Raw genomic sequence first — 57671 nt, forward strand, 5'->3', positions numbered from 1 at the left:
GCGGTGCTGAGCAGTTGTTTCTGGTTCAGTTGCAGGGTGATGGATTCGTTGAGCAGCGCGCTCAGTTCCCGGCTCAGGCGCTCCAGCAAGTCGCTGCGGGTGATTGCCAGTTCCAGCAGGGTGCGGCGCAATTGCGGGGTGATGTCGTCCGGTGGCTGGTTGGCCAGCAGGTTATCCACATACGCGCTGGGGGAGCTGATCAGCTCGCGCTGCTGGTTGACCTCGAACTGGTACAGGCGAATGTTGGCGATGTCGTCGGCCAGGTCACGGTCGACGGTCAGGCGTGGCAGGGCCTGTTTCTGTTTGTAGAGGATCTTGGACAGCAACAGGCTGCCCTTGAGCACGTTGATCTGTTCGTCCAGCGCCGAATCGCTTTGGGTGACGGTGTCCAGTTGCTGCTTGGTCTGCAGGTTTTTCTGGGTCAGGTCGTTGAGGCGGTCGGTGCTCTTGAGCAGGTAGTCGGAGAGCTTCAGGTTGGCCGCGCTTTCCGTGGCCAGCAGGCTGCTGCCGCCGGCCTTCTGCGCTTCGATGGACTGCTGGGTCACCGTCTGCTGGGACTGGGCCAGGCGTTTCTGGTTGATCAGGGTTTGCAGGTCCTGGATTTCTTGCTCCAGGCGCGCGGTTTTTTCCTGGATCAGGTCGTGCTGGCTGTTGCCCAGGTCCTGCAGCTGGCTGTTGCCGGCCAGCTCCTGACGGCGCAGGGGAATCAGTGCGTTGAGGGCGGCGAGTTCGGCGTTGAGCTGGTTGCGCTGGTCGCTGCTGAGGGCTTTGCCGTTGTCTTTGCCCGCTTTGAGAGTCGCATTGATTTGCTGGATACGCGTCTGGCTGCTGCTGATTTCGGTCTGCGCGCGCTCGGGCCGGGTTTGGGCGGCGATGGTCAGGCTGTTGGCGTCGGCCAGCTCTTTTTGCAAGTCACCCTGCTGGGTGGTGCGCTGGACCAACAACTGTTCAAGCTGCGGCACGGGCAGGCTGGCGTAGCGTTGGGCCACCGGGATGACTTTGGTGGCCTTGAGCCGAGTCAGCTCGCGCTGGTTGTCCGTGGTTTGGCGCGGGGCATCTTCCAGCTGACGCTTCAGATCTGCCAGGCGCTGCTCGTAGTCCTGCTTGTTGGCCAGGTAGGTCAGGGTCTGTTGCAGGATGCCCTGCAACGCTTTCATGTCGGCGTCGGGCAGCTTGCGATCGGGCAGTTTGTCCAGGGTTTGCTGGACAGCGTCGGCGCTGGGCGGGTCGGCCGCGTGAACGGTGCCGACACAAAGGGTCAGGCCCAGCAGGGCAGTGGCGAGAAAAGTGCGCAGGGTTGGCATAGAGACCGGTTGAGCTGGATGAAGAATCGGGGCGTTATCGCCCCGCAGTTTAGAGGAAGAGTCCGGGGCCCGGGCGACTTCCTTCGGGGAATCTGACGCCGACTTTGCCAATCTTGTTCCCGTCCATGACCGCGACGGTCCAGATGGTGTTGTTCCACTCCACCTGGTCGCCCACCACCGGCGCGCCGCCGACTTTCTGGGTGATGAAGCGGCTGAGCGGCATGTCCGGGTCGATACCCTCGAGCTTGAGCCCGTACAAGGCCGAAACCGCGCCCAGCTGGGCGTCGCCTTCGAGTACGAAATCGCCGAAGAAGCGCAGGTCGAGGCCGCGCTGCGGTGCCTGGCTGAACAGTTTGCCGAGCGCCGGCAGGTTGTGTTCATGGCCGATGACGCAGAGCAGATCGTCGACTTCCAGCACTGTACTACCCGACGGATGGAGCAGTTGCTGGCCACGGAACAGCGCCGCGATCCGCGTGCCTTCCGGCATTTTCAATTCGCGCAGGGCGGCGCCGATGCACCATTTCTCCGCGCCCAGACGATAGACGAACAGCTCCCACTCGCTGGTGACGTGCACTTCCAGGGCGGCGCGGGAAATTGGCGCCGGGTCCGGCGGTACCGTGACTTTGAGCAACTTGGCCACCCACGGCAGGCTGGTGCCCTGCACCAGCAGCGAGACCAGCACGATAAAGAACGCCAGGTTGAAGTACAGCTGGGCATGGGGCAGGCCGGCCATCAGCGGGAACACCGCGAGGATGATCGGCACCGCGCCGCGCAGGCCGACCCAGGCGATAAAGGTTTTTTCGCGGCCGTGGAACGCTTTAAAGGGCAGCAGGCCAATCATCACCGACAGCGGCCGCGCAAACAGGATCATCCACAGCGCCAGGCCCAATGCCGGCAGGGCAATAGGCAGCAAATCATGGGGCGTGACCAACAGGCCCAGCACCAGGAACATGCCGATCTGCGCCAGCCAGGCCATGCCGTCGAGCATATGCAGGATGCCATGGCGGCTGCGCACCGGCCGGTTGCCGATCACCAGCCCGCACAGATACACGGCGAGAAAGCCGCTGCCGTGCAAGGCGTTGGTCAGCGCGAACACGAACAGGCCGCCGGCGATCACCAGGATCGGGTACAAGCCGTTGGCCAGGTTGATGCGGTTGACCATTTGCAGCATCAACCAGCCGCCGCCCAAGCCCACCAGGCCGCCGATGCCGAATTCGCGGATCAGGTGGGTCAGCAGGCTCCAGTGCAGGCCGGTCTGACCGCTGGCGAGCATGTCGATCAAGGTCACGGTGAGGAACACCGCCATCGGGTCGTTGCTGCCCGATTCGATTTCCAGGCTGGCGCTGACCCGTTCGTTCAGGCCCTTGCCGCCCAGCAGCGAGAACACCGCCGCGGCGTCCGTGGAGCCGACGATGGCGCCGATCAGCAAGCCCTGGACGATGTTGAGGTCAAACAGCCAGGCCGCGGCCATGCCGGTGAGGCCGGTGGTAATCAACACCCCCACCGTGGCCAGGGACAAGGCCGGCCAGAGTGCCACGCGAAAACTCGCCACTCGCGTGCGCAAACCGCCGTCGAGCAGGATCACCGCCAGTGCCAGGTTGCCCACCAGATAGGCGGTCGGGTAGTTATCGAAGATGATGCCGCCGCCATCGACGCCGGCGATCATGCCCACGGCCAGGATGATCACCAGGATCGGAATGCCCAGTCGCGAGGAAAGAGAACTCACCAGAATGCTCGCACTCACCAGCAACGCGCCGATCAAGAACAGGCTGTTGATGGTCGTCGCATTCAAAGGCAGTACTCCAGAGCAGGATAAGCAGGGCGCAAACTGACCATGCAGTCTGCGTGCCAGCGATTCTAACCTGTTGAATTGCTGCCCTGTCAAAAAGCTTTTTCTGATGTGCGCAGAACAAATGTGGGAGGGGGCTTGCCAGTCAGTTAAGCGAACGATGTTCATTGTAGGAGCGAGCTTGCTCGCGAAAAGCGCCCAGGCAGCGCGTTCATTCTGAATAAACGCGGGGGGCCTGAGTTCTTCGCGAGCAAGCTCGCTCCTACAAAAAAAGCCTGACTGGCATTAGGGCAAGCTCCCTCCCATATTTTTTAGAGCCGGAAGCGGCCCACCATTCCGTTGAGGTCCACCGCCAGGCGCGACAGCTCGCTGCTCGCCGCGCTGGTCTGGCTGGCGCCTGTGGCCGATTGCACCGACAGATCACGGATATTCACCAGGTTACGGTCCACTTCACGCGCCACCTGCGCCTGTTCTTCCGCCGCGCTGGCGATCACCAGGTTGCGCTCGTTGATCTCGATGATCGCCGTATTGATGGTGTCCAGCGACATCCCTGCGCCCTTGGCGATGTTCAACGTCGATTCGGCGCGCTCGGTGCTGTTGCGCATCGAATCCACCGCATGCTCGGTGCCGGCCTGGATGCTGCCGATCATGCGCTCGATCTCGCTGGTGGATTGCTGGGTGCGATGGGCCAACGCCCGCACTTCGTCGGCCACCACCGCAAAGCCACGTCCGGCCTCACCGGCCCGCGCCGCTTCGATGGCCGCGTTAAGGGCCAGCAGGTTGGTCTGGTCGGCCAGGCCTCGGATCACGTCCAGCACTTTGCCGATATCGCGCGATTCATTGGCCAACTCACCAATCAGGGTGGCTGTGGCTTGCACGTCGCCGCTCATGCGCTCGATGGCGCTGACGGTTTCCTGCACCAGGTCACGGCCGTCACCGGCGGAGGTGGTGGCGTTGCGCGAAGCTTCGGAGGTGCTCACGGCATTGCGTGCGACTTCCTCGACCGCGCTGGTCATCTCGTTGACGGCGGTGGCGGCTTGTTCGATTTCGTTGTTCTGCTGGGTCAGGCCGCGGGCGCTTTCGTCGGTCACGGCGTTGAGCTCTTCGGCGGCCGATGCCAGTTGCGTGGCGGAGCCGGCGATGCGCTGCAGGGTATCGCGCAGTTTGTCCTGCATCTTGGCCATGGCGGCGAGCAGGCGGCCGGCTTCGTCGTTGCCGTCAACCTTGATTGGGCGGGTGAGGTTACCTTCGGCCACCTCTTCGGCGGCTTCCAGCGCCTGGGAAATCGGCCCGGTGATGCTGCGGGTCAGCAGCCAGGCGAACAGCAGGGTCAGCGCGGTAGCAATCACCAGCAGGCCCACGACCATGTTAAAGGCCAGGTTGTACTGGTCTTTGGCCTGTTGGTTGGTGGCCAGGGCCATGGTGTTGTTGATTTCCAGTAGGCGGTTGAGCACCGCATTGACCTGCTCGGAGTTGTTCAACAGCTCGGTGTTGAGCAGGCCGCGTAACTCGTCGACCTGATTGGCCCGTGACAGGCTCTTCATGCGCTCTTCGATCTGGTGGTATTGAGCCAGCAGCTGCACGTATTCATTGTAGGCCGCGCGTTCTTCGCTGCTCTCGATCAGCTTCTCGTAGATGCCTTGAGCAGTACGGATCTGCTGGTTGCGCACGTCGAACGCTTCGAGGGTTTTTTGCTGTACCTCTGGCTCGCGGTTGGTCAGCAGGCGGTAGGACAGCACGCGCAGGCGCAAGGTGAGTTGGGTAAATTCGTCGAGGGCGCGGATGCTGGGCACGCTGGACAAGGTGATGTCTTCGGTGGCGCCGCGGATCTTGCTCATCTGGTTCAGGGCGAACACGCCGAGAAACAACATCAAGGCGCCGATAAACGCGAAGCCGAGGAAGGCCCTCGGTGCGATATTCATATTACGAAGAGACATGCTGGAATCCTGGGAGAAGCGCGATCCGTGCGGCCATGAGACGGGGTGTGCATCGCGTATCGGCCCTGCGACTAAAGTCTTAAGGGTGCGCGCGCTTTTGTCGCACCTGACCAGGGGTTGCACGGATTCAGGAACCAGATCGGGTAATTGCAGTCACTAAGGCTCGAAAGTGCGGCCCGGCCCATAAGAATCGGGCTGCGCGCCGGGGGATAACCCTGGCATCCGAGGTGAATTTTCTTTATCGTCACCGCCCTTTTAAAAGCCAGAGAAATCAAAATGTTAGAAGCATCCCTCAGCCAACTGGAACAACTGGTCAGCGACCTGGTACAACACAATCAAGACCTGCTGGGCAGCAACGAATCCCTCAAGGCGCAACTGGCCCAGGCCAAGGACGAAAACGACAGCCTGCAACTGAACCTGATGGAACAGGAAGAAAAGCATGGCGCCACCGCTGCGCGCATTCAGGCACTGGTTGAGCGTGTGAGCGCAGGCCCTGTCAGCGCATGAGTGAAGGGATAAAGGTCGTTTCGATTCTCGGAGAGGATTACTCGATCAAGGCGCCGGCCGGGGAAGACCAGACCCTGATGCACGCCGTGACCATGCTCAAGGCCTCCCTGGCGACTACCAAGAAAAAGTACCCGACCCTCATCGGTGACAAACTATTGGTATTGGCCGCGCTGAACCTGTGCGCCGAGCAGATCGAAATGCAGCAGGCCCACCAACAGGAACTCGACCGTTACCAAGAGCAAGTCAGCGCCACGGTCGAGGTGATTTCCAAGGCGATCCAGCCTTAGAACCACGCCTCCTGCATCCCCAGGCACGTATCGTCGCGTGCCTCCAGAATCGCCAGTTCATGATGGCAGCTTGGTACTTCCCAGGTCAGGAAGTACCGGGCGGCCTGGAGCTTGCCTTTATAGAAGGCCACGTCGGCCGCATTGCCCTGGGCCAGCCCTTCTTCGGCGCGAATCGCCTGTTCCAGCCAACGCCAGCCAATCACCGTATGCCCGAACACTTTCAGGTACAGCGCCGAGTTCGCCAGGCTGCTGTTGACTTTGCCCTGGGCAAGATCGCCCAGCAGGCCGAGGGTGACGCCTTGCAGGCGATCAACCAATTGCTCCAGCGGTTGCCTTAATGCAGTGAGCGAGGGGTAGTGCTGGGCTCGAGCGCCTGTCTCTGCGATCAGTCGAATCAACTGCTTGAGCCCGGCACCGCCGTTCTGCGCCAGCTTGCGCCCAAGCAGATCCAGGGACTGGATGCCATGGGTGCCTTCGTGGATCGGATTCAGGCGGTTATCGCGGTAATACTGCTCCACCGGGTACTCGCGGGTATAGCCATGCCCGCCGAGAATCTGGATCGCCAGTTCGTTGGCCTTGAGGCAGAACTCCGACGGCCAGGATTTGACGATAGGGGTGAGCAGGTCCAGCAATTCATGGGCCTGTTTGCGTTCGGTTTCGCTGGGCAATGTGGTGGTGTCGTCGAACAGGCGCGCAGCGTACAGGCCAAGGTCGAAGGCGCCTTCCACGTAGGCTTTTTGCGTGAGCAACATGCGCTTGATGTCGGCGTGCTGAATGATCGACACCGGCGCGGTGCTCGGATCCTTGCTGTCCGGCAGGCGGCCTTGTGGACGTTCGCGGGCGTACTCCAGCGAATAGAGGTAACCCGCGTAGCCAAGCATCACCGCGCCCATGCCGACGCCAATCCGGGCTTCGTTCATCATCTGGAACATGCAGCTCAGGCCTTGGTGCGGTTTGCCCACCAGATAGCCGACACAGTGGCTGTTATCGCCAAAGTTGAGCGCTGTGGAGGTCGTGCCGCGCCAGCCCATCTTGTGAAACAGCCCGGCCAGCAGCACGTCGTTGCGCTCACCCAGGCTGCCGTCATCGTTGACCAGGAATTTGGGCACGATAAACAGCGAAATGCCCTTCACCCCGGCCGGCGCATCGGGCAGCTTGGCCAGCACCATGTGCACGATGTTCTCTGACAACGGGTGGTCGCCGCCGGAGATGAAGATCTTGTTGCCCTTCAGGCGATAGGTGCCGTCAGCCGCAGGCTCGGCCCGGGTACGAATATCCGACAGGGACGAGCCGGCGTGGGGCTCGGTCAAGGCCATGGTGCCGAAGAAGCGGCCTTCGATCATCGGTTGCAGGAAGCGTTGCTTCTGCTCTTCGGTGCCGAAGCTTTCAATCAGGTTGGCGGCGCCCATGGTCAGAAACGGATAGGACGTCGACGCGGCGTTGGCCGCCTGGAAATGCGCGAAGCACGCCTGGGACAGCAGGGTCGGCAGTTGCATGCCTCCCGCTTCAAAACTGCGGGCGGCGTTGAGAAAGCCGGCTTCAAGGAAGGCGTCCACGGCCGGTTTGACTTCCGGAATCAGGATCGCTCGGCCGTCTTCATAACGCGGTTCGTTTTCATCGTTCTTGCGGTTGTGGGGCGCGAAGTATTTTTCCGCGATGCTGCGCGCTGTACCGATGGCGGCATCGAAGGTCTCGCGGTTGTGCTCGGCAAACCGCTCGCGCTGGGTCAGGCCCTCGGCATCGAGGACTTCGTACAGCTCGAAAGCCAGATTGCGGGAACTGAGCAGCGTCTCGGACATGGCGGCTTACCTTTGAAGGAATTGGCCTGAGTCTAAGTGCGCGAATGGAGGGTGGATAGCAAGATTGATCTGGGTGATGGAGGGCCAGAACACAAGAAGGGGAAATTGAAATGCGATCAAATGTGGGAGGGGGCTTGCTCCCGATAGCAGTGTGTCAGTCAAAGATAAGTTGACTGGCCCACCGCTATCGGGGGCAAGCCCCCTCCCACATGGTTGAACTGCGTTTGTTAGCCGATGGTCATCAGGCTCGCATTACCGCCGGCCGCAGCGGTGTTGACGCTCAACGCACGCTCGATCACCAACCGTTCCAAGGCAATGGATGTCTCACCCTGGGACAAACCATGCACCCCAACAATCGCACCGCCGCGCTGCGCCACTTGCTTGCACACCGCGCGCAGTTGGTCGGAGTCGCCGTGGTGCAAGACCGCGTCGAACACCACCTCGTCCTTGGTCCAGTCGGCCACACGCTTGATCTTCGCCTGAATATCCTTCGGCAGGCGTGGGAACAAGGCCTTGGTCAGCTCGGTTTCCGGCCATACCGCTGAACCGCCTACTGCCAATACCGCGGCCAGTTGGGTCAGCAGGTCACCTTCGACTTCCGCCAGGCACAGTACGTGTTCACGCGGCAGGATCGCGTAGCTGTTGCGCTCGCCGGTCGGGCCGGCCAGTTGGCGGGTGATACCGCTTTGCGACTGTGCGGCGAATTGCGTGCACAGGGCGCTCAGTTCGCTGAACTTTTGGCTGTCGGCCCAGGTTTTCAGGGCGGTCAGCGGTTGGCTCATGGCGTCGCGCAGGCGCAGGTCCGGTGCCGTCAATGCGTCGCCACGTACGAAGGATTGCTCGATCGCATCGGTAGGACGAGTCGACAACAGGCGGTACAGGTACAGCGGGCCACCGGCTTTCGGGCCAGTACCCGACAGGCCTTCGCCGCCGAACGGCTGCACGCCGACCACGGCACCCACGATGTTACGGTTGACGTAGACGTTACCGGCATTGACGTTGTCGATCACCTTGGCGATGGTCTCGTCGATGCGGGTGTGCACGCCCAATGTCAGGCCGTAGCCGGACGCATTGATCTGGCCGATGAGCTGGTCGATCTCTTTGCGCTTGTAACGCACCACGTGCAGCACCGGACCGAAGATTTCGCGTTGCAGCTCGTCGAAGCTTTCCAGCTCGATCAGGGTAGGCATCACGAAGGTGCCACGCTTGATCTCTTCGCCGTCGGCAATCGCCACTTGGTAAACGTTGCGGCCTTTGTCGCGCATGGCCTGGATGTGTTTCTCGATGCCCGCCTTGGCTTCGGCGTCGATCACCGGGCCGATGTCCACCGACAGGCGCTCCGGGTTGCCCAGGCGGCATTCCGCCATGGCGCCCTTGAGCATTTCGATCACGCGGTCTGCCGAATCTTCCTGTAGGCACAGTACGCGCAGGGCCGAGCAGCGCTGGCCGGCGCTGTCGAAGGCCGACGACACCACGTCGATGACCACTTGTTCGGTGAGCGCCGAGGAATCCACGATCATCGCGTTCTGGCCGCCGGTTTCGGCGATCAGCGGAATCGGACGGCCCTGGGCATCCAGGCGGCCGGCGACATTGCGTTGCAGCAAACGGGCAACCTCGGTAGAGCCGGTGAACATCACGCCTTTGACGCGCTCATCACCGACCAGGCGGGCCCCGACGCTTTCGCCCTGGCCCGGCAGCAATTGCAGCACGCCTTGTGGGATACCGGCTTCGAGCAGGATGCGTACCGCCTGGGCGGCGACCAGCGGGGTTTGTTCGGCAGGCTTGGCCAGTACCGGGTTACCGGCGGCCAGTGCCGCAGCAACCTGGCCGCTGAAGATCGCCAGCGGGAAGTTCCATGGGCTGATGCACACCACCGGGCCCAATGGGCGGTGGGCGTCGTTGGTGAAGTCGTTGCGCGCCTGCACCGCGTAGTAGCGCAGGAAATCCACGGCTTCGCGTACTTCAGCGATGGCGTTGGCGAAGGTCTTGCCGGCTTCACGGGCCAGCAGGCCCATCAGTGGCTGGATTTCACCTTCCATCAGGTCAGCGGCGCGTTCCAGGATCGCGGCGCGTTCTGCAGGTGGGGTGGCCTGCCAGATCGGGCCGGCGCTGATGGCGCACTGGATGGCATTGTCGACGTCTTCGACGGTGGCTTCCTGAACGTGACCGACCACATCGCGCAGGTCGGACGGGTTCAGCACCGCGGCAGCCGGTTGTTCGCTGGAGGCGCAACCGAGCATCGGCGCGGCTTTCCAGTTGTTGTGCGCGGTGGCAAGCAGGGCGCAGGACAACGACGCCAGGCGATGCTCGTTGGCCAGGTCGATACCGGCCGAGTTGGCGCGGTCGCTGCCATACACGTCACGCGGCAGCGGGATACGCGGGTGCGGCAGGCCGAAGCCGCCTTCCACCGTGGCCATCTGCTCGATGCTCGCCACCGGATCGGCCACCAGCTCCTGAATCGAGATGGATTGGTCGGCAATGCGGTTGACGAACGAGGTGTTCGCACCGTTTTCCAACAGGCGACGCACCAGGTACGCCAGCAGGGTTTCGTGCGTGCCGACCGGTGCGTACACGCGGCACGGGCGGTTCAACTTGCCTTCGGAAACCTTGCCCACCACTTGTTCGTACAGCGGTTCACCCATGCCGTGCAGGCATTGGAACTCGTACTGGCCAGGGTAATAGTTCTGACCGGCGATGTGATAAATGGCCGACAGCGTATGGGCGTTGTGCGTGGCGAACTGCGGATAGATGACTTCCGGTACCGACAACAGTTTGCGTGCGCAGGCGATGTAGGAAACGTCGGTGTACACCTTGCGGGTGTACACCGGGTAGCCTTCCAGGCCTTCGACTTGGGCGCGCTTGATTTCGCTGTCCCAGTACGCGCCTTTTACCAGGCGGATCATCAGGCGGTGGCGGCTGCGGCGTGCCAGGTCGATCACGTAGTCGATCACATAAGGGCAACGCTTCTGGTAGGCCTGGATCACGAAACCGATACCGTTCCAGCCGGTCAGTTGCGGCTCGAAGCACAGGCGCTCGAGCAGGTCCAGGGACAATTCGAGGCGGTCGGCTTCTTCGGCGTCGATGTTCAGGCCGATGTCGTATTGCTTGGCCAGCAGGGTCAGCGACAACAGGCGCGGGTACAGCTCGTCCATCACACGCTCGTACTGGGCGCGGCTGTAGCGCGGGTGCAGGGCGGAAAGCTTGATGGAAATGCCTGGGCCTTCATAGATACCACGGCCGTGGGAGGCTTTGCCGATGGAGTGAATGGCTTGTTCGTACGAGGCCAGGTACTTCTGGGCATCGTGTTCGGTCAGTGCGGCTTCGCCGAGCATGTCGTAGGAATAGCGGAAACCCTTGGCTTCGAACTTGCTCGCGTTGGCCAGCGCTTCGGCAATGGTTTCGCCGGTGACGAACTGCTCGCCCATCAGGCGCATGGCCATGTCGACGCCCTTGCGGATCATCGGCTCGCCGCTTTTGCCGATGATGCGGCTCAGGGACGAGGTCAAACCTGCTTCGTTATGGGTGGCAACCAGTTTGCCGGTCAGCAGCAGGCCCCAAGTGGCCGCGTTGACGAACAGCGACGGGCTGTTGCCCAGGTGCGGCTGCCAGTTACCGGTGCTGATCTTGTCGCGAATCAGCGCGTCGCGGGTGCCTTTGTCCGGGATGCGCAGCAGCGCTTCGGCCAGGCACATCAGCGCTACGCCTTCCTGGGACGACAGGGAAAATTCCTGCAGCAGGCCCTGAACGATGCCGGCACGGCCGCCGGCGCTCTTCTGGTTGCGCAGTTTTTCGGCAATCGTGGCGGCCAGCTTGTTGGTGGCTTCGGCCATGGCCGCCGGCAGGCGAGCCTGCTCGATCAACATCGGCACCACTTCCGGCTCAGGGCGACGGTAAGCGGCGGTGATCGCGGCGCGCAGTACCGATTGCGGCAGGATGCTCTCGGCGAACTCTAGGAAGCACTGATGAGCGTGGTCATTTTGGACTTCGCCCGCATCATCGGCGTCTTTGCTGCCCGAACCATTGAGCTCGGAAAGGGTTGCACCACCCTCGAGTTTCTCCAGGTAATTGAAAATTGCCTGTTTGATCAGCCAGTGCGGCGTGCGATCAATGGAGGACGCGGCGGCCTTCAGACGCTCGCGGGTTGGGTCGTCGAGTTTGACCCCAAGGGTGGTCGTAGCCATTTTCTTATCCTCATGGGTGCCACTACCGAGTGGCATCTGCTGGCGGCAAGATTAGCTTTGCCCATGAAGAGGTGCAACCGGGTGCAACCCTTTTGTTCAGGAAATTTTCGACGGTTGATCGGAAAAAAACCGGCCTTGCCTGGAATCGGCTTCACGCTGGTGCATTTACTTCTGAGATGGCCTGCTCTTGCTCCGAAAAGGAGCAAAAACTCGGCGTTTTTGTTGAAAATCACGTGGGTGCAACTTATTCGCAAGAAACTGGTTGCACCTTATTTGCTTTGTTGAATAGCATTCGCGCATCAAGGTGCAACCACCCTCACGGGTGCGTTCATCGGCTGGCGGCTTTCCTGGGGAAACGCTAGTCATAAATGCGCGGCACGCCGCCTCGTTTATCCGGTATCAACGGGTAGCGGGGTGACAGACCGTCGCCACATAAAAACAAAGCCAGGGCGTCACTCCTATGAGCGTTAGCAATCCTACCCTGATCACGTTCGTGATCTACATCGCAGCAATGGTGCTGATCGGCCTGATGGCTTATCGCTCCACCAACAATCTTTCCGATTACATCCTGGGCGGTCGCAGCCTCGGTAGCGTGGTGACGGCTTTGTCCGCCGGTGCTTCCGATATGAGCGGCTGGTTGCTGATGGGCCTGCCGGGCGCCATCTACATGTCTGGCTTGTCGGAAAGCTGGATTGCCATCGGCCTGATCGTCGGTGCCTACCTCAATTGGCTGTTCGTGGCCGGCCGCCTGCGCGTGCAGACCGAACACAACGGCGACGCCCTGACCCTGCCGGATTACTTCTCCAGCCGCTTCGAAGATAAAAGCGGCCTGCTGCGGATCATTTCTGCGGTGGTGATCCTGGTGTTCTTCACCATTTACTGCGCCTCCGGCATCGTGGCGGGTGCCCGCCTGTTCGAAAGCACCTTCGGCATGTCCTACGAGACCGCGCTGTGGGCCGGTGCCGCAGCGACTATTGCCTACACCTTTATCGGCGGTTTCCTGGCGGTCAGCTGGACCGACACCGTACAAGCCACGCTGATGATCTTCGCGTTGATCCTGACGCCGATCATCGTATTGCTGGCCACCGGTGGCGTTGACACCACCTTCCTGGCCATCGAAGCCAAGGATCCGACCAGCTTCGACATGCTGAAAAACACCACCTTTATCGGCGTTATCTCGCTGATGGGCTGGGGCCTGGGTTACTTCGGCCAGCCGCACATCCTCGCGCGCTTCATGGCAGCGGATTCGGTGAAATCGATTGCCAAGGCGCGTCGCATCTCCATGACCTGGATGATCCTGTGCCTGGGCGGCACCGTGGCAGTGGGCTTCTTCGGCATCGCTTACTTCTCGGCACACCCGGAAGTGGCAGGCCCAGTGACTGAAAACCCTGAGCGTGTGTTTATCGAACTGGCCAAGATCCTGTTCAACCCATGGGTTGCCGGCGTATTGCTGTCGGCCATTCTGGCGGCCGTCATGAGCACCCTGAGCTGCCAATTGCTGGTGTGCTCCAGCGCCCTGACCGAAGACTTCTACAAGGCTTTCCTGCGCAAGGGCGCCTCCCAGCTTGAGCTGGTGTGGGTCGGTCGCCTGATGGTGCTGCTGGTGGCGTTGATCGCCATCGCCATGGCCGCCAACCCGGAAAACCGCGTACTGGGCCTGGTCAGCTACGCCTGGGCCGGTTTCGGTGCCGCTTTCGGTCCGGTGGTGCTGATTTCGGTGATCTGGAAAAACATGACCCGCAACGGCGCACTGGCCGGCATCCTGGTTGGCGCGATCACTGTGATCGTGTGGAAACACTTCGAGTTGCTGGGCCTGTACGAAATCATCCCAGGCTTCATCTTCGCCAGCCTGGCGATCTACTTCGTCAGCAAGATGGGCGCGCCGACGGCTGGTATGGTCGAGCGCTTTGATGCGGCGGAAAAAGACTACAACCTCAATAAGTAACAGCGCTGGGCGTTGATCGCCCGGTACATGAAAAGAAGGCCCACGTCCTAAGGATGCTGGGCCTTTTTTTATGGAGAGGATCAGCCCCCTGGAGTTCTGAGGATTTCGGCACTGCCGACGTAGGACCTTACTGATTTGCCGGCGCAGCGCTCGAATCGGCAAACGGCTGATGCAGAATCGCTCGTCCACCCTTCGCAGAGAAACACCGGATGTTCGCTCCTGCCAATGAAAGTGCCTTTAACCTGACCCTGGATGGGGAACCTTGTGATCTGAAGGTTCAAGGGTTCATGGGCGATGAATTTATCAGTCTGCCCTTTCGCTTTGACCTTGAGTTGGTCAGCGAGCAGCCCGATCTGGACCTGGACAGCCTACTGCACCGTCAGGCGTTCTTGGGGTTCGATACTCAGGGCCACGGTATTCATGGCCGGGTGTACCGGGTCGCGCAAGGCGATTCGGGTAAGCGGCTGACCCGTTACCAGATCACCCTTGTGCCCCAATTGGCCTATCTGGAGCACAGCACGCACCAACGGATCTTCCAGAACAAGACGGTGCCGCAGATCATTGCACGAGTGTTGGAGGCTCAGGATATTCAGGGTGATACCTTCGTGTTTCGCCTCAGCAGCGACTATCCCGAGCGCGAGTACTGTGTTCAGTTCGACGAAACCGATCTGCAGTTCATCCAGCGCTTGTGCGTTGAATCGGGCATCCACTATCACTTTCAGCACAGTCCCGAGCGTCACCTGTTGGTGTTTGGCGATGACCAGAGTGTGTTTGGCCAACCGGACCAGGTCACACCCTACCTGGCCGGCTCCGGCATGGTGGCTGAAGCGCCTGCGATCAAGCGCTTTATCCTGCGGCTGGAAACCCGTACCGCCGGTGTCAACCTGCGGGCCTACGACTTCAAAAAGCCCAGCCTGGTATTGGAAAGCACAGCTTCCAGCGGGCAACGCCTGCCCTTGGACGAGCAGCGCTATCCTGGAAACTTTACCGATCGCGCACACGGCAAGTACCTGGCGCAGCGCGTGTTGGAGCGCCATCGCAGCGATTTTCGCCAGGCCAGCGGTATCAGCGATCAGCCGGCACTGGTCACCGGGCAATTTCTGAAGATGGCTGGCCACCCGCGTCAGGATTGGAATGACCTGTGGCTGGTGACCCAGTTGCACCATACGGGGCGGCAGCCGCAAGTGCTGGAGGAGTCTGCGCCTGACGTTTATGGGGATGATTTGCCGGCGGGCTATAGCAACGATTTTGTGGTGACGCCTTGGGATGTGCCGTTTCGAACGCCTCTGGTCATGCCCCGGCCGCACCTCGCCGGCTACCAGAACGCGGTGGTCACCGGGCCTGTGGACAGTGAAATCCATTGCGACGAATACGGCCGTGTCAAAGTGCAGATGGCCTGGGATCGCGACGGTGAGCACAACGATCATTCCAGCTGTTGGTTGCGCGTGGCGAGCGGCTGGGCCCATGACCGTTATGGGGCGGTACTGATCCCGCGGGTCGGCATGGAAGTGCTGGTGGGCTTCGTCGATGGCGACATGGACATGCCGCTGGTCATGGGTTGCCTGCCCAACGCGGCAAATCGTTCGCCTCTCGACCTGCCGGCGGACAAGACCCTCAGTATTTTTCGCAGCCAGAGCAGCCCCGGTGGCGGGGGCCACAACGAACTGCGCATCGAGGACCGCAAGGGCGCCGAGGAAATCTACCTGCGTGCCCAGCGCGACTGGACCCAGCACGTGTTGCATGACCAGCATGTGCAGGTCGATCACCAGCGCCGGGTAAAGGTGGGCGGCGAGTCGCACCATGAGTTGCTGGGCGAAGAGCAGCGCATCACCCATGGCAACCGCATGACTGAACTCAAGCAGGATGACCACCTGGTGGTCGGCGGTTCGCAGCATCTGCGTGCTGGTCGTACCCTTCAACTGGCGGCCGGGCAAAGCATCGTCATCGACGCGGGAGCCAGCGTTACGATTCAGGCGGGAGGGCAGTCGATCACGCTCTCGGCGGGCGGCATTTTCAGCAGCGTGCCGATCCAGCTTGGCGGGGCGCCAGCCGTTGCGACGGCGCCATTGAAGCCGGGTTTGAAGGAGGCGGCACTGGCGGCCGTCCCGCTTCCTCTGAGCGCTGTGCAGATAGCGAGCCTGAAACGCAGCGCGCCTTTTTGTGAAGAGTGCGAACGCTGCCGAAATGGGCAGTGCGATATTGCCGAGCATGCAGGGAGTGTTAACTGATGCAGACGTCCATGGACCCCGGCACCTGGCTGGCGCAGTTTCCGCTGCTTGCCGGTGAACGGCTCTTTGCTGTGCTGGGCACTGCCAGCGACGCCAAGCCACTCGCCGCCTGGCAAACCATGACGGCGGGGCCGGCGCCGCGGGCGATTTGGGCCGGTACGGCCTACGCGGCTTGGGCTGAGGTGATGCCTTACGTGGGCGTCGTCGAGCCGGGCAGCGCCTTTCTCGATTGGGTCGCCACTGTGCACGCCGAGGATTGGGGTTGGCTGGCAGTATCCTCCAGCCCTTTGGAAACGGTGATTGCCCACCTGCAAAGCCTGACCCAGGTTTTCATGCCCAATGACCAGGCGGTGTTTTTACGCTTCTGGGATGGCGCTCAGTTTCAGCCGATGTGGCAGCACTTGGGCGATGAGGCAGGGGCGGTGTTGCCGGTGTTTGGGCGTTATTTGATCAATGGCCGGCCGCTGACAGTGACGACTGCCCCGGTGACACCCGCGAAAGCCTGGCCCTGGTGGCGAGTGCCTGAACCGTTGCTCAGGCACCTGGCTGAGCAGTCGCCGCAGGTACTGGTCGACAACCTGCTGCAATGGCTGCAAGAGCAGCGCCCGGACCTGTATGCCGCCTTCACACCGGCCACCTTGCGGCACAAACTCACCTGGCTCGCGCGCAGGCCGGGGATCAGCCATGCGGCGCTGGTCGATTACCTCGCCGCGCAGTTGAGCTGAACACCATCACCACCCGCCATGCGGCCCTGCACCTTTGCGCCGGTAGAAGGTAAACTTCGCCCCCTGCGCAGGAGCAACCATGAATTATCGTCACGCCTTTCACGCCGGCAACCACGCCGATGTCTTCAAACACCTGACCTTGACCCGCCTCATCGCCCTGATGTCGCGCAAGGAGCAGCCGTTCGCCTACCTCGACACCCACGCCGGCATCGGCCTGTACGACCTGCAGGGCGACCAGGCCAATCGCACCGGTGAATACCTGGAAGGCATCGCCCGCCTATGGGGCGCAAACGACCTGCCGCCGCTCACTGCCGATTACATGCGCGTGCTGCACGAGATGAATCCGGATGGCCAGTTACGCTACTACCCAGGCTCGCCGGAACTGGCGCGGCGCCTCACGCGTCCCCAGGACCGTGTATTGCTCAACGAAAAGCACCCGGAAGACGGCGTGTTGCTCAAGGACAACATGAAGGGTGATCGCCGGGTCAAGGTGCACCTTGGCGAAGGCTGGCATGTACCACGCGCCCTGTTGCCGGTGCCGGAAAAACGCGCGCTGATGCTGATCGATCCGCCGTTTGAAAAACTCGACGAAATGCAGCGTTGCGCGGCGTCCCTCAAGGAGGCCGTCAGCCGCATGCGCCAGACGGTCGCGGCGATCTGGTATCCGGTGAAAGACCAGCGCATGTTGCGCCGCTTCTACCAGGACCTGGCCGGCACCGGTGCGCCGAAACTGTTGCGCGTGGAATTGCTGGTGCACCCATTGGATACGCCCAACACCCTGACCGGTTCGGGCCTGGCGATTGCCAACCCGCCGTGGGGCCTGGAAGAAGAGTTGCGTGAATTGCTGCCGTGGTTGTCCAAGCAGCTTGGCCAGACCCAGGGTGGGTGGCAGATGGATTGGCTGATCGCGGAGTAACTCATCTCAAGCCAAACACAGGACCCAATGTGGGAGGGGGCTTGCCCCCGATAGCGGAGTGTCAGTCAGTACATCTGTCACTGATACACCGCCATCGGGAGCAAGCCCCCTCCCACATTTTTGAGCGGTGTCGCCCGTCAGATCGGGCAGGTCACGCCAGTGCCGCCGATGCCGCAGTAACCCTGCGGGTTTTTTGCCAGGTATTGTTGGTGATACGCCTCGGCGAAGTACACCGTTGGCGCCTCTTCGATTTCGGTGGTGATCTCACCCAGGCCGGCCTTCGTCAGCTCTTGCTGATACGCCTGGGCACTGGTTTTGGCCGCCGCCAGTTGCTCCGGCGTAGTGGTGTAGATGACCGAGCGGTATTGGCTACCGATATCGTTACCCTGGCGCATACCCTGGGTCGGGTTGTGCAGTTCCCAGAACATTTTCAACAGGTCTTCGTATTTCACTTTGGCCTGGTCATACACCACCAGCACCACTTCGCTGTGGCCGGTCAGGCCTGAGCAGACTTCTTCGTAGGTCGGGTTCGGCGTGAAGCCGCCGGCGTAGCCCACCACGGTGCTGACCACCCCGTCGCGCTGCCAGAACTTGCGTTCCGCACCCCAGAAGCAGCCGAGACCGAAGATCGCGAAGCCGACGTCGTCGGTGAACGGGCCCAGCAGCGGGTTGCCGTTGACGAAGTGCGTTTCCGGCAGGGCCATTGGGGTTTCACGGCCAGGCAGAGCTTGTTCTTGAGTAGGCAGCACGTTTTTGTTCACCAGAATTTCCGAGCGCAAGACCATGATCAGTCCTCTCGTCAGGTTTGAGTAGCAGTAAATTGTCAGACAGCCAGTGTGCCCGAGTGTTACAGCGCTGTCAGGCGATTGGCCCGCGTGGGTAGCGTTTAAGCTTCTCCAGCAGCTCTGCGCCAGGGATTGGCCGGTCGAACAGGTAGCCCTGGCCCACGTCGCAACGATGCCGGCGCAGGAACGCCAATTGCTCGGCGGTCTCGATGCCCTCGGCCACCACCTTGAGCTTGAGGTTGTGCGCCATGGCAATAACCGCCGAGGTGATTTCCATGTCGTCCTGGTTGTCCGGGATTTCGTGGATAAAGCTGCGATCAATCTTAATGATGTCGATGGGGAATTTTTTCAAGTAGCTCAGCGACGAATAACCGGTGCCGAAGTCGTCCATGGCCAGGGTCAGGCCAAAACTTTTCAATTGGTCCAGCTGCAGGCGCGTGTCTTCGGTGGCCTCCAGCAGCAGGCCTTCGGTCAGCTCCAGCTCCAGCAGATTGGCCGGCAGTTGTTCTTCCTTGAGGATGGTGGCAATCGAGGCCACCAGGTCCGGGTCGGAAAACTGCTTGGGCGAGAGGTTGATCGCCACCTGCAGATTGCCCAGGCCCGCCGCCGTCAACTGCCGGCTCATGCGGCAGGCCTGGCGTGCGATCCATTTGCCGATGGGGATGATCAAGCCGGTTTCTTCGGCCACGCTGATGAACTGATCGGGGCGGATCATGCCCTTTTCCGGGTGGTTCCAGCGCAGCAGCGCTTCCATGCCCAGCAGACGGCCACTGCGCAGGCACAGCTTGGGCTGGTAGAACACGTCCAGCTCGTTCTGGGTGAGGGCGCGGCGCAGGTTGTTTTCCACAAACAGCTTATAGCTCGCCTCGGCATTCAGGGCTTCGGTAAACACCTGCACCTGGTGTTTGCCGTTGGCCTTGGCCTTGTGCAAGGCCAGCCCGGCGTTGCGCATCAGGGTTTGCGGGTCGCGCCCGTGCAGCGGCGCGCAGGCCAGGCCCACGGAGCCGGTCACGCTGATCAATTGGTTGTCGACGAACATCGGCTTGTCGAGGGTGGCAAGCAACTGGCTGGCCACCTGCTGGCCGGTCTCCAGGTCGGTATCGTCCAGCAGCACCGCAAACTCGTTACTGGCAAAGCGCGCCAGGCTGCCGCCGCTGCTCAAACTGTTGCGCAGACGACGGGCCAGGCTGATCAGCAGCTTGTCACCGGTCTGGTGGCCGAGGCTGTCGTTGATCCGCTTGAAGTTGTCTATGTCCACCAGCAGCAGGCTGATCGGGCTGTCGCTGTCGCGGGCAAAGCGCTCGTCGAGGTTGCGGATGAAGGCCGGACGGTTGCCCAGGTTGGTCAGGTTGTCGGTGTAGGCCAGGCGTTCGATGCGCTGTTGCGCCAGCTTGGTCTGGGTGATGTCTTCGTAAATGCCGATGTAGTGGGTCAACTCACGGTTGTCGCCATACACCTTGGAAATCGACAGCTGGCCCCAGTAGGGTTCCAGGTTTTTGCGCCGGCTTTTGAACTCACCTTGCCAGCTGTTGCTCTTGGCCAGGCTCGACGGCGCATCGAACAGCAACTCGCTGAGGTTCTCCAGGGCCGGCAATTGCGCCAGGCGGTGGCCGTGCACCTCTTCGGCGCTGTATTGGGTAATCGCGGTAAAGCTGGGGTTGACGTACTCCACCACACCATCGCAATTGACCAGCAGAAAGGCGTTGGCGCTCTGTTCCACCGCACGCTGGAACAGGTGCAGGGCGCTGGTGGCGGTGCGTCGGTTGTGGTTGTTGATCACTTGGGCGAACTGGTCTGCCAGCTCGCCGGCAAAGGCGATTTCATCGGATTGCCAGGCACGCGCACTGCCGCTTTGTTCAAGGCACAGCACGCCGACGACCTGGCCATCCACCCGGATGCTCGCGTCGAGCATGGCGTGAACGTCCTTGGCGAGTAGGCTTTCGGCCATCTCCCGGGTGCGCGGGTCGCGCATGGCATTGGTGGCATCGATCGCGCGGCTGCTGTGCAAGGCCTCAAGGTAATCGGGGAAGCAACCGGCGTCGATCGCTTCAGGCAAATGGTGCTGTTGGTCGGCGCGGTGATAGGCCGAAATCGGCACCAGGCGCTGACCTTCCAGGTTCCAGATACTGGCGCAGTCGATCTGATAGATATCGCAGGCGCTGCGGGTGATCAGTTCAGCGGCTTCCTGCAGTGAGTTGGGCGTGGTGTAGCGTTGACGGGCCAGCAGCAGAATCAGCTCCTGCTGGGCGCGTACCCGCTCCAGGTGCTGCAGCTGTTCCTGCTGTGCGCGCTGGTTGAGTTCCAGGGCGATTTGCAGGCGGCTGTTCTGGTTTTCCAGATCGGCGGTCGGCACCGTGGCGGGAATTTCGCTGAACAGGCCATCGACCGCCATCAGGTAGCCGCGCAGCAAATGACGGTTGTGTTGTTTGTAGGCCTCGCCCATTTCCAGGAGGCTCAGCGGGCCATCGTTGGTGTGCAGGGTGTAACGCACTAGATAGTGGGGGCTGTGGGCCAGTTGCTGCTGGATCGCGTCGTGCAGTTGATAGCGCGCCTGGGGCTCCATCAGGCTGGCGTATGGCGTGCCGATCAGGGCGCAGAGTTCGACCGCCGGCAGGCCGAATTGACGCTCGCAATTGGGGTCGAGGTAGAGCAGTGCCCAACTTGCCTCATTAAGCCGCTCGAAACGCAGCATACCGAGGCGCGAAGGCACCGGTAACTGCGTCACTACCTCGGTCGCCATTCGGGCAACATCGGGTTGGCTTTTCATGGGGGAGACTCGCTTGGGAAAATGCGCACGGCGCCGGGCTCACGCCCTCTTTACGGTTACCTGCGGCAAGGTTGCATCATGCGGCACGCACTGACAAGAGAGGATGAAGGCTAAGTGCTATAACGTTGTTATCGGCCGCGCGGGGGATTTCTGTAGGAGCGAGCTTGCTCGCGAAGATCGTCAACGATAACGCAGGTCTTCTGGATAAACGCAGTGCCCCGGAGTTTTTCGCGAGCAAGCTCGCTCCTACAAAGGTCAGCGCAAAAAAAGCCCCGCCAAGTGGCGGGGTTGAGGTACGAGCGTGGCACTCGGAAATCGATACGGCAAGGGCCTCCCGGTAAGGGGAGGCCGCTGCGGCTTACAGCAGGATGGTGCGGATGTCGTTCAGCAGCTGGCTCAGGCGCTGGGTGAAGCGTGCCGCCGCGGCGCCGTTGATCACGCGGTGATCGTAGGACAGCGACAGTGGCAGCATCAGCTTCGGCTGGAACGCCTTACCGTCCCAGACCGGTTGGATAGTTGCCTTGGACACGCCCAGGATCGCCACTTCCGGCGCGTTGACGATTGGCGTGAAGCCAGTGCCGCCAATGTGCCCAAGGCTGGAGATGGTGAAGCACGCGCCCTGCATGTCGTCCGGGGTGAGCTTCTTGTCGCGGGCCTTGGCGGCCAGCGCAGCAGCCTCGGCGGCCAGTTGCAGCAGGCTCTTCTGGTCGACGTTCTTGATGACCGGTACCAGCAGGCCGTCAGGCGTGTCGACGGCAAAGCCGATGTTCACGTATTTCTTGCGAATGATCGCTTTGCCGCTTGGCGCCAGCGAGCTGTTGAAGTCCGGCAGTTCCTTGAGCAGGTGCGCACAGGCCTTGAGCAGCAGGGGCAGCACGGTCAGTTTCACACCGGCTTTCTCGGCCACGGCTTTCTGTGCAACGCGGAACGCTTCCAGGTCGGTGATATCGGCCTGGTCGAACTGAGTCACGTGCGGGATGTTCAGCCAGCTCGCGTGCAGACCTGCCGCGCCGATCTGCATCAGGCGGGTCATCGGCACTTCTTCGATTTCGCCGAAACGGCTGAAATCCACAGTGCGGATCGGCGGAATGCCCGAGCCGCCGGTAGCGCCGCCAGCAGCTGGCGCTTCCTTGGCCTTCTGCATCATGGCTTTGACGTAAGCCTGCACGTCTTCTTTCAGCACGCGGCCGTGGGGACCACTGGCCGAGACGGCGCTCAGTTCGACGCCGAATTCACGGGCCAGCTGACGCACGGCAGGGCCGGCATGCACCTTGGCACCGCTTGGCGCAGGCGCGGCAGCGGCTGGAGCCGGTGCAGCCTCGGCTTTTGCAGCAGGAGCTGGTGCAGCAGCAGCGGCCGGTGCCGCTTCAGCCTTAGCCGCAGCCGGAGCGGCGGCAGGTGCTGGAGCAGCAGGCGCAGCGCCCTGTACTTTCAGCTTGAGAATGAAATCGCCAGTGCCGACTTCGTCTTCCAGCTTGACCGCAATGCTTTCCACCACGCCGGCAGCCGGCGATGGGATTTCCATGGAGGCCTTGTCGGACTCCAGTGTGATCAGCGACTGGTCGGCTTCGACGGTGTCGCCCACCTTGACCAGCAACTCGATAATCTTGGCCTTGCCCGACGAGCCGATGTCCGGAACGTGGATGTCCTGGACGGTGGCGGCGGCAGGTGCGGCGGCCGGGGCTGGAGCAGCCTCGGCAGCAGCGGCAGGCTTTTCAGCAGCAGGCGCAGGCGCAGCGGCGGCCGGAGCGGCAGCCGCAGGGGCTGCATCGGCAGCACCTTCGATTTCCAGCTCCAGCAGTTCGTCGCCTTCTTTCAGGCGGTCGCCCAGCTTCACTTTCAGGCTTTTGACCACGCCGGCCTTGGGAGCAGGGATTTCCATGCTCGCCTTGTCCGACTCCAGGGTCAGGATGCTCTGGTCGGCTTCGACGGTGTCGCCGACCTTCACAAACAGCTCGATTACTTCACCTTCACCGCTGCCGATGTCAGGTACGCGAATGAGTTCGCTCACAAAAAATCTCCTCAGCAGTCCAGTGGGTTGCGTTTTTCCGGGTTGATCCCGAACTTGACGATGGCGTCAGCCACCACCTTGGGTTCGATCTCACCACGGTCAGCCAAGGCTTCCAGGGCTGCCAACACCACGAAGTGACGGTCGACTTCGAAGAAGTGACGCAGCTTCTTGCGGCTGTCACTGCGGCCGAAACCGTCGGTGCCCAGGACTTTGAATTCCTTGGACGGGACCCACTGGCGAATTTGTTCAGCAAACAGTTTCATGTAGTCGGTAGAGGCGATGACTGGACCTTTACGGCCGGCCAGGCACTCTTCGACGTAGCTCTTGGCTGGCTTCTGGCCAGGGTGCAGACGGTTGCTGCGCTCCACGGCCAGGCCGTCGCGACGCAGTTCGTTGAAGCTGGTAACGCTCCACACGTCGGCGCCCACGTTGAATTCGTCACGCAGGATCTTCGCCGCTTCACGCACTTCGCGCAGGATGGTGCCGGAGCCCATCAGTTGTACGTGGTGCGCTGCTTCCTTGGTGTCTTCTTCGAGCAGGTACATGCCCTTGATGATGCCTTCTTCCACGCCGGCCGGCATGGCTGGCTGCTGGTAGGACTCGTTCATCACGGTGATGTAGTAGAAGACGTCCTGCTGCTCTTCGGTCATCTTCTTCATGCCGTCCTGGATGATCACCGCCAGCTCATAGCCGTAGGTTGGATCGAAGGTGCGGCAGTTAGGGATGGTGGCAGCCAGGATGTGGCTGTGACCGTCTTCGTGTTGCAGGCCTTCGCCGTTGAGCGTGGTACGGCCGGCGGTACCGCCGATCAGGAAACCACGGGTACGGCTGTCGCCTGCTGCCCAAGCCAGGTCGCCAATGCGTTGGAAGCCGAACATCGAGTAGAAGATGTAGAACGGCAGCATCGGCTGGTTGTGGCTGGAGTACGAAGTACCGGCAGCGATGAAGGAGCTCATGGCGCCCGCTTCGTTGATGCCTTCTTCGAGGATCTGGCCCTTCTTGTCTTCCTTGTAGAACATCACCTGGTCTTTATCGACTGGCTCGTAGAGCTGACCGACGGAGGAGTAGATGCCCAACTGACGGAACATGCCTTCCATACCGAAGGTACGGGCTTCGTCCGGGATGATCGGGACGATGCGTGGGCCGATGTCCTTGTCCTTGACCAGCTGCGCGAGGATCCGCACGAAGGCCATGGTGGTGGAAATTTCACGGTCGCCCGAGCCGTCAAGGATAGCCTTGAGGGTGCTCAGGTCCGGCGTCGGGACGCTGAAGCTGTTGGCGCGGCGCTGGGGTACGAAACCGCCCAGTGCGGAACGGCGCTCGGCCAGGTAACGGGCTTCGGCGCTGTTTGGCTCCGGCTTGAAGAACGGCAGGTTTTCCAGCTCTTCGTCCTTGACCGGGATGTCGAAGCGGTCGCGGAACAACTTCAGGCTGTCGACATCGACTTTCTTGGTGTTGTGCGCGGTGTTCTTCGCTTCGCCGGCACCGGTGCCATAACCCTTGATGGTCTTGGCCAGGATGACGGTAGGCTGTTCCTTGTGGTTGACCGCTTCGTGGTACGCCGCGTAGACCTTGTACGGGTCGTGGCCGCCACGGTTGAGCTTCCAGATCTCGTCGTCGGACAGGTCGGCAACCATCGCCTTGAGTTCAGGCGTGTTGAAGAAATGTTCACGCACGAACGCGCCGTCTTTGGCCTTGTAGTTCTGGTACTCGCCGTCGATGACTTCGTCCATGCGACGTTGCAGGATACCGTCGACGTCCTTGGCCAGCAGTGGGTCCCAGAAACGGCCCCAGATGACTTTGGTCACATTCCAGTGGGCACCGCGGAACACGCCTTCGAGTTCCTGGATGATCTTGCCGTTGCCGCGAACCGGGCCGTCGAGGCGCTGCAGGTTGCAGTTGATGACGAAGATCAGGTTGTCCAGCTTCTCGCGGCCGGCCAGGGAGATGGCGCCCAGGGATTCCGGCTCGTCGCACTCGCCGTCGCCCAGGAAACACCAGACTTTCTGCTTGCCTTCAGGGATGAAGCCACGGGCTTCCAGGTACTTCATGAAGCGTGCCTGGTAGATCGCCTGGATCGGGCCCAGACCCATGGAAACGGTCGGGAACTGCCAGAAGTCAGGCATCAGCCAAGGGTGCGGATAGGACGACAAGCCGCCACCGTCCACTTCCTGGCGGAAGTTGTTCATCTGGTCTTCGGTGATGCGACCTTCCATGAACGCGCGGGCGTAGACGCCTGGCGAGGTGTGACCCTGGAAGTAAATCAGGTCGCCGCCGTGTTCGTCGGTCGGGGCCTGGAAGAAGTAGTTGAAGCCGATGTCATACAGGGTTGCGCTGGAAGCGAAGCTGGAGATGTGACCGCCCAGGTCCGAATCTTTCAAGTTCGTGCGCATTACCATCGCCATGGCGTTCCAGCGTACCAGCGAGCGAATGCGGCGTTCCATGAACAGGTCGCCAGGCATGCGTGCTTCGTGGGTAACGGGGATGGTGTTGCGGTATGGCGTGGTGATGGCGTAAGGCAACTGCGAGCCGCTGCGGGTCGCGAGTTCGCCCATACGGGTCATCAGGTAGTGAGCACGGTCTTCGCCTTCTTTGTCGAGAACCGATTCCAGGGCGTCCAGCCATTCCTGGGTTTCGACGGGATCGAGGTCTTGCATGGCTTGCTCCAGGGCGGAAAGGCTACCAGAATCGGTTGCCTGAAGTTTGCGACTGGCCTTGTGGGCAGACGACATAAATTCTTGGATGGCCGAAGGTTGCTTCGGCGTCCTGTAGTTTTACTACAAATCGTCGGCCATTTCAGCCTTTCGAATGTATATACGAGTAGTAAAACTACACAAGACTGAGCGTATGGCTCGGTCTGGCTGGTGAGCATAATCGTTATTGTTGGTCTATTGCGAACAAGAAAAGGTGAAAGTTTGATGTTGCCTGCCAAGATTAATTTAATTTCAGCTATTTCTAACTTTTGTTCGACAGTCCTTCATCGAGCATGGCTCCTGGGTTCACAACTACACGCCATTTACCCGCCGATAAAGGATAGACCATGAGCCTTCCAGTGCTGGCCGAACTACCGGCCATTCTCCTGCCTTACGCCAGCCGGGCCGAGCAGTCATTTCGTGACGCCGTGGCCGCGCTGGATGACGATCATGGCCTTTCTGAGTGGACGCCGCAACGGTGGGCCGACTTCGCGCGGGTGTGCGCCGCCAGTGATTTCGTGATTGAACAGAGCGTTCGTGACCCTTTGATGTTGCTTGAACTGGTGGCCTGGGGCGAGCTGGACCGAGGCTTTGCGCCGGATGAGTTGTGCAGGCAGATCGCCGGTGCCGTGCAGCAAGCCGAAACGGAAGACGACATGGGCCGCATGCTGCGCCGCCAGCGTACGCGCCAGCAGGTGCGCATCATCTGGCGCGACCTGACCCGCCAGGCCGATTTGGTGCAAACCTGCCGCGACCTGTCCGACATGGCCGACGCCTGCATCGACCAGGCCTACCAGTGGCTGTACCAGCGCCATTGCGTGCAGTTCGGCACGCCGACCGGGCGGCGCAGCGGTGAGGCGCAGCACATGGTGATCCTCGGCATGGGCAAGCTCGGTGCGGTGGAGCTGAACCTGTCGTCGGACATCGACCTGATCTTCGCCTACCCCGAAGGCGGCGAGACAGTGGGGGTCAAGCGCTCGCTGGATAACCAGGAATTTTTCATTCGTCTTGGTCAAAAATTGATCAAGGCTCTCGACCCGATGACGGTCGACGGTTTCGTTTTCCGTGTCGACATGCGCCTGCGCCCCTACGGATCGGCCGGCGCGCTGGTGCTGAGCTTCAACGCGCTGGAGCAGTACTACCAGGACCAGGGGCGCGACTGGGAACGTTACGCCATGATCAAGGCTCGCGTCGTCGCCGGTGACCAAGTGGCCGGCGCGCAATTGCTCGACATGCTGCGCCCGTTCGTCTACCGCCGTTACCTGGACTTCTCCGCCATCGAAGCGCTGCGCACCATGAAGCAGTTGATTCAGCAGGAAGTGCGACGCAAGGGCATGGCCGACAATATCAAGCTGGGTTCGGGTGGTATTCGCGAGGTGGAGTTCATCGCCCAGGCGTTTCAGCTGATCCACGGCGGGCGTGATCTGAGCCTGCAGCAACGTCCTCTATTGAAAGTACTCGGCACGCTGGAAGGCCAGGGCTATTTGCCGGCCGTCGTGATCAGCGAGTTGCGCAATGGCTACGAGTTTTTGCGCTACACCGAACACGCGATCCAGGCGATCGCCGACCGCCAGACCCAAATGCTCCCGGACACCCCGGAAGATCAGGCGCGTATTGCCTTTATGCTGGGTTTTGCCGATTGGGCCGCGTTCCACGAGCGCCTGATGTATTGGCGGGGTCGGGTGGACTGGCACTTCCGTCAGGTGATTGCCGATCCCGATGAAGAGGAAGGCGAAGAAAGCGAACTGGTCGTCGGCGGGGAATGGTTGCCGCTGTGGGAAGAATCCCAGGATGACGACGCCGCTTGCCGCCAGCTGAGCGAAGGCGGGTTTACCGATGCGCCCAAGGCCCTCAAAGCCCTGGCTGGCCTGCGCGGCAGCCCGCAACTGCGCGCCATGCAGCGTCTGGGTCGCGAGCGGCTGGATGCGTTTATTCCACGCTTGCTGGCCCAGGCGGTCGAGCACGCCAACCCGGACCTGGTGCTGGAGCGCGTATTGCCGCTGGTCGAGGCCGTCGCCCGCCGTTCGGCGTACCTGGTGCTGCTCACCGAAAACCCTGACGCCCTGCGCCGTCTGCTGACCCTCTGCGCCGCGAGCCCGTGGATCGCCGAGCAGATCACGCGCTTTCCGCTGTTGCTCGATGAACTGCTCAACGAAGGGCGGCTGTTCAAGCCACCGTTGGCGCCGGAGCTGGCTGCCGAGTTGCGCGAGCGCCTCACGCGTATCCCGGAAGACGACCTGGAGCAGCAAATGGAAGCCCTGCGCCATTTCAAGTTGGCGCACCGCCTGCGCGTAGCCGCGTCGGAAATCGCCGGCAGCCTGCCGTTGATGAAAGTCAGCGACTACCTCACCTGGCTGGCCGAAGCCATTCTCGAACAGGTGCTGGCCCTGGCCTGGCGTCAGACCGTTGCCCGTTACGGTTCGCCGCAACGGCCGGATGGCAGCCTGTGCGATCCTGGGTTCATTATTGTCGGTTATGGGAAAGTCGGCGGGATCGAACTGGGGCATGGTTCGGACCTGGACCTGGTGTTTATCCACGATGGCGACCCGCACGCCGAGACCGACGGCGCCAAGCCGATCGACGGTGCGCAGTTCTTCACGCGTCTGGGCCAGCGCATCATTCACTTGCTGACCACCCAGACCAACTCGGGCCAGTTGTATGAAGTGGACATGCGCCTGCGACCTTCAGGTGCGTCCGGCTTGCTGGTGAGTTCGCTGGGCGCGTTCGACCGCTATCAGCAAAATGAAGCCTGGACCTGGGAACATCAGGCGCTGATTCGCGCACGCGTGTTGGTCGGCAGCCAGGATGTGGGCCATGCGTTCGAGCAGGTGCGCGCTAGAGTATTGGGACGTGAACGGGACTTGACCAAGCTGCGCCAAGAGGTCAGCGAGATGCGCGCCAAGATGCGTGACAACCTGGGGACCAAGAGCACAGCGGCCGGTATGGGCGCCAATGCCTTCGAAGCCACGGCGCTGTTCGACCTCAAGCAGGACGCCGGAGGTATCGTCGATATTGAATTTATGGTGCAATACGCGGCTTTGGCGTGGTCTGCGCAACATCCATCGTTGCTGCGCTATACCGACAATATCCGCATTCTGGAGGGTCTGGAGCAGGTCGGGCTGATGCCCGCCGCCGATGCCCATTTGTTGCGTGAGGTGTATAAGGCGTACCGCTCCGCCGCACACCGCCAAGCCTTGCAGAACGAGGCGGGTACGGTGGCCGGGGACCAGTTCGCCGACGAACGGCGTCAGGTGATGCGAATCTGGCAGGCGCTGGGTTTGAGCTGAAACACTATTAGGGCGGGGAGGCATAAGCCTCCCCGCATCGTTTGTGGAAACTACATGAATATTCTGATCGTTGGGCCCAGTTGGGTCGGTGACATGGTGATGGCCCAGACACTGTTCCAGTGCCTGCGGCTGCGCTATCCAGACTGCCAGATCGACGTGCTTGCCCCTGAGTGGAGCCGGCCGATCCTTGAGCGCATGCCACAAGTGCGCAAGGCCTTGAGCTTTCCGCTCGGCCACGGCGCGCTGGAATTGGCGACCCGCCGTCGCATCGGCAAAGCCATGGCTGGCCAGTACGACCAGGCGATCCTGCTGCCCAACTCGCTGAAGTCGGCGCTGGTGCCGTTTTTTGCCGGTATTCCCAAGCGTACCGGCTGGCGCGGCGAGTTTCGTTACGTGCTGCTCAACGATGTACGCACCCTGGACAAGGCGCGCTACCCGCTGATGATCGAGCGCTTCATGGCCCTGGCTTATGAGCCCGGCGCCGAGCTGCCGACGCCGTACCCGCGCCCCAGTTTGCAGATCGACCCGCTGACCCGCGAGGCGGCGTTGGCCAAGTTCGACCTGACCCTGGACCGCCCGGTATTGGCGCTGTGCCCGGGCGCCGAATTCGGCGAATCCAAGCGCTGGCCGTCGGAGCACTACGCCAAAGTCGCCGAGACCAAGATCCGCGAAGGCTGGCAGGTGTGGCTGTTTGGCTCGAAAAACGATCACTCGGTGGGTGAAGATATTCGCCAGCGCCTGATTCCTGGCCTGCGCGAAGAAGCGGTGAACCTCAGTGGCGAGACGTCCCTGGCCGAGGCCATCGACTTGCTGTCATGCGCCGACGCGGTGGTGTCCAACGACTCAGGTTTAATGCACGTCGCCGCCGCGCTGAACCGTCCGTTGGTGGCGGTGTACGGCTCGACGTCCCCAGGTTTCACCCCACCCCTGGCCGATCAGGTGGAAGTGGTGCGCCTGGGCATTGAGTGCAGCCCCTGTTTTGACCGCACCTGCCGTTTCGGCCATTACAACTGCCTGCGCCAATTACTGCCGCAGCCGGTAACCGATGCCGTGCAGCGGTTGCAGGGCGACGTGGTCGAGGTTCACTGAGTTGCGGGTACTGGTAATCAAGACCTCATCCCTGGGCGACGTGATTCACGCCTTGCCGGCACTCACCGACGCGGCGCGGGCGATCCCCGGCATCCGTTTCGATTGGGTGGTGGAAGAAGGCTTCGCCGAAATCCCGACCTGGCACCCGGCGGTGGACAAGGTGATCCCGGTGGCGATTCGTCGCTGGCGCAAGAACCTCTGGCAAACCATCAAGAGCGGCGAGTGGCGGCGTTTCAAACAGGCTGTGCAGTCGACCAAGTACGACCTGGTAATCGACGCCCAGGGCCTGCTCAAAAGTGCCTGGCTGACCCGTTACGTGCGGGCGCCGGTCGCCGGGTTCGACAAGACCTCGGCGCGCGAGCCCCTGGCGGCGCGCTTCTATTCCCGGCGCCTGGCCGTGGCCCGTGGGCAGCATGCGGTGGAACGGTTGCGCCAACTGTTTGCCGTGGCACTGGGTTACGACCTGCCCAAAGGGCTGGGCGACTACGGCCTGAGCGTCGAGAAACTGCTGGGCCTGCCGCCGAAGAAGCCTTTCGTGCTGCTGCTGCACGGCACGACCTGGGACACCAAGCACTGGCCCGAAGTCTACTGGCGCGAACTGGCCGAACGCATGGGCCGCCTGGGCGTGGATGTGAAACTGCCGTGGGGCAACGCCGACGAAAAAGCCCGCGCCGAGCGCCTGGCGCAAGGCTTGTCCAACGCCGAAGTGCTGCCAAAGCTGAACCTGGCCGGCGTGGCCCGTGTATTGGCCGGTGCCCGCGCCTGCGTGGCGGTGGATACCGGCCTCGGCCACCTGGCGGCTGCGCTGGATGTGCCGACCATTTCGCTGTTCGGGCCGACCAATCCGGGCCTTACCGGTGCCTACGGCAAAGGCCAGGTCCACTTGGCCAGCGATTGGCCGTGTGCGCCGTGCCTGCAAAAACACTGCACCTATCAACCCACCGCCGATGACCTGCGGCGCTTCGACGTCAAGCGCGAGTCGCCGCTGTGCTTCACGCGCCTGAATCCCGAGCGCGTCGCCAGCCGACTGAGCGCGTTGTTACTGGCTGAGGAGCAGCACTGATGCAACTGGCTTTCGTACTGTACAAATACTTTCCCTTCGGTGGCCTGCAGCGCGACTTCATGCGCATCGCCCTGGAGTGCCAGCAGCGCGGTCATGCAATCCGTGTGTACACCTTGATCTGGGAGGGCGATATTCCGCCCGGCTTCGAAGTGCTGGTGGCGCCGGTGAAGGCGCTGGTCAACCATCGTCGCAACGAAAAGCTCTACGCCTGGATCCAGGCCGACCTGGCCAAGCGCCCGGTGGACCGCGTGGTGGGTTTCAACAAGATGCCCGGGCTGGACCTGTACTTCGCCGCCGACGGCGTGTTCGAGGACAAGGCCCAGACCCTGCGCAACCCGATGTACCGCTGGTTCGGGCGTTACAAGCACTTTGCCGAATACGAGCGCGCGGTGTTCGACAAGAACGCCAAGACCCGGATCATGGTGCTGTCCGAGCGCCAGCAGCAGCTGTTCAGCCAGTACTACGGCACCCAACCCGAGCGCTTTCACCTGCTGCCGCCGGGCATCGCCCGTGACCGGCGCGCACCGCCGAACGCCGCCGACATCCGCGCGGAGTTTCGTCGTGAATTCGGTCTGGCCGAGGATGACTTGCTGCTGGTGCAGATCGGTTCGGGCTTCAAGACCAAGGGCGTCGACCGCAGCCTCAAGGCCGTGGCCGCGCTGCCATCCAAACTGAAGAAACGGACTCGGCTGTTTGTAATTGGCCAGGACGACCCCAAAGTATTCCAATTGCAGAGTGCCGCGCTGGGCCTGGGCGACCAGGTGCAGTTCTTCAAGGGCCGCAACGATATCCCGCGTTTCCTGCTGGGTGCGGACCTGCTGATTCACCCTGCCTACAACGAGGCCGCCGGCATGGTGCTGGTCGAAGCGGTGGTCGCCGGCCTCCCGGTACTGGTGAGCCAGGTCTGCGGCTACGCGTTTTACATCGACAAGGCCCAGAGCGGCCGGGTGTTGGACGAGCCGTTCGAGCAGGCCCAGCTCAACCAGTACCTGGTGGATATGCTTGAGGATCCACACGCGCGCGCGACCTGGAGTCGCAATGGTCTGGCCTTCGCTGAGACGGCCGACCTGTTTAGCATGCCGCAGTACGCTGCGGACCTGATTCTGGCGGAGCCGAACCGATGAAGTTGATTCTTGCCGAACCCTTCAAGACCCTCTGGGCCGGACGCGATGCGTTCGCCGAGGTCGAGAAGCTGCAAGGCCAGGTGTTCCGCGAGTTGGCCGCTCGCCGTACGTTGCGTACGGTGGTGCAGGGCGAACCCTATTTTGTGAAGATCCACCGTGGCATCGGCTGGGGCGAAATCCTCAAGAACCTGGTCACCGCCAAATTGCCGGTGCTGGGTGCGGGCCAGGAGTGGCGGGCTATCCAACGCTTGCAGGAACTCGGCGTGCCGACCATGACCGCCGTGGCCTTTGGCGAAAAAGGCAGCAACCCGGCCGACCAGCATTCGTTCATCATCACTCAGGAGCTGACGCCGATCGTCAGCCTGGAAGACTTGACCCTCGATTGGGCCAAGCAACCGCCAGTGCCGGCGATCAAGCATGCGTTGACCGTCGAGTTGGCCAATACCGTCGGTGCGATGCACCGTGGCGGCGTCAATCATCGTGATTGCTACCTGTGCCACTTCCTGCTGCATACCGACCGGCCGATTACGGTCGACACGCTCAAGCTGTCGGTGATCGACCTGCACCGTGCCCAGGTGCGTGCGACGATCCCCGTGCGCTGGCGCAACAAAGACCTGGCCGGGCTGTATTACTCTGCCCTGGAAATCGGCCTGACCCAGCGCGACAAGCTGCGTTTTCTCAAGCATTACTTCAAGCAGCCGCTGCGCCAGATCCTGGCAGAGCAAACCGCTCTGCTGCGCGAACTGGAGCGCATGGCCGCCAAGCTCTATGCGCGCAAGCAACGCTACGGGGATGCGCTCTGATGGCGGGTTGGATTCTGGAACCTGCTTACGCCGCCCTCGCGGATGACTTTGGAAGCCTGGAAGCGGTGTTTGCCCTGCAAGGCGAGCGTCTGACCCGCGACCCGTTGTCGGAAGTGATCCGGGTAGAGCGGGGCGGAGTCAATTATTACGTCAAACGCTACATCGGCGCGGGCAAAGGGCTGCGGCGCTACCTGGGCAAGCCACGGGTGAAGTCCGAATGGCAGAACCTCAAGCGCTTCGCCAAATGGGGCATCCCCACCGCCGATGTGGTGGCCTGGGGCCTGGACCGCAAGGGCCTGGCCTATGACCGGGGTGCAATGATCACCCGGGAATTGCCCAAGACTGAAGATTTGTCGGTATTGGCCGAGCGTAATGACCCGCGCCTGAAAGACCCTCGTTGGGTCGACGGTATCAGCCGTCAGCTCGCCGAATACACGCGCACCATGCACGATCACCGCTTCACCCATAACGACTTGAAGTGGCGCAACCTGCTGGTCGATGACCAGCGCACCCTGTATCTGATCGACTGCCCCAACGGCGATTTCTGGCGCGGTTTCTGGCTCAAGTACCGCATCACCAAAGACCTGGCCTGCCTGGACAAGGTCGCCAAATATCATCTGTCAGCCACCCAGCGCCTGCGTTTCTACCTGCAATACCGCCAGCGCACGCACCTGACGGCATCGGACAAACAACGAATTCGCCACGTGGTGAAGTTTTTCGAGGGACGCGAATGAGTGACTTCCTGGCAGCCGAAGACCGCGCTTTGCTTGAGCGCAACGGCCTGGCTACCTTCGACTCGCTGTGGGCCAAGCAACTGGATGCAGTGGATGAGCCGAACACCAGTGGCGATGGTTGGAGCAGCGTGTATCGCCTGGAACTTGAAGGTCAGGGTTACTACCTCAAGCGCCAGAGCAACTACCTGACGCGCACCTTGCACCGGCCGTTTGGCGAACCGAGTTTTGCTCGCGAGTTTCGCAATATCAGCCTGTACCGAAAGCTGGGCATCCCGGCCTTGCAGGCGGCGTTTTTCGGCGAGCGCAAGGTGGCGGGCGAGCGCCGCGCCATGCTGCTGACCCGTGCCCTGGACGGCTGGAATGACCTGGATTCATTGCTGGAGCAATGGTCGCAGTTGAGCGACGCGCAGCAACACGCGATCCTGATCGCCTGCGGTAAGCTTGCGCGCCATTTGCACAGCGTCGGCCAAGTGCACGGCTGCTTTTACCCCAAGCATATTTTCCTGCAGACTCGCGGTGACGGTTATGCCGCGCAATTGATCGACCTGGAAAAGACCCGGCCGTTGCTGTTCGGCTGGCGTGACCGGGTCAAGGACCTGGAACCCCTGCTGCGCCGGGCCCCGCAATGGACGGATGTCCAAGTGCGACAGCTGTTGGCGGCTTACCTTGAGCAGCCCGAAGACAGTGCGCTGGTGTCCACCTGGTACCAGCGCCTGACGGCGCGCCGCAGCCACAAGGAGAACCGCTGATGCGTTTGTCCGAGCTGAAAAAGGCCGGTCGTACACCCAGCCTGCCGTTGACCCTCGACCTGGCGGATGCGGCAGGCCCGGGGCAATTGCAACTGCTCAGCCTGCTGCGGGTGTTGCCGGGCCAGCGCTACGTCGGCGCCGCGGTATGGCGTGGGCGCCCGGTGCTGGCCAAGTTGCTGGTGGGCAGCAAGGCGGCGCGGCATTTTCAGCGTGAGCTCAGCGGTGTGCGCCTGCTGGCCGCGCAGGGCCTGACCACGCCGCTGCTGCTGGCCGACGGCTTGCAGGAAGGCGAGGGCGGCTGGCTGCTGTTCGAATTTCTGGAGGGCGCCCACAGCCTGGCCGACGCCTGGCTCGCGGTCGAAGGCTTGCCGCCGTTGGCCGACGAACAAACCGCCGTGCTCGCCGAAGCGCTGGGCGCGATTGCGCAGATGCATGCCAAAGGGTTGTGGCAGGAAGACCTGCACTTGGACAACCTGCTGAGCCAGGGCGGCAAACTGTATTTGATCGATGGCGCCGGGATTCGGGTTGAAGTCGCGGGCAAGCCGTTGTCGCGCACTCGCGTGCTGGAAAACCTCGGGGTGTTCTTTGCCCAACTGCCGAAAAACCTTGAGCCGTTTACCGAAGAATTGCTGGTGCACTACCTGCTGGCCAACGGCGAACATGCCTTGCCCCTGGAGGCTCTGGAAAAACAGGTGCGCAAAGTCAGCGCCTGGCGTTTGAAGGACTACCTGAGCAAGGTCGGTCGCGACTGCACGTTATTCAGCGTGGTGCGTGGTGCCTTCGGCCTGCGCGCGATTCGTCGTGAGGAAGAGGCGGCCATGCTGCCGGTGCTGGAGCAGGCAGATGCGCTGCTCGACCAGGGCCATCTGTACAAGACCGGTGGCGCGGCGAGTGTGGCGAAGGTCGAGGTAGGCGGCCGGCCGCTGGTGATCAAGCGCTACAACATCAAAGGCTTTGCCCATTGGCTCAAGCGCTTCTGGCGCCCCAGCCGTGCCTGGCATTCCTGGCGCGAAGGCAACCGCCTGGCGTTCCTCGGCATTGCCACGCCCAAGCCGTTGGCGGTGCTGGAGAAGCGTTTTTTGTGGTTGCGCAGCCGTGCGTACCTGGTCACTGAGTACTTGCCGGGGCCGGACATTATCGAGCGCTTTGCGCCGTATGTTGAACGTGGCGATGCGCCTGAAGCTGAACTGCTGGCGCTGGACCACTTGTTCGCCGAGTTGATTCGCGAGCGCATCAGCCATGGTGACTTCAAGGGCCACAACCTGTTCTGGAGCGAAGGCCGCTGGGCGATGATCGACCTGGACGCCATGTGCCAACACACCTCTGTCGCCAGCTTCGCTACGGCCTATGCCAAGGACCGTGCGCGGTTCATGCGTAATTGGCCGCAAGACAGTGCGCTGTATCGACTGATTGATCAGCGTTTGCCCAAGGAGGTTAGCGCCGCCGGTTGAAGCGGGCCTTCGGCCCTGTCGGGGGCAAGCCCCCTCCCACATTTGACGGTATTTACACATCTGAAGGTGTGAACACAGTCAGTGTGGGAGGGGGCTTGCCCCCGATGGCGGCCTAAAAGCCGACAATGATGTTGGATCAGAGCGAGTACATATCCGTTGCTGCGGTAACGGCGGCTTAGGGTTCCGCCCTTACGGCGGGTCACTTTTGGAAAAGAGCCCCAAAAGTAACCAAAAGGGCTCCTGCCCCAACCACTCGGCACCTCGCTCACGCTCGGTGTGCCCGTAATCCGACATTGATTTGGAGGGCCGCCGCCACGCGCCATCCATGGCGCGGGGCGGCTAAACCGGCATCCCTGCCGGTTTACCCCCCAAATCACTGTCGAATTGCGGCCAGCGTGGTTTAACGGGGCGCCTAAGATCAAGAGCAAGATCAAGAGCGGCTCGCTTCGCATCGTGGTTACCGTAGGCTGCTACAAAGTTGTGTAGATACCTATGCTCATCGGGGGCAAGCCCCTCCCACATTAGAACTGATACTGCGCTCCGGCCCCCGCGTACCACGACCGCCCCGGCGCCGCTTCGTAGTAGCGACCATTGCCGTCCCCCACGATCACCGAACCCACGTACTGGCGGTCCAGCAGGTTGTCCAGGCGCAAGGTCTGGTGGAAGGTCCAGTGCTCCACCTTCTGCTCGAACCGCGCACGCCAGTTGAAGACGCTGTAGCCCGGTGCGGCCTGTTGGCGATTGGTGTCTTCGACGTAGACCTTGCTGCGGTACATACCTTCGATGGCGGTACTGACCCAGTCGCGCGGTTTCCAGTTCAGCTCGGTAAACAGCGTGGTTTGCGGGACGCCGGGCAGGTAGTTGCCCTTGTCGATGGTGTTCGCACCACTGGCAAAATCGCTGTCGTAGGTCGCTTGCAGGCGGGTATAGGCGAGGCTGGTACTCCAGTGATCGCTGAGCTGACTTTCCAGGCCCAGTTCGAAGCCGCGACGCAAGGTTCGGCCGGCGTTCTGGTAGCTGGTGCGGCCGCCGATGGATTGCTGCACCACCAGTTCGTCTTCAGTGGTGATCTGGAACACGGCGGCGTTGACGCGGGTATTGCCCAGCTGAGCCTTCAAGCCGATTTCGTATTGGGTGCTTTCAGACGGCTTCAAGCCAAAGTTGAAACCCTCGACGTTACCCGGTGCATAAGCCAGCTCGGCCTGGGTGGGGGTTTCGAAGCCTTTGCCGGCACTGACGTAACCGTGCAGGTCGGGCGTAAACGCGTACATCACGCTCATCGATGGGGTGTTTTTCTGGTAGGTCTTGTTGCCGCTGGCGTCGCCATTGCTCAGGAATTGATCGTCGACGTCCATCTGCATGGTGCTGTGTCGAATGCCGGCTTGCAGGGTCCAGCGATCCAATGCCCAGTTGGCCTGAATGTACGGGTCGAGACTGCGAGCGGTGTCGATTTCGTCGCGGCGTAACTCGCCCTTTACCCCCAGGGTGTTGCCGCTGTAGTTCTGATAGCCGTGGCGGCTGTCTTCGCTCTGGTCGAAGTCCAGGCCTGTGATGATCATCAACTCGCCCGGCGCGCTGTCGATGGGCTGCATCCAGCGCACACTGCCGCCGTAGAACTTGCGATCGAATTGCACCACGCCACCTCCACGTTCATTCGCCGGTGTGCCCCTGGGGATCGACAAGTACTGAATCACACTTCGCCGACCGGTATAAGCATTCACCTGCAAGGTCGCCCCGCCAAAATAGCGTTCGTAATTCATGCCCACTTGCTGATGATCGATACTTTTGCGCGTGTTGTAGGTCAGCGCGTTGGCGCTCACCGAGCGTGGGTCAGCCTTGTACGCCGCCCAGGTCTGGCCGAGCGGATCCTGCGTGCCATTCTGCTCCAGGCTGCTGTAGATCAACGCCAGCTTGCTGTCGTCATCCGGCTCGAGGTTGAGCTTGGCGAAGGTCTGGTCGCGGCGTGCGCTGCTGTGGTCGCGGTAGCCATCGGTGTCCATGCGCGAAGCGTCGAGCACGAAGCCGGCACCGTTGGCCGCGCCTTCGGCGGTGAGGTGGTTTTTATTCAGGCCGTCGCTGCCGACCAGGGTTTCGGCACCGATGCGCGGCGGGCCTTCGCCGTCGCGGGAGAACATCTGGATCACCCCGCCGGCGTTGCTGCCATACAGTGTCGCCGCCGGGCCGCGCAGTACTTCCATGCGTTCTGCGGTATCGAGGTTGAACGTCGCCGCCTGGCCCTGACCGTCCGGGGTGCTGGCGGGAATGCCGTCGGCAATCAGCTTGATGCCACGCACGCCGAAGGCTGAACGGGCACCGAAGCCACGGGAGGAAATCTGCAGGTCCTGCGCGTAGTTCTGACGGTTCTGCACCACCAGGCCGGGCACGCGGGACAGCGCTTCGGAGGCATTGATGCCGAGTTGGCCGTCGCTGATCTGTTCACGGCTGATGCCGTCAACCGAGTACGGAAGGTCAAAGGTCGGGCTGGCGCTGCGCGAGCCGGTGACCACGCTGGGGTCGAGGATCAGCGGGGCATCCTCGGCCTGGGCGGTATTGATCAGGCCCAGGAGCAGGGCGAGGCAAGCGGGGGTAGAGACGTTCATGAAAAGGTCAGGTCCGTGGCGCCACGCAAGTCAGTTGCGCGGGTGCAAATACGCGCAAGTTTAACGATTCACCCGCGCAATTGCCGAGTTCCTTGCCGTTGGGCTGAATGGGAGGTTTCCTACGCTAGGCAACGGCTGTGGAAACCTGAGTCGGCGTGCTCTGTGGTGTTAGCTTTCGATTCTCTCAATCAGAAAGAAGAAGCAAATATGCGGACCCTTGTCGTGCGGTTATCGGTGTTGCTGGGAATAGCTTTGATGATGGGCGGCTGCGGTACCACGACCACCCTGCTGCGCGGTGATGAAGTCACGGTTCGAGAACTCAGGGGCAAGAAAACCTATTGCCAGTCTGTTTCACGAATCTACAGCGGCGTGGCGTATGACTTGTGTGTGCTGCATGGGCCGCCCAATTCCGCAGGCGGTCTCTCGCTGAACGGCATTCCGTGGGCCGTTCTCGACATACCCGTCTCCGGTGCCCTGGATACGCTCGTCCTGCCCTACACCCTCTACCGGCAAAGCGCCGACGGTAGCCTTGAGCTTCGCTAGCCCTTGTCGCTAACAGCTTCCCACTGCTTTTAAGCTATAATCCCGCCCTTTAGCTGTTTCCCGCCCGGGCGGGAAGCACACTTTTTTCAGGCGCGACCCGCCTGCATGCAGACTAAAAGAGGCTAGACCCCAGTGGCATTGACGATTCTTGGCCTGTCCGGCGCCCTTAGCCATGATCCTTCCGCGGCCCTGTATATCGACGGCAAGCTGATCGCGGCCGCCGAAGAAGAGCGCTTCGTACGCGACAAACATGCAAAGAACCGCATGCCTTACGAGTCGGCGAAGTTCTGCCTGGAGCAAGCCGGCATCAAGCCGTCCGACGTTGACGTGGTGGCGATTCCGTTCGCTCCGATCAGCCTGTTCGGCGAAGCGCGCTGGCACTATGCCAAGCGTTACTGGTACGCCCCGGACCGCGCCCTCGACGCGATCCTGATGGGCAACCGCCGCTACAAGCGCTATCGCAACAAGATCGTCTGGTGCCTGGAGCAACTGGGCTTCGATCCGAAGAAAATCAAGATCGAACCGGTTGAACACCACCTGGCCCACGCCTCCAGTGCCTACCACTGCTCGGGCTTCCAGGAGAAGACCGCGATCCTGGGCATCGACGGCAAAGGTGAGTACGCCACCACGTTCTTCGGCTACGGCGAAAACGGCAAGATCCACAAGATCAAGGAATTCTACGATCCGGACTCCCTGGGCGGCCTGTACGGCGCGATCACCGAGTTCCTCGGTTTCGAGATGCTCGACGGTGAGTTCAAGGTCATGGGCATGGCGCCTTACGGCGATGCCAGCAAGTACGACTTCTCGCGCCTGGCCTCCTTTGAAAACGGCGAGTTGGTGATCAACACCGATTACGCCAACGTCATCGGCCTGCGTCGCTACAAGGAAAAGGGCAAGGGTTTCTACTTCTCGCCAAAACTGATCGAGTGGCTGGGCCCCAAGCGCGAAGGCGACATTGCCGACGAGCCGTACATCCACTACGCGGCCAGCATGCAGGCACTGTTCGAGAAGCTGGCCTTGCAGATGATCGACCATTACCTGGGCGACATCCTCAAGGACACCGGCAAGCTGGCCTTCGCCGGCGGCTGTGCGCTGAACGTCAAGCTGAACCAGAAGATCATTGCCCGCGATGACGTGAAAGAGCTGTTCGTGCAGCCGGCATCCGGCGATGCGGGCACTGCCGTGGGTGCGGCCGCCTATGTTTCCCACGCCCGTGGTGTGCCGGTGGAGAAGATGGAGCACGTCTATCTCGGCCCGTCCTACAGCAACGAAGACGTCATCGCAGCGTGCGCCAAACACGAGAGCAAGCCGAACTGGCGCAAGATCGAAAACATGCCCAAGCGCATCGCCAAGATCATGGTCGACGGCAACCCCGTGGCCTGGTTCCAGGGCCGCATGGAGTTTGGCCCGCGTGCCTTGGGCGGTCGTTCGATCATCGGTTGCCCTAGCGCCACCGGCGTGGCCGACCGTATCAACCACCAGATCAAGTTCCGCGAGCGCTGGAGGCCTTTCTGCCCGTCGATGCTCGACACCGTGGCCCCGCAGATGATCAAGGTCGATCACCCGGCGCCGTTCATGACCTTTACCTTTGAAGTGTCGGAAGAATGGAAGACCCGCGTGCCGGAGGTGGTGCATGAAGACGGTACCTCCCGTGCCCAGGTGCTCAAGCGCGAATACAACCCGCGCTACTACGACATGATGAAAGAGCTGGAAGTCCTGACCGGTAACGGCGTGTCGCTGAACACCTCGCTCAACCGTCGTGGCGAAGCGATGATTTGCTCGCCGACCGACGCGCTGAACATGTTCTTCGGCTCCGACCTGCAGTACCTGATCATGGAAGACATCCTGGTGGTCAAGGATGGCGTCGACCCCTATGACGCCGTGGTTTAAATGCTGAACCGCTTGCGGGGCTGGCGTGAACGCGGCTGGACGCCTGTCGAGGCCGAGGTTTACGCCCAGGCCTGGCAGCGTTATGGCGGCAGTGTGGCGACCCATCCGCAGGTCATCGAGCGGTTGGCCGGCCTGGCGCAGCTTCCGGCGCGCTACCTTGGATGGGAGCAGGACGGCGAACTCAAGGGGGCGATTGCCACCTGGGGGCGCGACCTGGCCCTGTCCAAGGACGTGCTCAAGCGCACCGGCAAGAAAGGTCTGTTTGACCTGGGCAATGCCGAGATCATCCTGCCGATCGCCGCCGATGCGCAGGTGCCGCTGCGCCACCGTGGGCGTTACCTGTCGGCGCTGAACGAAGGGCGCGTCAGCACCCTCAAGCCCCAGGCCGAGCAACTGGCCATGGCGCGCACCCCGGAAGAACTGTCGAAGAAGTTTCGCTACAACCAGCGGCGTGAATTGCGTTTGCTGGAAGAAGCGGGCGGCGTGGTACGGGCGGTCAGCGAGTTTTCCAGCGTGGAACTGGCGGCGATCTATTGCGACCTGTTCCAGCGTCGCTGGGGATTTCCAGCCGCTGGGGCGGCGCGCCTGGCTGAGGTGCTGGAGTTGCTTAAGGAGTTCCTGTTCGGCTCGGTGCTGTTTCTCAATGACGCCCCGATTGCCGTGCAGTTGGTGTACCAGGTGCAGTCCCGCGACTGGTTCAGCGCCGAATACGTCAACGGCGGTGTCGACCCCGAAACCCACGCGTTCAGCCCTGGCAGCGTGCTGAGTTTTCTCAATACCCAGAGTGCCTGGGAGCAGGCGCGCGCGGCCGACAAGTCGCTGCGCTTTTCCTTCGGGCGTGCCGACCGCGAATACAAGGAGCGCTGGTGCAACCCGGTGCCGGTGTTCAGCGTATGAGCCGCAAACAGCAGTTGCTCAAGCGCCATCGGCGCAACAAGCGCATCGCCCTTCTGATTGGCCTGCTGGTGCTGGTCGCCAGCGGCGTGCTGGTGGCCTGGTGGCTGGCGTTGGCCCTGGCGGTGCTGCTGTGGGCGGCCCATGAGGCCTGGTTTGCCGATCACCTGTTCTACTCGGCCAAAGACAGCTACGCCTATGCGTTTCCCGCAGGCAGCGAGCAGCCTGGCTTGCGCCTGGAGGCCGGGCTGCTGCTGCTGGATGCGCCGCTGGCGGCCGATGAAACGCTGATCGTGGGCGTCGAGTTGAAAAGCACCTGGCTGGGGCGTTTCCTTGACCCGACGCTGGATGTGCTGGGCCTGGACGCACCGGACCGGCAGGCCTTCGAGCGGGGTGTCGCCGGGCGGCGCTACCTCAACCTGACCGGCGCCGCTGAAGCCTTGGCTGCGGGTCAAATCAGGTTGCGTGGGCGGTTCTGCCGGATCAAGGGGCAGCCGACGCTGTGGCGCTGGCGCCATCCGGACTATCGCCAGCAGCGCGTCATGGTGATCGCCCCCCACGCCGACGATGCCGAGCTGGCCGCGTTCAGCCTTTACAGCCAGGCGACGCAAAGCTGGATTGTGACCCTGACCGCTGGCGAAATCGAAGCCGAGCATTACCAGCACATGGGCTTGCCCAAGGCTGAGGCGGCACGGCTTAAAGGCCGCCTGCGTGCCTGGGACAGTGTTGCCGTGCCGCGTTGGGCCGGTGTGCCTGAGTCTCAGTGTGTGCAGTTGGGGTATTTTTGCATGCAGCTGCAGGCGATGCAGGCCGCGCCGGATCAGCCTCAAGCCTCGCGTGAAGCCGATTTGGCCGATACGCGGCTGTTCCGTCAATTCAACGGCTTTGCGTTGCCTGGGGATGTGGACGGTGCGCCGACCTGGCACAACTTGATCGCCGACCTGCGCGCCCTGCTGCTCAAGGCCCAGCCGCAGGTGATCGTGTTGCCCACGCCGCTGCTCGACCCCCACGCCGACCACATCTGCGCCCATGCAGCGGTGCTTGAAGCGCTCCAGGGCCTGGCGTGGCAGCCCGATACATTGCTCGGCTATGCCAATCACCTGCATGATAACGACCGCTGGCCAATGGGCGATTCCGGGGCCGGGGTGGCGCTGCCGCCGCGTTTCGATTCGGTCGTGGCGCTGGTTCCGTGCAGTTTTAGCCTCACCCTGCGCCAGCAACAGGACAAGGCCATGGCCCTGGGCATGATGCACGACCTGCAGCCGCGCGCGCCGTTCAAGCGTCGCGTGCGCAGGTGGTTGCAGCAGGTGCTGGCGGGCCGTCGCCCGTCGCCTTATGGCGAGAACGAATTCTTTCGCAAGGCCGTGCGTCGTCACGAGCTGTTGTGGGTCCTTAAGCAGGACTGAGACCCTATCGAAGGCGGGCCGGCATGGGCCTGTCGCTCCTTTTTACCGGGCCGCGCGCCCGTAGCCAGATCGCTGCATGGAGAGTTATGAAGCCGCGTTTCAAGGTTTTGCAGTTACAGCCGGACTACAACGTCAAGACCCATGACTTCGCCGACCTGGGTGAGCAGATCGTCAAATCCCTGCCGGTTGAGCGTTTCGAGGTGACCTCCGGTTTTCTCAGTGGGCGTCCGCAGCCTGGCCAGCCCTTGAGCGTGGCCGAGCACTCGCACTATTTCGAGTTGCCGGAGAAGTCCCTCAAGGGCATCCGCTTTGGCGCCATGTGGCAGATCTACAAATATTGCCGCGAGCAGAAGTTCGATGTGGTCATCTGTAACCGCTTCAAATCGGTGAACATGATGCTGTCGCTCAATCGCTGGCTGAAAATCCCGCTGTGCATCGGCATCTCCCATGGTTTCGGCGAGTACGCCCGTGGTTACCGTCGGCGCCAGACCCAGCGCTGGGTCAGCCCGGCATGGCGTTTTGTCGGCGTGTCGGAAGCGGTGAAGGACTACCTGGTAGACCTCAGCTGCGGCTTCACCCGTGAGAACACCACCTACGTGACCAACGCGATTGATATTCCTCAAGCCGAGGCGTTGCAGCTGTCCCGCGAGGACGCCCGCAAAGCCTTGGGCCTGCCGATGGACGCGCGGATGATTGGCGCTCTGGGCCGTCTGGTGCCAATCAAGGGCCACACCCATTTGCTGCGGGCCTTCGCCACCCTCAAGGACAAATACCCAGAGGCACACGTGGGCATCATTGGTTCCGGGCGTGCCGAAGCCGATCTGCGTGCCGACATCGAGCGCCTGGGCCTGACCGGCCGTGCGCACTTGCTGGGTTTTCGCGAAGACGGCATGAAGTTCGTGCGCGGCTTCGACATCTGGACCATGCCTTCGCTGTTCGAAGGCCTGGGCCTTGCGCTGCTGGAAGGCATGAGCGGCCACTTGCCGGTGATCGCGTCCAACGGCCCGGCGATGCTGCCGTTGGTGCAGGGCGCTGGCGGCTTGTCCCACGACCCAGGCAATGTCGAGCAGTTGGCCGAGGCGCTGGATACCTATCTGGCACTGAGCGACGAGCAATTGCGCGCCAAGGGTGAAGAGGTGTTCCGCTATCTGGAAGCCAACCACACGCTTGATGAGTTCAAGCACAAGTACCTGACCCTGATTGAAACCGGCTTGCGCGAAGTAGGTAGAGCATGAATCAGCAACAACCCCTGGTCTCGGTGATCATCGCTTCCTATAACCACGCCCAGTACATCGAGCAGAGCATCCTGAGTGTGTTGGGGCAGACCTACCCCAACATCGAGCTGCTGGTGGTGGACGATGGGTCCAAGGATGACAGCGTCGAGCGCATCCGGCGCTTGCAGGCCGAACACGGTTTCGATTTTCAGGTGCAACAGAACCAGGGCCTCAGCGCTACCCTCAATGGTGCGATCGCTCGCGCCAAGGGCAGCCTGATCGCGCCGTTCGGCTCGGATGACATCATGCTGCCGGACCGTATCGCCACTCAGGTGGCGTACATGGAGGGCAAGCCGAAGGTGGGGATGTGCGCCGGCAACATTGAGCTGATCGATGGCGATGGCCACCTGCATCCGGAGAAGAAGCAACGCCGTGATGTGCCGTTTCGCAGCCTCGATTTTGATGACATGTTCATGGACCGCAAGCCGTTCCCACCAGCGCCCACCATGCTGATTCGCCGTGACGTGCTGGAGGAAGTCGGCGGTTTCGACCCGCAGATTCCCCTGGAAGATCTGCTGATCCAGCTGAAGATCACGGCGGCGGGCTACACCATCGACGCCCTTGATGTGGTGATGGCCCAATATCGGCAGCACGGCAGTAACACCTACAAGAACCACCGCTACATGATCCAGAACATCCTCAAGACCTACGCCAAGTTCAGCGACCACCCGGCCTATGACGCGGTGCGCTACAACTTTCTGAACTCGATGTTCCTAAAGACCGCCCAGCGCGACCGGCCGTTGGCACGTGAGATTCTCAAGCAGATCCCGCTGAAGTTCTGGGGCCGCAAAACCTTGCGTGGCCTGGTGCGGCTTTACCTTTTGCCGCTGAAAAGCTGAAACACCATGTAGGAGCGAGCTTGCTCGCGAAAAACTCAAGGACTCTGCGGGCAGTCTGAATGCCCGCGTTATCGTTGACGACCTTCGCGAGCAAGCTCGCTCCTACAGGTGCTTATTTCCCAAAGGCCAGGCTTTGTACCTGCTCGCGGACCTTCGCGGTGGCCGTTGGGCTGGCCACTGTTGCGTAGCCTTTTACCAACTGCTCGAAGTGGGTTTCGAACAGCCAGTTGCGGTCCTGCGGATAGCGTTGCATGTGGCGCAGATTACGCTGGCGCAACGCGTAGCGCAGGGGCGACGGATAAATGCGCAAATCAGCGACGTCAATCAGGCCGAACTCACCATCGTCCATCAGCAACACGTTGCCCAGGTGCAGCGAGCGGAAGTACACGCCACGCTCATGCAGTTGCGCCATGAACCGACCAAAACGCTCGACCAGCGATTCGCGCAGGCTGCTGTCCAGGCTTTGCAGGGCCTGGCGCAATGTCAGGCCGGGCAGGGGCGTGTAGGCCACGGCGCTGCTGGCATCGGGCAGACCATAGAGCGCAAGGATTTCCGGCGTCGGGATGCCCAGGGTACGCAACTGCTCGCTGTTGCTGGCAAAGCGCTCGGAGTATGGGTTGAAGCTGCCAGAGGTGTACCAACGGCGTGGGCGGAACAGCTTGAGGAAGCTGCCGTCTTGCAGGCGCAGGACTTTTGGCCCCAGGCCATCGGCTTCAATCACATGGGCATTGCTGCATAGCTCGTCGAGCGCCCTGGGCTTGATCAATTGCACAGGCATGCGCAGCAGGCTGCGGTGGCGCTGGGCGATGCTCAGACCCGTGATGATTGCCAGTGGGATCCACAGCAGGAACCAGTGCTCCTTGGGCCGCGACAGGATGCCACCGCCTTCGGTAAGGCCGGCGCCGATGCCATAGGCCAGCAGGGACGATGCCAGGATAAACAGCGGCTGTGCGCGTTGCTGCAAGCTCTTGTACAGAGCCCAACCGATCATGAATATCCAGGGAATGAAGCCGATGATGCCGACGTAATAGAGCACGCCAAGGGCGAAGCTGTGCGGTTCGCGCAGAGTTTCTCCCCACCCAAGGCTCAGGTAGAGATCGGAATCGTAGCTGTGCCCGATCCATGGGTGATCGGCGATCAGTTTCAGTGACATGCTCCACAGTTCAAGACGGAACGAGCTGCCGCGCTCGGTGATCAGTTCAGGGAAGAACAGTAAGAGTCCTGCAGCGCCCAAGGCCATGCCCGTTATAAGCAATGCTGCGCGGCGATTGCGGCTGACGAAGCTCAGCCACAGGGTGGCCAGCGTCAACGCCACCAACGGCGTACGTGAACCAGTTGCCAGAACCGTCATAGTCATCACCACCAAAGCCGGTACGCTGAACCACAGCACCTTCAGGCGCTGGGTCGTCATGCACACGTACAGCCAGTACACCGTGAAAAAGCCAAACAGGTGAGAACTGAGCAGGGGGTTATCGAGGGCGCCAAGGCCACCGATCATGCGCATGCCGGGTTGGTATCCCTTGGCGAACGCCACCAGATTCCCCACGCACACCGCCAGCGCGATCACCGCGGCACTGAAGAAGATCGGCTTGAACAGCTCGTTGCGGTAATGCAGCAGCAGCCCGCAGCCGCCGAACAGCATCAAGGTATTCAGCGGGCGTTTGAACAGGTCGGTATCAGTGCTGTGCTCAGGGCTCCAGAGCAGACTGGTCAAGGCCCAGGCGGAGAATGCCACGAACGCGAGGGCGATAGGCTCGCGCAGCAGGTCCCTGAGTTCCCTGGGGCGCGTGCACAACAGGAACAAGGTCGGCACGCTGAACAGGATGTAGAAGACCCGGTGCAATACATTACGGTTGCCGACGAAGAACAGTGCACTCAAGAGCAGCAGCAAGCCAACAGGCAAAATCCACAGGACCAGGAAGTCGAAAACGCGATTTGAGCCATAGATAAGGCGCTTGGAGTGCATACGATAAAGCCATTCCAGAAAGAGAAAGCCGACCATCTTAAGGTAGTGGCTATGTAATGTCGCCCGGCTGATCCAACCGGGCTGCGGGTTACACCGCGTGCAAGTACAACAGAGAAGCTGTGCTAAAGTCAGCCTCCTTTTTCAAAACGCCGCGTGATATGACCGACTCCAGTCCGAGCGCAAGCCCTTCGAGCTTGAAAATATACTTCCGCCTGCTCAGTTACGTTAAGCCTTATATGGGCTTGTTCGCGTTGAGCATCCTTGGATTTCTGATTTTCGCGTCGACCCAACCGATGCTGGGTTACATCCTCAAATACTTCGTCGACGGCCTCTCCAACCCGGAAGCTGTGCTGTTTCCGACTGTGCCTGTCCTGCGCGACCTGCAATTGCTGCAAGCGGTGCCGCTGCTGATCATTCTGATCGCGGCCTGGCAGGGCCTGGGCTCATTTTTGGGCAACTACCTGCTGGCCAAGGTCTCGCTGGGTCTGGTTCACGATTTGCGCGTGCAGTTGTTCAACAACCTGCTGACGCTGCCTAACCGTTACTTCGACAACCACAACTCCGGTCACCTGATTTCCCGCATCACCTTCAACGTGACCATGGTCACGGGCGCGGCAACCGATGCCATCAAGGTGGTGATCCGCGAAGGCATGACGGTGATCTTCCTGTTCGCCTCGCTGCTGTTCATGAACTGGCGCCTGACGCTGGTAATGATCGCCATCCTGCCGTTGATCGCGGTCATGGTCAGCACGGCCAGCAAGAAATTCCGCAAGCAGAGCAAGAAGATCCAGGTGGCCATGGGCGACGTGACCCACGTGGCCTCGGAAACCATCCAGGGCTATCGCGTGGTGCGCAGCTTTGGTGGTGAGGTCTATGAAGAGAAGCGTTTTCTCAAGGCCAGCCAGAGCAACACCAACAAGCAACTGCGCATGACCCGCACCGGGGCGATCTACACCCCGGCGCTGCAACTGGTGATCTACTCCGCGATGGCGGTGCTGATGTTCCTGGTGCTGTACCTGCGCGGTGATGCGTCGGCCGGTGACATGGTCGCCTACATCACCCTGGCCGGTTTGTTGCCCAAGCCGATCCGCCAACTGTCCGAAGTCAGCTCGACCATCCAGAAAGGTGTGGCCGGTGCAGAAAGCATCTTCGAACAGCTGGATGAAGAAGTGGAGGTCGACCACGGCACCCTTGAGCGTGAAAAGGTCAGCGGCCGCCTGGAAGTGCGCAATTTGAACTTCACCTACCCCGGCACCGAGCGCCACGTGCTTAAGGACATCAGCTTTACCGCCGAGCCTGGGCAGATGATCGCCCTGGTGGGGCGTTCGGGCAGTGGCAAGTCGACGTTGGCCAGCTTGATCCCGCGGTTCTATCACCATGAAAGCGGTGAGATCCTGCTCGATGGTGTCGAGATCGAAGACTACAAGCTGCTTAACCTGCGCAAGCACATTGCCCAGGTCACCCAGCACGTGACCCTGTTCAGCGACACCGTGACCAATAACATCGCCTACGGTGACCTGGCCGGTGCGCCACGGGAAGACGTTGAGGCCGCAGCGGCGGATGCCAACGCCAAGGACTTCATCGACCAGTTGCCCAAGGGCTTCGATACCCAGGTCGGCGAGAACGGCGTGCTGTTGTCCGGTGGCCAGCGTCAGCGCCTGGCGATTGCCCGTGCGTTGCTCAAGAATGCGCCGCTGTTGATTCTCGACGAGGCCACCTCGGCCCTCGACACTGAGTCCGAGCGGCATATCCAGGCCGCACTGGACAAGGTCATGCAGGGCCGCACGACACTGGTGATCGCGCACCGTTTGTCCACCATCGAAAAGGCAGACATGATTCTGGTGATGGACGATGGGCGCATCGTCGAGCGTGGCACCCACGGCGAACTGTTGGCGCAGAACGGCTATTACGCCCGCCTGCATGCCATGGGCCTGGATGCACCGGTATTGGCCGATATCACCTGATCTGAAATATGCACCCAGATCTACTGTGGGAGGGGGCTTGCCCCCGATAGCGAAGTGTCAGCTTGCAGAAGTGCTAGCTGAAACACCGCTATCGGGGGCAAGCCCCCTCCCACATTTGCCCTGCGCTTGATTCGACGTCGCGCCAGTCGCAAGCCATCGCAAACCCTGTGCTAATATCGCGCCCCTGTTCATTTTGTATGTGGGTTGCTCCATGAAGTTGTCCATGCCGCGATTCAATCAAGCCCCTGTCTTGGTGGTCGGCGATGTCATGCTCGACCGTTACTGGCATGGTGGTACCTCACGGATTTCCCCTGAGGCGCCGGTACCGGTCGTCAAGGTCGAGCAAATCGAAGACCGCCCCGGTGGCGCGGCCAACGTTGCGCTTAATATCGCCGCGCTCGGCGCTCCGGCCTCCCTGGTGGGAGTGACCGGTGACGACGAGGCGGCCGACAGCCTGGCCAACAGCCTGCGCGGCGCTGGCGTGCGCGCGTTGTTCCAGCGCATCGCTCATCAGCCGACCATCGTCAAGCTGCGGGTCATGAGCCGTCACCAGCAATTGCTGCGTATCGATTTTGAAGAACCCTTCGCCACCGATGCCCTCGCCCTCAGTGGCCAGGTCAACGAGTTGCTCGACGGCATCAAGGTGCTGGTGTTGTCCGACTATGGCAAAGGCGCCTTGAAGAACCACCAGATGTTGATCCAGGCCGCCAAGGCGCGGAACATCCCGGTACTGGCCGATCCCAAGGGCAAGGACTTCTCGATTTATCGAGGCGCCAGCCTGATCACGCCAAACCTCAGCGAGTTCGAAGCCGTCGTCGGTGGTTGCGCCGATGAGCACGAGCTGGTGAGCAAGGGCGCAACGCTGATGGCCGATCTCGAGCTCGGTGCCCTGCTGGTGACTCGTGGCGAACACGGCATGACCCTGCTGCGCCCAGGCCATGCGGCTATGCACCTGCCAGCGCGTGCTCGGGAAGTGTTCGATGTTACCGGTGCCGGTGATACGGTGATTTCCACCCTGGCCGCGTCCATCGCAGCCGGCGAGGAACTGCCCCATGCCGTGGCCTTGGCCAACCTGGCGGCGGGCATCGTGGTCGGCAAACTGGGTACCGCTGCCATCAGTGCTCCCGAGTTGCGTCGCGCCATCCAGCGCTCCGAAGGTTCGGAACGCGGCGTACTGGGGCTTGAGCAATTGCTGCTGGCGATTGATGACGCGCGCGCCCACAACGAGAGCATCGTCTTCACTAACGGCTGCTTCGACATCCTGCACGCCGGTCACGTGACTTACCTTGAGCAAGCGAGCGCCCAGGGCGATCGCCTGATCGTTGCGGTCAACGATGATGCGTCGGTCAGCCGCTTGAAGGGTCCGGGTCGCCCGATCAACAGCGTCGACCGGCGCATGGCGGTACTCGCCGGCCTGGGTGCGGTTGACTGGGTGATCAGCTTCTCGGAAGGGACCCCGGAAAACCTGCTGGCCCAGGTCAAGCCGGACGTGCTGGTCAAGGGCGGTGATTATTCCGTCGACCAGGTGGTTGGTGCAGACATCGTCAGCGCCTACGGCGGCACGGTCAAAGTGCTGGGCCTGGTTGAAAACAGCTCGACTACCGCAATCGTCGAAAAAATCCGCAACAACGAGTAAAACCTGTGGCCGCTGGGCTCACACCTAGCGGCTGGTTTTCCTTGGCACGATCTTGCGCAGCATCTGCTGCGCCCTGCCGGTCAAGCGCTTGAGCTTGGATTCTTTTTCCGGCTCTGCCAGGCCTTGCTGGCGCAGCCAGTCCTTCCAGCGAATCCGCTCCTCACGCACCAGCCATCCTTCCTGCTTGGCGAAGCTTTCGGCCAGGTACAAGCCGCGCGTGCTCGCCGGGTACAGCTGATCTTTCTTGACCGTGTACAGCTCGGCGAGTGGCTCGCCGTCTTTGAGTGGCATCAAGTACAGATCTGGACGCTGGCGATCCAGGCGTGCGACCAGTTGGTCACCTTCCAGGCGTTCATCGACGTGGAACAGGCTCAGCGACTTGGCTTCCTTCGGCACTTCCAGGCGCAAGTCGTAAATCAGCTGCAGTGATGCGGTGGGCAGGTGCACATAGGCCCGTGGTCGCTCGATCAACTGCGTGGTAGCGCAACGCACCGGGCGCGCGGCGCCGGACAGCGGGCTCAGGCGAAACGGCAATGCTTCGCGGTAATGCAGCGCGGCGGAGTAGGGCGCCGGCAGCCACGTGTCGTTGAAGCGTCCGCCGAGCCAGCCTTCAGGAGTTTCCAGCAGGCACTCTTCGGCAATTTCCTGGATGGCAGTGTGCAGCGGCAGGTTCAGTTCATGGGCCGGGACGTAGCCGGAGATCAGCTTGAGCACTACATCGCCGCGGTCCTGGCGACGCTGGCGCACCAGCACCCAGTAATCCTTGTTTTGCCAGTGCAGCGTCAGTCGCACCGAGACTCCCAGGTTCGCCAGTTCCAGGGCGAAGCGTTCGGCGTCCGGCACTTCGACCGGCTTGCGCCGTTGCAGGGTCTGGGCGAAGTTGAGCGGCATGCCGACGCTCTGGTAGCTCAGGCCTTCGGGGGTGGCTTCGACGTGCAGGGGCAGTGTCTTGAAGTTGCTGGGGTTCTTTCTTATGAGCGTACGCGGCATGTCGGCTCCTTTTTGCGACGGGGTCGGCCGCGTGGGGCGGCATCAGAGTTGACGGATGACCCGGGCAGCGGTTGCCACGTTATGGGCCAGGTGCAGCGGATTAATGGTCCCGACAATAGCACTGGCGACGCCCGTTTGCGCAAACAACAGCATGAAACTGGCCTGAATTGGATCCATTCCAGGTTCCAGGCAAACATGACCGCTGGCCAGGGCTTTTTTCACCAGGATGCCTTTGCCATGGGCCGCCGCATAATCAATGACGGCTTTTTCGGCTTGTTCGTTCAGATTGTAGGTGACCATCGCGCAATCACCTTGCTCCAGCGCCTTCACGCCGCCTTCAACGGTCTTGCCGGAAAAGCCGAAACCGCGGATCTTGCCCTCTGTCTTCAGCGCCGCCAGGGTGTGGTAAACCTCGCAGTCGTTGAGGATATGCAGGTCGTCGCCATCGGAATGCACCAGTACCAGGTCGATAAAATCCGTTTCAAGTCGTTTCAGGCTGCGCTCGATCGACAGGCGCGTATGCGCCGCGCTGAAATCGTGGCGGGACACGCCGTCTTCGAATTCCTCACCGACCTTGCTGACGATCACCCAGTCCTTGCGTTGGTCACGCAACAGCGGCCCCAGGCGCTCTTCGCTGCGGCCGTAGGCGGGTGCGGTGTCGATCAGGTTGATGCCCAGCTGGCGCGCCTGGCGCAGCAGCATGCGCGCCTCGTCGTCATCCGGAATCTTGAAGCCGCTGGGGTATTTCACCCCTTGGTCGCGGCCCAGCTTGACGGTGCCCAGGCCCAGTGGCGACACCAGCAAGCCGGTGCTGCCCAGCGGGCGATGCAGGTCGTGCAGGGTTGGCAGGCTCATGGCAACAGTTGCTCCCAGGCGGGTTGGCCGATGGCGGGCTTGGGCAAGTCGGGCAGGGGTTCGCTGACGCTTGGGCGGATGCCGTCGCGTTCCAGGCTGTTGATCACGCGGTCGGCGAAATCCGGCGCCAGCGCCAGCTTGGTCGGCCAGCCCACCAAGAGGCGACCCTGTTCGGCCAGGAAGGCATTGTCGGGACGGGCCAGGCCCGATTGCAGTGGCTCGGCGCGGCTGACGCGCAGGGTGGCCCACTGGGTCTGGCTCATGTCAATCCACGGCAACAACTGAGCCAGCTCTTTCTGGGCGGTGGCGATCTGCTCTTGCGGCGTGCGTGCCACACCATCGGATTCTGCGATATCGCCACCGATGTACCACACCCAGTTACCGTCGGCGGCCGGGTGGGTGGTCACGGTCAGACGCGGCTTGGTGCCGCCGCCCAGGCAGTGGGCATACAACGGCTTCAGCCCCGGCCCCTTGGCGAGGATCATGTGCAGCGGACGGGTTTGCATTGCTGGCTGGCTCAAGCCCAATGCCGCCAGCAGATCCGCCGTGCCGGCGCCGGCACTCAATACGATGCGCTGGGCGCGGATTTCGCGACCATCGACCTTCAAGCCCACCAGCGTCTCGCCTTCGCGCAGCGGTTCGATGTGCTGGCCTGCAAGCAAGCCGTCCCCGGCCAGTTGCGCCAGGCGTTCAATCAGGCTCGGTACGTCAACGACCAGCTCCGCCAGGCGGTAAACCTTGCCCTTGAAGCGGCGGTCTTGCAGCGCAGGCGGCAGATCGTCGCCCTTGACCTGGTCGACGCGACCGCGCACGGCCTTGCTGGCGAAAAAGCTGGTGAGATTGCCCGCGAGGGTGCCGGGGGACCACAGGTAGTGGGCCTGCGATAGCAGGCGCACGCCGGACAGGTCCAGTTCACCTTGGCCGGCCAGGGCTTCACGCCAGCGGCGCGGCATGTCGGCAATCGCTTCGGAGGCGCCGGTGAGGGCGCCATGCAGGGCGTATTTCGCGCCGCCATGGATAATGCCCTGGGACTTCACGCTTTGCCCGCCGCCCAAGGTCGCGCTTTCCACCAGCACCGTGGAAAACCCCTGGCGGCGCAGGCGCGCATTGAGCCAGAGGCCGGCAACCCCGGCGCCGACAATCAGAACGTCGGTGGAAATAACGGATGGCATTGGCGACCTCAATGTTCTAGACAAGAGGCGCAGTATACAGGCTGTTGAGTGGTGATCAGTGACCCGCAGTTTTGGAGAACAGCTGAATCACCACCACGCCCAGCACAATCAAGCCCATCCCCAGCATGGCCGGGATATCCAGCTTCTGCCCGTAGATAAACAGCGCCGCAATGCTGACCATCACGATGCCCATCCCCGCCCAGACGGCATAAGCCACGCCAACCGGCACCGTGCGCACCACCAGCGTCAGCATCCAGAACGCCACGCCGTACCCGACGATCACCAGCAACAGCGGGATAGGCGTGCTCCAGCCCTTGATGGCTTTCATCGAAACGGTCGCGATCACTTCCGAACAGATGGCGATGGCCAAGTAATAGTAGGCAACGTTCATGGTGCATTCCTCAGGGTGAAGCGCGTTGGATAAGGTCGGCATTCTAGAGGTTCAACAGATGCGGTAAAGTCATTACCTATCGGTATTCAAGATAGGTTCAACCATGAGCGTGCAGTGGGATCTGGAACAGATGCGCCTGTTTGTCAGCGTCGCCGAGCAGCGTTCGTTCTCTGCCGTGGCGCGCGGGCAGCGCAAGGCGCAATCGGCGGTCAGCAATGCTATCGCGATGCTGGAGGCGGACCTGGGTGTCTGTCTGTTCGAGCGTAGCAGCGGCCGTCAGCCGCGCCTGACCGAAGCCGGCAGTGTGCTGCTGGAGGAAGCGCGTGAAGTGCTGCGCCAGTGCGAGCGTCTGACGGGCCGGGCCCTGTCGTTGACCCGTGGCGAGGAGGCTTGCCTGCGTCTGGCCCAGGACGAAGCGATGTTGTTCCAGCCGGTGCTTGATAGCCTTGAAGCGCTGGCGGTGCGCTATCCGCTGCTTGAAGTGCAGCTGTCCAGCGCCGCCCAGGGCGATGTGGCGCGCAAGCTGGTGGAGCGCCAGGCGGATCTGGGCCTGTTGTTCTACCACGACCAGATCCCCGAAGCCCTTGAGCGGCGCGTGGTGGGCAGCGTGGAAATGGTCACGGTGTGCGGTGTGAATCACCCATTGGCCAAGGAAAAGTACGTCGATTGCCAGCGACTGGCGCAGTTTCGCCAGTTGCTGATGTCGACCCAGACCAGCGTCTACCCCGGCAGTGAAGCCGCCAGCCCGCTGGTGTGGCGGGCCGACAGTTTCTACGTGCTGGCCGAATGGCTGATGAGCGGCCTCGGCTGGGCCTGGTTGCCGCGGCATATCGTGCAGTACCCAACCTATCAACAACAAATGGTTGAACTGGACAGCGAATGGACCCCGCCGGCGCTGGTGGTGGAACTGGTATGGCGCCGCGATGAACACCTCGGGCCGGCCGCGCGCTTTTTGGCTAAACGTTTTGCCGAGTGCCTGCAGGCGATTGACTGAAAAAGCCGATAAACTCCGCCGCCATGAATAGAACTCTGTACACCTGCCTGTTTTACCTGGCGCTGCCGTTGGTGGCTTTACGTCTGTGGCTGCGCGCACGCAAGGCGCCGGCCTATGCCCAGCGCGTGGGCGAGCGGTTTTCCTATGGCTTGCCGGCGATGCAGCCCGGCGGGATCTGGGTGCATGCGGTGTCGGTGGGCGAAAGCATCGCCGCCGCGCCGATGATCCGCGCCTTGCTTGAGCGTTATCCGCAGTTGCCGATGACCGTCACCTGCATGACGCCCACCGGTTCCGAGCGCATCCAGGCGCTGTTCGCCCATGAGCCGCGCGTTCAACACTGTTATCTGCCGTACGATTTGCCCTGCGCGGCCAGGCGTTTCCTCGACCGGGTACAGCCCAGGCTGGCGGTGATCATGGAGACCGAGTTGTGGCCCAACCATATTCACGCCTGCGCCCAGCGCGGTATCCCGGTGGCCCTGGCCAACGCGCGGTTGTCGGCGCGCTCGGCCAAGGGCTACGCACGGTTTGCCAAACTCACGGCGCCGATGCTTGCGCAGATGAGCCTGTTTGCGGTACAGACCGAAACCGAGGCCCAGCGTTTTCGCAGCCTGGGCGCACGTGCTGAAACCGTTGAAGTGACCGGTTCAATCAAATTCGACCTGACCATCGATCCGCAACTGCCGGAACGCGCCGCCGCCTTGCGCGAGCAATGGGGGGCCGGCGAACGCCCGGTGTGGATCGCTGCCAGCACCCACGAAGGCGAAGACGACATCGTGCTCGCGGCCCATCGGCAACTATTGGCCAGCTACCCCAATGCGCTGCTGATCTTGGTGCCCCGTCATCAGGAACGTTTCGGCCCGACCTTCGAACGGTGCATGCAGCAAGGCTTTACCACGGTGCGGCGCTCCAGTGGCGAGGCGGTCACCGCGCACACCTCAGTGCTGCTAGGCGACACCATGGGCGAGTTGTTGTTTCTGTACGCCTTGGCCGACAGCGCCTTTGTCGGCGGCAGCCTGGTGCCGACCGGTGGGCACAACCCGCTGGAACCGGCGGCGTTGGGCAAGCCGGTGATCATGGGCCCGCACCTGTTCAACTTCCTCGAAATCAGCGCGATGATGCGTGAGGCCGGGGCGCTACGCGAAGTAGATGATGCCGAAGGGTTGGCCGAAGCAGTGCGCCAGTTGTTCGAACTGCCGCAGGATGCGCGAAAGATGGCCGAGGCGGGATTGAAGGTGATGCGGGCTAATCAGGGGGCGTTGAAGCGCTTGTTGGATGGCCTCGATAGGCTGATGACTCACTGACCCAACGCAGATCAACTGTGGGAGGGGGCTTGCCCCCGATGACGGAGTGTCAGTCAACACTACTTGAACTGACAGACTATATCGGGAGCAAGCCCCCTCCCACATTGGTTTTAGGGTGTTTTCAAGAACCTGGGCGGGCCTTGAGCTGTTCGGCGGCGGCTTTGGCCAGGTCCGGTGGCAGGAAGTCCTTGTCCGGGTTGTAGTCTGCCTTCAGATAGCGCGTCAGCTCCTGCAGGTCCCCTGGGTTCAAGGTGCCCGCAGCCTGCTTCAAGCGCAGGTTGTCGAGGATGTAGTCGTAGCGGCTGTTGTTGTAGTTGCGCACCGACGAGTAGAGCTGGCGCTGGGCGTCCAGCACGTCGACGATATTGCGCGTGCCCACCTGATAACCGATTTCCGTGGCTTCCACCGCGCTCTGGTTGGAGATGATCGACTGGCGGCGCGCTTGAACCTGCTCCACATCGGTGTTCACCGCGCGGTGCAGGTTGCGGGTGTTTTCCACGACTTGGCGGCGCAGGCCTTCGCGTTGTTGCTCGGTCTGATCGAGACGTGAATACGATTCACGCACCTGCGAACTGGTGAGGCCGCCGCTGTAGAGCGGGATGTTCAGTTGCAAGCCGATGGTCCTGCGCGACGCATCCCCACGATAGTCGGGGCCAAAGGGGTTGGGGTTGCTGGCGCCCAAGGCGTCGTTGTCACCCTTTTGGTATTGCGCAACGGCATCCAGGGTCGGTGCGTGTCCGGCTTTGCGCTGCTTGAGTGTCTCTTCGGCGGCGGTGACCGCA

Annotated in this window: 40 protein-coding genes and 1 pseudogene (2 of these 41 only partly in view); 24 read left to right on the plus strand and 17 right to left on the minus strand. The window is 61.8% G+C overall.

The window, feature by feature from the left end; translation table 11 throughout:
* The 4 genes and pseudogenes from mscK to QF045_RS27685 form a co-directional block, all read right to left on the minus strand.
* Positions 1-1304, minus strand: partial view of a mechanosensitive channel MscK gene (gene mscK, locus QF045_RS05210; protein ID WP_306491322.1) — the 5' portion only. 2074 nt of this gene lie to the left of the window's left edge; 1304 of the gene's 3378 nt are visible here — the first part of the coding sequence; its start codon is at positions 1302-1304; the stop codon falls past the left edge of the window.
* A gap of 49 nt (positions 1305-1353) precedes the next feature.
* Complete coding sequence (locus QF045_RS05215) at positions 1354-3096, minus strand: potassium/proton antiporter (protein WP_306491323.1); 1743 nt, start codon at positions 3094-3096, stop codon at positions 1354-1356.
* A 308-nt stretch (positions 3097-3404) separates the two neighbouring features.
* Positions 3405-4277 (minus strand): methyl-accepting chemotaxis protein, encoded by an 873-nt coding sequence (locus tag QF045_RS27680; RefSeq protein ID WP_373424472.1) that lies wholly within the window; start codon positions 4275-4277, stop codon positions 3405-3407.
* Positions 4260-5030: pseudogene (locus QF045_RS27685) on the minus strand (MCP four helix bundle domain-containing protein); the annotation flags it as partial. The gene QF045_RS27680 and the pseudogene QF045_RS27685, both read right to left, overlap by 18 nt.
* Positions 5031-5306: 276 nt before the next feature.
* On the opposite strand from QF045_RS27685, the gene QF045_RS05225 reads away from it, so the two are divergent.
* Complete coding sequence (locus QF045_RS05225) at positions 5307-5537, plus strand: hypothetical protein (RefSeq protein ID WP_306491325.1); 231 nt, start codon at positions 5307-5309, stop codon at positions 5535-5537.
* Complete coding sequence (locus QF045_RS05230) at positions 5534-5824, plus strand: cell division protein ZapA (protein WP_124384800.1); 291 nt, start codon at positions 5534-5536, stop codon at positions 5822-5824. Before QF045_RS05225 ends, QF045_RS05230 begins: the two co-directional genes overlap by 4 nt.
* Here QF045_RS05230 and QF045_RS05235 read toward each other — a convergent pair.
* Complete coding sequence (locus QF045_RS05235) at positions 5821-7623, minus strand: acyl-CoA dehydrogenase (protein WP_306491326.1); 1803 nt, start codon at positions 7621-7623, stop codon at positions 5821-5823. The two genes, QF045_RS05230 and QF045_RS05235, sit on opposite strands and share 4 nt — an antisense overlap.
* Before the next feature lie 227 nt (positions 7624-7850).
* Positions 7851-11804, minus strand: coding sequence for a trifunctional transcriptional regulator/proline dehydrogenase/L-glutamate gamma-semialdehyde dehydrogenase (gene putA / locus QF045_RS05240; protein WP_306491327.1), 3954 nt, complete (start codon positions 11802-11804; stop codon positions 7851-7853).
* A 460-nt stretch (positions 11805-12264) separates the two neighbouring features.
* Between putA and putP the strand changes: the two genes are divergently transcribed.
* From putP to QF045_RS05260, 4 genes are all read left to right on the plus strand, one after another.
* The gene (gene putP, locus QF045_RS05245) at positions 12265-13749 is read left to right on the plus strand and encodes a sodium/proline symporter PutP (protein ID WP_306491328.1); all 1485 of its coding nucleotides are present in this window, start codon (positions 12265-12267) and stop codon (positions 13747-13749) included.
* 209 nt (positions 13750-13958) lie between these two features.
* Positions 13959-15977, plus strand: a complete 2019-nt coding sequence (gene tssI / locus QF045_RS05250; protein WP_306491329.1) for a type VI secretion system tip protein TssI/VgrG — start codon at positions 13959-13961, stop codon at positions 15975-15977.
* Positions 15977-16702 (plus strand): DUF4123 domain-containing protein, encoded by a 726-nt coding sequence (locus tag QF045_RS05255; RefSeq protein ID WP_306491330.1) that lies wholly within the window; start codon positions 15977-15979, stop codon positions 16700-16702. The genes tssI and QF045_RS05255 overlap by 1 nt, the downstream gene beginning before the upstream one ends.
* 79 nt (positions 16703-16781) lie before the next feature.
* Positions 16782-17618, plus strand: coding sequence for a 23S rRNA (adenine(2030)-N(6))-methyltransferase RlmJ (locus QF045_RS05260; protein ID WP_243353223.1), 837 nt, complete (start codon positions 16782-16784; stop codon positions 17616-17618).
* 137 nt (positions 17619-17755) lie between these two features.
* Here the strand turns inward: QF045_RS05260 and msrA are convergent, their stop codons facing one another.
* The 4 genes from msrA to aceE all read right to left on the minus strand — a co-directional run bounded on the left by msrA (position 17756) and on the right by aceE (position 25838).
* Positions 17756-18403: a peptide-methionine (S)-S-oxide reductase MsrA gene (gene msrA, locus QF045_RS05265; RefSeq protein ID WP_306491331.1), complete on the minus strand. Its 648-nt coding sequence runs from the start codon at positions 18401-18403 to the stop codon at positions 17756-17758.
* Between the two features lie 73 nt (positions 18404-18476).
* Entirely contained in the window at positions 18477-21170 is a 2694-nt protein-coding gene (locus QF045_RS05270) for a bifunctional diguanylate cyclase/phosphodiesterase (RefSeq protein ID WP_306491332.1), read from the minus strand.
* A 358-nt stretch (positions 21171-21528) separates the two neighbouring features.
* Positions 21529-23181, minus strand: coding sequence for a dihydrolipoyllysine-residue acetyltransferase (gene aceF, locus QF045_RS05275; RefSeq protein WP_306491333.1), 1653 nt, complete (start codon positions 23179-23181; stop codon positions 21529-21531).
* An 11-nt stretch (positions 23182-23192) separates the two neighbouring features.
* Positions 23193-25838 (minus strand): pyruvate dehydrogenase (acetyl-transferring), homodimeric type, encoded by a 2646-nt coding sequence (gene aceE / locus QF045_RS05280; protein WP_124384811.1) that lies wholly within the window; start codon positions 25836-25838, stop codon positions 23193-23195.
* Positions 25839-26221: 383 nt separating this feature from the next.
* Between aceE and glnE the strand changes: the two genes are divergently transcribed.
* The 8 genes from glnE to QF045_RS05320 are packed head-to-tail and all read left to right on the plus strand — an operon-like array spanning position 26222 to position 36174.
* The gene (gene glnE, locus QF045_RS05285) at positions 26222-29161 is read left to right on the plus strand and encodes a bifunctional [glutamate--ammonia ligase]-adenylyl-L-tyrosine phosphorylase/[glutamate--ammonia-ligase] adenylyltransferase (RefSeq protein ID WP_306491334.1); all 2940 of its coding nucleotides are present in this window, start codon (positions 26222-26224) and stop codon (positions 29159-29161) included.
* Positions 29162-29215: 54 nt separating this feature from the next.
* Positions 29216-30250 (plus strand): lipopolysaccharide heptosyltransferase II, encoded by a 1035-nt coding sequence (gene waaF, locus QF045_RS05290; protein WP_306491335.1) that lies wholly within the window; start codon positions 29216-29218, stop codon positions 30248-30250.
* Position 30251: 1 nt separating this feature from the next.
* A complete protein-coding gene (gene waaC / locus QF045_RS05295) occupies positions 30252-31313 on the plus strand; it encodes a lipopolysaccharide heptosyltransferase I (RefSeq protein WP_306491336.1) in 1062 nt (353 codons plus the stop codon).
* Entirely contained in the window at positions 31313-32437 is a 1125-nt protein-coding gene (locus QF045_RS05300) for a glycosyltransferase family 4 protein (RefSeq protein ID WP_306491337.1), read from the plus strand. The genes waaC and QF045_RS05300 overlap by 1 nt, the downstream gene beginning before the upstream one ends.
* On the plus strand, positions 32434-33240 hold the full coding sequence (gene rfaP, locus QF045_RS05305) for a lipopolysaccharide core heptose(I) kinase RfaP (RefSeq protein ID WP_306491338.1): 807 nt from the start codon (positions 32434-32436) through the stop codon (positions 33238-33240). The genes QF045_RS05300 and rfaP overlap by 4 nt, the downstream gene beginning before the upstream one ends.
* On the plus strand, positions 33240-33974 hold the full coding sequence (locus QF045_RS05310; protein WP_306491339.1) for a lipopolysaccharide kinase InaA family protein: 735 nt from the start codon (positions 33240-33242) through the stop codon (positions 33972-33974). The genes rfaP and QF045_RS05310 overlap by 1 nt, the downstream gene beginning before the upstream one ends.
* Complete coding sequence (locus tag QF045_RS05315; RefSeq protein ID WP_306491340.1) at positions 33971-34723, plus strand: lipopolysaccharide kinase InaA family protein; 753 nt, start codon at positions 33971-33973, stop codon at positions 34721-34723. Before QF045_RS05310 ends, QF045_RS05315 begins: the two co-directional genes overlap by 4 nt.
* Positions 34723-36174, plus strand: a complete 1452-nt coding sequence (locus QF045_RS05320) for a lipopolysaccharide kinase InaA family protein (protein ID WP_306491341.1) — start codon at positions 34723-34725, stop codon at positions 36172-36174. The genes QF045_RS05315 and QF045_RS05320 overlap by 1 nt, the downstream gene beginning before the upstream one ends.
* A 521-nt stretch (positions 36175-36695) precedes the next feature.
* On the opposite strand, the gene QF045_RS05325 is transcribed toward QF045_RS05320, so the two are convergent.
* Positions 36696-38774 carry a TonB-dependent receptor gene (locus tag QF045_RS05325; protein WP_306491342.1) on the minus strand — a complete coding sequence of 693 codons (2079 nt, stop codon included), beginning with the start codon at positions 38772-38774 and terminating at the stop codon, positions 36696-36698.
* Positions 38775-38981: 207 nt separating this feature from the next.
* On the opposite strand from QF045_RS05325, the gene QF045_RS05330 reads away from it, so the two are divergent.
* From QF045_RS05330 to QF045_RS05355, 6 genes are all read left to right on the plus strand, one after another.
* Positions 38982-39317 carry a YceK/YidQ family lipoprotein gene (locus QF045_RS05330; RefSeq protein WP_306491343.1) on the plus strand — a complete coding sequence of 112 codons (336 nt, stop codon included), beginning with the start codon at positions 38982-38984 and terminating at the stop codon, positions 39315-39317.
* A 132-nt stretch (positions 39318-39449) separates the two neighbouring features.
* Positions 39450-41207, plus strand: a complete 1758-nt coding sequence (locus QF045_RS05335; RefSeq protein WP_003187998.1) for a carbamoyltransferase — start codon at positions 39450-39452, stop codon at positions 41205-41207.
* Positions 41208-42104, plus strand: coding sequence for a GNAT family N-acetyltransferase (locus QF045_RS05340; protein WP_306491344.1), 897 nt, complete (start codon positions 41208-41210; stop codon positions 42102-42104).
* A complete protein-coding gene (locus tag QF045_RS05345; RefSeq protein WP_306491345.1) occupies positions 42101-43507 on the plus strand; it encodes a PIG-L deacetylase family protein in 1407 nt (468 codons plus the stop codon). Before QF045_RS05340 ends, QF045_RS05345 begins: the two co-directional genes overlap by 4 nt.
* 86 nt (positions 43508-43593) lie before the next feature.
* The gene (locus QF045_RS05350; protein WP_306491346.1) at positions 43594-44742 is read left to right on the plus strand and encodes a glycosyltransferase family 4 protein; all 1149 of its coding nucleotides are present in this window, start codon (positions 43594-43596) and stop codon (positions 44740-44742) included.
* Positions 44739-45620 (plus strand): glycosyltransferase, encoded by an 882-nt coding sequence (locus QF045_RS05355; protein ID WP_306491347.1) that lies wholly within the window; start codon positions 44739-44741, stop codon positions 45618-45620. The genes QF045_RS05350 and QF045_RS05355 overlap by 4 nt, the downstream gene beginning before the upstream one ends.
* A gap of 112 nt (positions 45621-45732) precedes the next feature.
* Here the strand turns inward: QF045_RS05355 and QF045_RS05365 are convergent, their stop codons facing one another.
* Entirely contained in the window at positions 45733-47586 is a 1854-nt protein-coding gene (locus QF045_RS05365; RefSeq protein WP_306491348.1) for a bifunctional O-antigen ligase/aminoglycoside phosphotransferase family protein, read from the minus strand.
* A gap of 158 nt (positions 47587-47744) precedes the next feature.
* On the opposite strand from QF045_RS05365, the gene msbA reads away from it, so the two are divergent.
* Complete coding sequence (msbA, locus tag QF045_RS05370; protein ID WP_306491349.1) at positions 47745-49550, plus strand: lipid A export permease/ATP-binding protein MsbA; 1806 nt, start codon at positions 47745-47747, stop codon at positions 49548-49550.
* Positions 49551-49761: 211 nt separating this feature from the next.
* Positions 49762-51186, plus strand: coding sequence for a bifunctional D-glycero-beta-D-manno-heptose-7-phosphate kinase/D-glycero-beta-D-manno-heptose 1-phosphate adenylyltransferase HldE (hldE, locus tag QF045_RS05375; RefSeq protein ID WP_306491350.1), 1425 nt, complete (start codon positions 49762-49764; stop codon positions 51184-51186).
* 24 nt (positions 51187-51210) lie between these two features.
* Here hldE and QF045_RS05380 read toward each other — a convergent pair whose 3' ends face one another.
* From QF045_RS05380 to QF045_RS05395, 4 genes are read right to left on the minus strand one after another with little or no spacing between them, the layout of a single operon-like run.
* A complete protein-coding gene (locus QF045_RS05380; protein ID WP_306491351.1) occupies positions 51211-52176 on the minus strand; it encodes a metal ABC transporter ATPase in 966 nt (321 codons plus the stop codon).
* A 42-nt stretch (positions 52177-52218) separates the two neighbouring features.
* On the minus strand, positions 52219-53031 hold the full coding sequence (locus QF045_RS05385) for an aldo/keto reductase (RefSeq protein WP_306491352.1): 813 nt from the start codon (positions 53029-53031) through the stop codon (positions 52219-52221).
* Positions 53028-54203 (minus strand): FAD-binding oxidoreductase, encoded by a 1176-nt coding sequence (locus tag QF045_RS05390; protein WP_306491353.1) that lies wholly within the window; start codon positions 54201-54203, stop codon positions 53028-53030. Before QF045_RS05390 ends, QF045_RS05385 begins: the two co-directional genes overlap by 4 nt.
* A gap of 55 nt (positions 54204-54258) precedes the next feature.
* Positions 54259-54594, minus strand: a complete 336-nt coding sequence (locus QF045_RS05395) for a multidrug efflux SMR transporter (protein WP_010213655.1) — start codon at positions 54592-54594, stop codon at positions 54259-54261.
* Positions 54595-54697: 103 nt separating this feature from the next.
* Here QF045_RS05395 and QF045_RS05400 point away from each other — a divergent pair, with 103 nt between their 5' ends.
* On the plus strand, positions 54698-55588 hold the full coding sequence (locus QF045_RS05400) for a LysR family transcriptional regulator (RefSeq protein WP_306491354.1): 891 nt from the start codon (positions 54698-54700) through the stop codon (positions 55586-55588).
* 23 nt (positions 55589-55611) lie between these two features.
* Positions 55612-56889 carry a lipid IV(A) 3-deoxy-D-manno-octulosonic acid transferase gene (waaA, locus tag QF045_RS05405; protein WP_306491355.1) on the plus strand — a complete coding sequence of 426 codons (1278 nt, stop codon included), beginning with the start codon at positions 55612-55614 and terminating at the stop codon, positions 56887-56889.
* A 121-nt stretch (positions 56890-57010) separates the two neighbouring features.
* Here the strand turns inward: waaA and QF045_RS05410 are convergent, their stop codons facing one another.
* Positions 57011-57671 carry the 3' portion of a TolC family outer membrane protein gene (locus QF045_RS05410; protein ID WP_306491356.1) on the minus strand. The gene runs 779 nt beyond the window's last position, so 661 of the gene's 1440 nt are visible here — the last part of the coding sequence; the start codon falls outside the window, past its right edge; its stop codon occupies positions 57011-57013.

Origin of the sequence: Pseudomonas sp. W4I3, from assembly GCF_030816195.1 — a bacterium.
In the GTDB taxonomy this organism is placed as follows: Bacteria; Pseudomonadota; Gammaproteobacteria; order Pseudomonadales; family Pseudomonadaceae; genus Aquipseudomonas.

Bases quoted from the DNA above. Each gene is read 5' to 3' on its own strand.
- QF045_RS27680 (WP_373424472.1), bottom strand. From the start codon at position 4,277: ATGGCCAAGATGCAGGACAAACTGCGCGATACCCTGCAGCGCATCGCC.
- QF045_RS05225 (WP_306491325.1), top strand. From the start codon at position 5,307: ATGTTAGAAGCATCCCTCAGCCAACTGGAACAACTGGTCAGCGACCTG.
- QF045_RS05230 (WP_124384800.1), top strand. From the start codon at position 5,534: ATGAGTGAAGGGATAAAGGTCGTTTCGATTCTCGGAGAGGATTACTCG.
- QF045_RS05235 (WP_306491326.1), bottom strand. From the start codon at position 7,623: ATGTCCGAGACGCTGCTCAGTTCCCGCAATCTGGCTTTCGAGCTGTAC.
- putA (WP_306491327.1), bottom strand. From the start codon at position 11,804: ATGGCTACGACCACCCTTGGGGTCAAACTCGACGACCCAACCCGCGAG.
- putP (WP_306491328.1), top strand. From the start codon at position 12,265: ATGAGCGTTAGCAATCCTACCCTGATCACGTTCGTGATCTACATCGCA.
- tssI (WP_306491329.1), top strand. From the start codon at position 13,959: ATGTTCGCTCCTGCCAATGAAAGTGCCTTTAACCTGACCCTGGATGGG.
- QF045_RS05255 (WP_306491330.1), top strand. From the start codon at position 15,977: ATGCAGACGTCCATGGACCCCGGCACCTGGCTGGCGCAGTTTCCGCTG.
- QF045_RS05260 (WP_243353223.1), top strand. From the start codon at position 16,782: ATGAATTATCGTCACGCCTTTCACGCCGGCAACCACGCCGATGTCTTC.
- msrA (WP_306491331.1), bottom strand. From the start codon at position 18,403: ATGGTCTTGCGCTCGGAAATTCTGGTGAACAAAAACGTGCTGCCTACT.
- QF045_RS05270 (WP_306491332.1), bottom strand. From the start codon at position 21,170: ATGAAAAGCCAACCCGATGTTGCCCGAATGGCGACCGAGGTAGTGACG.
- aceE (WP_124384811.1), bottom strand. From the start codon at position 25,838: ATGCAAGACCTCGATCCCGTCGAAACCCAGGAATGGCTGGACGCCCTG.
- glnE (WP_306491334.1), top strand. From the start codon at position 26,222: ATGAGCCTTCCAGTGCTGGCCGAACTACCGGCCATTCTCCTGCCTTAC.
- waaF (WP_306491335.1), top strand. From the start codon at position 29,216: ATGAATATTCTGATCGTTGGGCCCAGTTGGGTCGGTGACATGGTGATG.
- QF045_RS05300 (WP_306491337.1), top strand. From the start codon at position 31,313: ATGCAACTGGCTTTCGTACTGTACAAATACTTTCCCTTCGGTGGCCTG.
- rfaP (WP_306491338.1), top strand. From the start codon at position 32,434: ATGAAGTTGATTCTTGCCGAACCCTTCAAGACCCTCTGGGCCGGACGC.
- QF045_RS05310 (WP_306491339.1), top strand. From the start codon at position 33,240: ATGGCGGGTTGGATTCTGGAACCTGCTTACGCCGCCCTCGCGGATGAC.
- QF045_RS05315 (WP_306491340.1), top strand. From the start codon at position 33,971: ATGAGTGACTTCCTGGCAGCCGAAGACCGCGCTTTGCTTGAGCGCAAC.
- QF045_RS05320 (WP_306491341.1), top strand. From the start codon at position 34,723: ATGCGTTTGTCCGAGCTGAAAAAGGCCGGTCGTACACCCAGCCTGCCG.
- QF045_RS05325 (WP_306491342.1), bottom strand. From the start codon at position 38,774: ATGAACGTCTCTACCCCCGCTTGCCTCGCCCTGCTCCTGGGCCTGATC.
- QF045_RS05330 (WP_306491343.1), top strand. From the start codon at position 38,982: ATGCGGACCCTTGTCGTGCGGTTATCGGTGTTGCTGGGAATAGCTTTG.
- QF045_RS05340 (WP_306491344.1), top strand. From the start codon at position 41,208: ATGCTGAACCGCTTGCGGGGCTGGCGTGAACGCGGCTGGACGCCTGTC.
- QF045_RS05345 (WP_306491345.1), top strand. From the start codon at position 42,101: ATGAGCCGCAAACAGCAGTTGCTCAAGCGCCATCGGCGCAACAAGCGC.
- QF045_RS05350 (WP_306491346.1), top strand. From the start codon at position 43,594: ATGAAGCCGCGTTTCAAGGTTTTGCAGTTACAGCCGGACTACAACGTC.
- QF045_RS05355 (WP_306491347.1), top strand. From the start codon at position 44,739: ATGAATCAGCAACAACCCCTGGTCTCGGTGATCATCGCTTCCTATAAC.
- QF045_RS05365 (WP_306491348.1), bottom strand. From the start codon at position 47,586: ATGCACTCCAAGCGCCTTATCTATGGCTCAAATCGCGTTTTCGACTTC.
- msbA (WP_306491349.1), top strand. From the start codon at position 47,745: ATGACCGACTCCAGTCCGAGCGCAAGCCCTTCGAGCTTGAAAATATAC.
- hldE (WP_306491350.1), top strand. From the start codon at position 49,762: ATGAAGTTGTCCATGCCGCGATTCAATCAAGCCCCTGTCTTGGTGGTC.
- QF045_RS05380 (WP_306491351.1), bottom strand. From the start codon at position 52,176: ATGCCGCGTACGCTCATAAGAAAGAACCCCAGCAACTTCAAGACACTG.
- QF045_RS05385 (WP_306491352.1), bottom strand. From the start codon at position 53,031: ATGAGCCTGCCAACCCTGCACGACCTGCATCGCCCGCTGGGCAGCACC.
- QF045_RS05390 (WP_306491353.1), bottom strand. From the start codon at position 54,203: ATGCCATCCGTTATTTCCACCGACGTTCTGATTGTCGGCGCCGGGGTT.
- QF045_RS05395 (WP_010213655.1), bottom strand. From the start codon at position 54,594: ATGAACGTTGCCTACTATTACTTGGCCATCGCCATCTGTTCGGAAGTG.
- QF045_RS05400 (WP_306491354.1), top strand. From the start codon at position 54,698: ATGAGCGTGCAGTGGGATCTGGAACAGATGCGCCTGTTTGTCAGCGTC.
- waaA (WP_306491355.1), top strand. From the start codon at position 55,612: ATGAATAGAACTCTGTACACCTGCCTGTTTTACCTGGCGCTGCCGTTG.